The 55706-nt window shown below is 62.7% G+C and carries 59 protein-coding genes and 1 tRNA gene (1 of these 60 running past the window's edge); 26 read left to right on the top strand and 34 right to left on the bottom strand.

The window, feature by feature from the left end; translation table 11 throughout:
- The 3 genes from AC1DWA_RS17800 to AC1DWA_RS17790 form a co-directional block, all read right to left on the bottom strand.
- Positions 1–1093, bottom strand: the 5' portion of a protein-coding gene (locus AC1DWA_RS17800; RefSeq protein WP_477916867.1) for an acyl-CoA dehydrogenase family protein. Its footprint begins 74 nt before the window's first position; 1093 of the gene's 1167 nt are visible here — the first part of the coding sequence; its start codon is at positions 1091–1093; the stop codon falls past the left edge of the window.
- A 120-nt stretch (positions 1094–1213) separates the two neighbouring features.
- The gene (locus AC1DWA_RS17795; protein WP_021345618.1) at positions 1214–2734 is read right to left on the bottom strand and encodes an acyl-CoA synthetase; all 1521 of its coding nucleotides are present in this window, start codon (positions 2732–2734) and stop codon (positions 1214–1216) included.
- Between the two features lie 44 nt (positions 2735–2778).
- Entirely contained in the window at positions 2779–3576 is a 798-nt protein-coding gene (locus tag AC1DWA_RS17790; protein ID WP_019745417.1) for an enoyl-CoA hydratase, read from the bottom strand.
- Between the two features lie 109 nt (positions 3577–3685).
- Here AC1DWA_RS17790 and AC1DWA_RS17785 point away from each other — a divergent pair, with 109 nt between their 5' ends.
- A complete protein-coding gene (locus AC1DWA_RS17785; RefSeq protein WP_019745418.1) occupies positions 3686–5116 on the top strand; it encodes a coniferyl aldehyde dehydrogenase in 1431 nt (476 codons plus the stop codon).
- 36 nt (positions 5117–5152) lie between these two features.
- Here the strand turns inward: AC1DWA_RS17785 and AC1DWA_RS17780 are convergent, their stop codons facing one another.
- Genes AC1DWA_RS17780 through AC1DWA_RS17735 form a run of 10 tightly spaced genes read right to left on the bottom strand, consistent with a single transcriptional unit; the run spans position 5153 to position 15738 of the window.
- A complete protein-coding gene (locus AC1DWA_RS17780; RefSeq protein WP_416315814.1) occupies positions 5153–7075 on the bottom strand; it encodes an SEC-C domain-containing protein in 1923 nt (640 codons plus the stop codon).
- A gap of 35 nt (positions 7076–7110) precedes the next feature.
- Complete coding sequence (locus tag AC1DWA_RS17775; protein ID WP_141488349.1) at positions 7111–9033, bottom strand: SEC-C domain-containing protein; 1923 nt, start codon at positions 9031–9033, stop codon at positions 7111–7113.
- Between the two features lie 18 nt (positions 9034–9051).
- Complete coding sequence (locus AC1DWA_RS17770) at positions 9052–9729, bottom strand: GAP family protein (protein WP_019745421.1); 678 nt, start codon at positions 9727–9729, stop codon at positions 9052–9054.
- 49 nt (positions 9730–9778) lie between these two features.
- A complete protein-coding gene (locus AC1DWA_RS17765; protein WP_264613382.1) occupies positions 9779–11332 on the bottom strand; it encodes an acetolactate synthase large subunit in 1554 nt (517 codons plus the stop codon).
- A 5-nt stretch (positions 11333–11337) separates the two neighbouring features.
- The gene (locus AC1DWA_RS17760) at positions 11338–12078 is read right to left on the bottom strand and encodes an enoyl-CoA hydratase/isomerase family protein (RefSeq protein ID WP_477846481.1); all 741 of its coding nucleotides are present in this window, start codon (positions 12076–12078) and stop codon (positions 11338–11340) included.
- Between the two features lie 52 nt (positions 12079–12130).
- Positions 12131–13705: a polyamine aminopropyltransferase gene (locus tag AC1DWA_RS17755; protein ID WP_141488346.1), complete on the bottom strand. Its 1575-nt coding sequence runs from the start codon at positions 13703–13705 to the stop codon at positions 12131–12133.
- A complete protein-coding gene (locus AC1DWA_RS17750; RefSeq protein WP_019745424.1) occupies positions 13705–14208 on the bottom strand; it encodes a DUF350 domain-containing protein in 504 nt (167 codons plus the stop codon). The genes AC1DWA_RS17755 and AC1DWA_RS17750 overlap by 1 nt, the downstream gene beginning before the upstream one ends.
- Positions 14205–14582, bottom strand: a complete 378-nt coding sequence (locus AC1DWA_RS17745) for a DUF4247 domain-containing protein (RefSeq protein WP_044480673.1) — start codon at positions 14580–14582, stop codon at positions 14205–14207. Before AC1DWA_RS17745 ends, AC1DWA_RS17750 begins: the two co-directional genes overlap by 4 nt.
- Before the next feature lie 26 nt (positions 14583–14608).
- Positions 14609–15109: a DUF2617 family protein gene (locus AC1DWA_RS17740; RefSeq protein WP_019745426.1), complete on the bottom strand. Its 501-nt coding sequence runs from the start codon at positions 15107–15109 to the stop codon at positions 14609–14611.
- Positions 15106–15738 (bottom strand): DUF4178 domain-containing protein, encoded by a 633-nt coding sequence (locus AC1DWA_RS17735; protein WP_019745427.1) that lies wholly within the window; start codon positions 15736–15738, stop codon positions 15106–15108. Before AC1DWA_RS17735 ends, AC1DWA_RS17740 begins: the two co-directional genes overlap by 4 nt.
- A 171-nt stretch (positions 15739–15909) precedes the next feature.
- On the opposite strand from AC1DWA_RS17735, the gene AC1DWA_RS17730 reads away from it, so the two are divergent.
- The 3 genes from AC1DWA_RS17730 to AC1DWA_RS17720 all read left to right on the top strand — a co-directional run bounded on the left by AC1DWA_RS17730 (position 15910) and on the right by AC1DWA_RS17720 (position 19243).
- Positions 15910–17223 carry a YhgE/Pip domain-containing protein gene (locus tag AC1DWA_RS17730; RefSeq protein WP_021345628.1) on the top strand — a complete coding sequence of 438 codons (1314 nt, stop codon included), beginning with the start codon at positions 15910–15912 and terminating at the stop codon, positions 17221–17223.
- 99 nt (positions 17224–17322) lie between these two features.
- Positions 17323–18699, top strand: coding sequence for an NAD-dependent succinate-semialdehyde dehydrogenase (locus tag AC1DWA_RS17725; protein ID WP_021345629.1), 1377 nt, complete (start codon positions 17323–17325; stop codon positions 18697–18699).
- Between the two features lie 100 nt (positions 18700–18799).
- Positions 18800–19243, top strand: a complete 444-nt coding sequence (locus AC1DWA_RS17720) for a hypothetical protein (protein ID WP_141488343.1) — start codon at positions 18800–18802, stop codon at positions 19241–19243.
- A 4-nt stretch (positions 19244–19247) separates the two neighbouring features.
- Here AC1DWA_RS17720 and AC1DWA_RS17715 read toward each other — a convergent pair whose 3' ends face one another.
- Positions 19248–20081: an alpha/beta fold hydrolase gene (locus tag AC1DWA_RS17715; protein WP_021345631.1), complete on the bottom strand. Its 834-nt coding sequence runs from the start codon at positions 20079–20081 to the stop codon at positions 19248–19250.
- 75 nt (positions 20082–20156) lie between these two features.
- Here AC1DWA_RS17715 and AC1DWA_RS17710 point away from each other — a divergent pair, with 75 nt between their 5' ends.
- The 5 genes from AC1DWA_RS17710 (at position 20157) to AC1DWA_RS17690 (ending at position 26051) form a co-directional block, all read left to right on the top strand.
- Entirely contained in the window at positions 20157–20636 is a 480-nt protein-coding gene (locus AC1DWA_RS17710) for a MarR family winged helix-turn-helix transcriptional regulator (protein ID WP_019745433.1), read from the top strand.
- Positions 20633–21265, top strand: a complete 633-nt coding sequence (locus AC1DWA_RS17705) for a 5-oxoprolinase subunit B family protein (protein WP_080909908.1) — start codon at positions 20633–20635, stop codon at positions 21263–21265. Before AC1DWA_RS17710 ends, AC1DWA_RS17705 begins: the two co-directional genes overlap by 4 nt.
- Positions 21262–22125: a 5-oxoprolinase subunit C family protein gene (locus tag AC1DWA_RS17700; RefSeq protein WP_477846480.1), complete on the top strand. Its 864-nt coding sequence runs from the start codon at positions 21262–21264 to the stop codon at positions 22123–22125. The genes AC1DWA_RS17705 and AC1DWA_RS17700 overlap by 4 nt, the downstream gene beginning before the upstream one ends.
- Positions 22126–22172: 47 nt before the next feature.
- A complete protein-coding gene (locus AC1DWA_RS17695; protein WP_322742079.1) occupies positions 22173–23723 on the top strand; it encodes a bifunctional 3'-5' exonuclease/DNA polymerase in 1551 nt (516 codons plus the stop codon).
- 102 nt (positions 23724–23825) lie between these two features.
- Positions 23826–26051 carry an MMPL family transporter gene (locus AC1DWA_RS17690; protein ID WP_097386830.1) on the top strand — a complete coding sequence of 742 codons (2226 nt, stop codon included), beginning with the start codon at positions 23826–23828 and terminating at the stop codon, positions 26049–26051.
- Between the two features lie 3 nt (positions 26052–26054).
- Here AC1DWA_RS17690 and AC1DWA_RS17685 read toward each other — a convergent pair whose 3' ends face one another.
- Genes AC1DWA_RS17685 through AC1DWA_RS17670 form a run of 4 tightly spaced genes read right to left on the bottom strand, consistent with a single transcriptional unit; the run spans position 26055 to position 28534 of the window.
- On the bottom strand, positions 26055–26900 hold the full coding sequence (locus AC1DWA_RS17685) for a DNA-3-methyladenine glycosylase family protein (RefSeq protein ID WP_069145549.1): 846 nt from the start codon (positions 26898–26900) through the stop codon (positions 26055–26057).
- The gene (locus AC1DWA_RS17680) at positions 26897–27496 is read right to left on the bottom strand and encodes a methylated-DNA--[protein]-cysteine S-methyltransferase (protein ID WP_046379350.1); all 600 of its coding nucleotides are present in this window, start codon (positions 27494–27496) and stop codon (positions 26897–26899) included. The genes AC1DWA_RS17685 and AC1DWA_RS17680 overlap by 4 nt, the downstream gene beginning before the upstream one ends.
- Positions 27493–28047, bottom strand: a complete 555-nt coding sequence (locus AC1DWA_RS17675; protein ID WP_020909250.1) for an RNA polymerase sigma factor — start codon at positions 28045–28047, stop codon at positions 27493–27495. The genes AC1DWA_RS17680 and AC1DWA_RS17675 overlap by 4 nt, the downstream gene beginning before the upstream one ends.
- Positions 28034–28534 carry a methylated-DNA--[protein]-cysteine S-methyltransferase gene (locus AC1DWA_RS17670; protein WP_003940613.1) on the bottom strand — a complete coding sequence of 167 codons (501 nt, stop codon included), beginning with the start codon at positions 28532–28534 and terminating at the stop codon, positions 28034–28036. Before AC1DWA_RS17670 ends, AC1DWA_RS17675 begins: the two co-directional genes overlap by 14 nt.
- A gap of 144 nt (positions 28535–28678) precedes the next feature.
- Between AC1DWA_RS17670 and AC1DWA_RS17665 the strand changes: the two genes are divergently transcribed.
- Positions 28679–29224 (top strand): hypothetical protein, encoded by a 546-nt coding sequence (locus AC1DWA_RS17665; RefSeq protein WP_007729604.1) that lies wholly within the window; start codon positions 28679–28681, stop codon positions 29222–29224.
- Between the two features lie 4 nt (positions 29225–29228).
- Here AC1DWA_RS17665 and AC1DWA_RS17660 read toward each other — a convergent pair whose 3' ends face one another.
- The 4 genes from AC1DWA_RS17660 to AC1DWA_RS17645 all read right to left on the bottom strand — a co-directional run bounded on the left by AC1DWA_RS17660 (position 29229) and on the right by AC1DWA_RS17645 (position 34050).
- Entirely contained in the window at positions 29229–29966 is a 738-nt protein-coding gene (locus tag AC1DWA_RS17660; protein ID WP_192712190.1) for an SDR family NAD(P)-dependent oxidoreductase, read from the bottom strand.
- On the bottom strand, positions 29963–30988 hold the full coding sequence (locus AC1DWA_RS17655) for a phosphotransferase family protein (RefSeq protein ID WP_477846479.1): 1026 nt from the start codon (positions 30986–30988) through the stop codon (positions 29963–29965). Before AC1DWA_RS17655 ends, AC1DWA_RS17660 begins: the two co-directional genes overlap by 4 nt.
- Positions 30985–32196, bottom strand: a complete 1212-nt coding sequence (locus AC1DWA_RS17650) for an acyl-CoA dehydrogenase family protein (protein ID WP_211918764.1) — start codon at positions 32194–32196, stop codon at positions 30985–30987. Before AC1DWA_RS17650 ends, AC1DWA_RS17655 begins: the two co-directional genes overlap by 4 nt.
- Positions 32197–32271: 75 nt before the next feature.
- The gene (locus AC1DWA_RS17645) at positions 32272–34050 is read right to left on the bottom strand and encodes an ABC transporter ATP-binding protein (RefSeq protein WP_037136715.1); all 1779 of its coding nucleotides are present in this window, start codon (positions 34048–34050) and stop codon (positions 32272–32274) included.
- A gap of 95 nt (positions 34051–34145) precedes the next feature.
- Between AC1DWA_RS17645 and AC1DWA_RS17640 the strand changes: the two genes are divergently transcribed.
- Positions 34146–34733, top strand: coding sequence for a TetR/AcrR family transcriptional regulator (locus tag AC1DWA_RS17640; protein ID WP_019745447.1), 588 nt, complete (start codon positions 34146–34148; stop codon positions 34731–34733).
- On the opposite strand, the gene AC1DWA_RS17635 is transcribed toward AC1DWA_RS17640, so the two are convergent.
- Positions 34668–36203: a LuxR C-terminal-related transcriptional regulator gene (locus AC1DWA_RS17635; RefSeq protein ID WP_020909255.1), complete on the bottom strand. Its 1536-nt coding sequence runs from the start codon at positions 36201–36203 to the stop codon at positions 34668–34670. The two genes, AC1DWA_RS17640 and AC1DWA_RS17635, sit on opposite strands and share 66 nt — an antisense overlap.
- Before the next feature lie 169 nt (positions 36204–36372).
- On the opposite strand from AC1DWA_RS17635, the gene AC1DWA_RS17630 reads away from it, so the two are divergent.
- The 6 genes from AC1DWA_RS17630 (at position 36373) to AC1DWA_RS17605 (ending at position 39829) form a co-directional block, all read left to right on the top strand.
- Entirely contained in the window at positions 36373–36747 is a 375-nt protein-coding gene (locus AC1DWA_RS17630; RefSeq protein WP_019745450.1) for a PLDc N-terminal domain-containing protein, read from the top strand.
- A complete protein-coding gene (locus AC1DWA_RS17625; RefSeq protein WP_477846478.1) occupies positions 36744–37181 on the top strand; it encodes a DUF6325 family protein in 438 nt (145 codons plus the stop codon). The genes AC1DWA_RS17630 and AC1DWA_RS17625 overlap by 4 nt, the downstream gene beginning before the upstream one ends.
- A gap of 1 nt (position 37182) precedes the next feature.
- Complete coding sequence (locus AC1DWA_RS17620; RefSeq protein ID WP_097386824.1) at positions 37183–37485, top strand: SHOCT domain-containing protein; 303 nt, start codon at positions 37183–37185, stop codon at positions 37483–37485.
- Positions 37486–37550: 65 nt separating this feature from the next.
- Positions 37551–38528, top strand: a complete 978-nt coding sequence (locus tag AC1DWA_RS17615) for a DUF1214 domain-containing protein (RefSeq protein ID WP_477846477.1) — start codon at positions 37551–37553, stop codon at positions 38526–38528.
- A gap of 27 nt (positions 38529–38555) precedes the next feature.
- Positions 38556–38969, top strand: coding sequence for a phage holin family protein (locus AC1DWA_RS17610; RefSeq protein ID WP_003940418.1), 414 nt, complete (start codon positions 38556–38558; stop codon positions 38967–38969).
- Positions 38970–39007: 38 nt separating this feature from the next.
- On the top strand, positions 39008–39829 hold the full coding sequence (locus AC1DWA_RS17605; RefSeq protein WP_047888321.1) for a tyrosine-protein phosphatase: 822 nt from the start codon (positions 39008–39010) through the stop codon (positions 39827–39829).
- Here AC1DWA_RS17605 and AC1DWA_RS17600 read toward each other — a convergent pair.
- The gene (locus AC1DWA_RS17600; protein WP_317830737.1) at positions 39816–40745 is read right to left on the bottom strand and encodes a DMT family transporter; all 930 of its coding nucleotides are present in this window, start codon (positions 40743–40745) and stop codon (positions 39816–39818) included. The two genes, AC1DWA_RS17605 and AC1DWA_RS17600, sit on opposite strands and share 14 nt — an antisense overlap.
- Positions 40746–40827: 82 nt before the next feature.
- On the opposite strand from AC1DWA_RS17600, the gene AC1DWA_RS17595 reads away from it, so the two are divergent.
- Positions 40828–41406: a TetR/AcrR family transcriptional regulator gene (locus AC1DWA_RS17595; RefSeq protein WP_256062844.1), complete on the top strand. Its 579-nt coding sequence runs from the start codon at positions 40828–40830 to the stop codon at positions 41404–41406.
- Between the two features lie 6 nt (positions 41407–41412).
- Here the strand turns inward: AC1DWA_RS17595 and AC1DWA_RS17590 are convergent, their stop codons facing one another.
- A complete protein-coding gene (locus tag AC1DWA_RS17590) occupies positions 41413–42024 on the bottom strand; it encodes a TetR/AcrR family transcriptional regulator (protein WP_113682611.1) in 612 nt (203 codons plus the stop codon).
- A gap of 89 nt (positions 42025–42113) precedes the next feature.
- Here AC1DWA_RS17590 and AC1DWA_RS17585 point away from each other — a divergent pair, with 89 nt between their 5' ends.
- Positions 42114–42575, top strand: coding sequence for an SRPBCC family protein (locus tag AC1DWA_RS17585; RefSeq protein WP_019745480.1), 462 nt, complete (start codon positions 42114–42116; stop codon positions 42573–42575).
- Positions 42576–42577: 2 nt separating this feature from the next.
- Here the strand turns inward: AC1DWA_RS17585 and AC1DWA_RS17580 are convergent, their stop codons facing one another.
- The 3 genes from AC1DWA_RS17580 to AC1DWA_RS17570 all read right to left on the bottom strand — a co-directional run bounded on the left by AC1DWA_RS17580 (position 42578) and on the right by AC1DWA_RS17570 (position 45308).
- Entirely contained in the window at positions 42578–43225 is a 648-nt protein-coding gene (locus AC1DWA_RS17580) for a TetR/AcrR family transcriptional regulator (protein WP_019745481.1), read from the bottom strand.
- A 97-nt stretch (positions 43226–43322) separates the two neighbouring features.
- Positions 43323–44084 (bottom strand): SDR family NAD(P)-dependent oxidoreductase, encoded by a 762-nt coding sequence (locus AC1DWA_RS17575; RefSeq protein WP_477846476.1) that lies wholly within the window; start codon positions 44082–44084, stop codon positions 43323–43325.
- 78 nt (positions 44085–44162) lie between these two features.
- Positions 44163–45308 carry an acyl-CoA dehydrogenase family protein gene (locus AC1DWA_RS17570; RefSeq protein ID WP_007730036.1) on the bottom strand — a complete coding sequence of 382 codons (1146 nt, stop codon included), beginning with the start codon at positions 45306–45308 and terminating at the stop codon, positions 44163–44165.
- Between the two features lie 140 nt (positions 45309–45448).
- Here AC1DWA_RS17570 and AC1DWA_RS17565 point away from each other — a divergent pair, with 140 nt between their 5' ends.
- The 3 genes from AC1DWA_RS17565 to AC1DWA_RS17555 all read left to right on the top strand — a co-directional run bounded on the left by AC1DWA_RS17565 (position 45449) and on the right by AC1DWA_RS17555 (position 48136).
- On the top strand, positions 45449–46048 hold the full coding sequence (locus tag AC1DWA_RS17565) for a TetR/AcrR family transcriptional regulator (protein ID WP_020970923.1): 600 nt from the start codon (positions 45449–45451) through the stop codon (positions 46046–46048).
- Positions 46049–46083: 35 nt separating this feature from the next.
- The gene (locus AC1DWA_RS17560) at positions 46084–46662 is read left to right on the top strand and encodes a DUF7822 domain-containing protein (RefSeq protein WP_020970924.1); all 579 of its coding nucleotides are present in this window, start codon (positions 46084–46086) and stop codon (positions 46660–46662) included.
- 61 nt (positions 46663–46723) lie between these two features.
- Positions 46724–48136 (top strand): FAD-binding protein, encoded by a 1413-nt coding sequence (locus AC1DWA_RS17555; RefSeq protein ID WP_472795594.1) that lies wholly within the window; start codon positions 46724–46726, stop codon positions 48134–48136.
- Between the two features lie 8 nt (positions 48137–48144).
- Here the strand turns inward: AC1DWA_RS17555 and AC1DWA_RS17550 are convergent, their stop codons facing one another.
- Together AC1DWA_RS17550 and AC1DWA_RS17545 are read right to left on the bottom strand one after the other, a co-directional pair.
- Positions 48145–49386, bottom strand: coding sequence for an RNA polymerase sigma factor (locus AC1DWA_RS17550; protein ID WP_477846475.1), 1242 nt, complete (start codon positions 49384–49386; stop codon positions 48145–48147).
- 6 nt (positions 49387–49392) lie between these two features.
- Entirely contained in the window at positions 49393–49737 is a 345-nt protein-coding gene (locus tag AC1DWA_RS17545; RefSeq protein WP_007730031.1) for a YciI family protein, read from the bottom strand.
- A gap of 140 nt (positions 49738–49877) precedes the next feature.
- Here AC1DWA_RS17545 and AC1DWA_RS17540 point away from each other — a divergent pair, with 140 nt between their 5' ends.
- The gene (locus AC1DWA_RS17540) at positions 49878–50354 is read left to right on the top strand and encodes a DUF309 domain-containing protein (protein WP_042953026.1); all 477 of its coding nucleotides are present in this window, start codon (positions 49878–49880) and stop codon (positions 50352–50354) included.
- Positions 50354–50992: an LON peptidase substrate-binding domain-containing protein gene (locus AC1DWA_RS17535; RefSeq protein WP_477846474.1), complete on the top strand. Its 639-nt coding sequence runs from the start codon at positions 50354–50356 to the stop codon at positions 50990–50992. Before AC1DWA_RS17540 ends, AC1DWA_RS17535 begins: the two co-directional genes overlap by 1 nt.
- A 6-nt stretch (positions 50993–50998) precedes the next feature.
- On the opposite strand, the gene AC1DWA_RS17530 is transcribed toward AC1DWA_RS17535, so the two are convergent.
- From AC1DWA_RS17530 to AC1DWA_RS17515, 4 genes are read right to left on the bottom strand one after another with little or no spacing between them, the layout of a single operon-like run.
- The gene (locus tag AC1DWA_RS17530; RefSeq protein WP_019745487.1) at positions 50999–51814 is read right to left on the bottom strand and encodes a mycofactocin-coupled SDR family oxidoreductase; all 816 of its coding nucleotides are present in this window, start codon (positions 51812–51814) and stop codon (positions 50999–51001) included.
- A 58-nt stretch (positions 51815–51872) separates the two neighbouring features.
- A complete protein-coding gene (locus tag AC1DWA_RS17525) occupies positions 51873–52499 on the bottom strand; it encodes a LutC/YkgG family protein (RefSeq protein WP_477916864.1) in 627 nt (208 codons plus the stop codon).
- Positions 52496–54016 carry a LutB/LldF family L-lactate oxidation iron-sulfur protein gene (locus AC1DWA_RS17520; protein ID WP_477846472.1) on the bottom strand — a complete coding sequence of 507 codons (1521 nt, stop codon included), beginning with the start codon at positions 54014–54016 and terminating at the stop codon, positions 52496–52498. The genes AC1DWA_RS17525 and AC1DWA_RS17520 overlap by 4 nt, the downstream gene beginning before the upstream one ends.
- A complete protein-coding gene (locus AC1DWA_RS17515; RefSeq protein ID WP_019745490.1) occupies positions 54013–54762 on the bottom strand; it encodes a (Fe-S)-binding protein in 750 nt (249 codons plus the stop codon). The genes AC1DWA_RS17520 and AC1DWA_RS17515 overlap by 4 nt, the downstream gene beginning before the upstream one ends.
- A gap of 98 nt (positions 54763–54860) precedes the next feature.
- Here AC1DWA_RS17515 and AC1DWA_RS17510 point away from each other — a divergent pair, with 98 nt between their 5' ends.
- Both AC1DWA_RS17510 and AC1DWA_RS17505 read left to right on the top strand, forming a co-directional pair.
- Positions 54861–55571, top strand: coding sequence for a FadR/GntR family transcriptional regulator (locus AC1DWA_RS17510; protein ID WP_029256358.1), 711 nt, complete (start codon positions 54861–54863; stop codon positions 55569–55571).
- A gap of 53 nt (positions 55572–55624) precedes the next feature.
- Positions 55625–55698, top strand: a tRNA-Met gene (locus tag AC1DWA_RS17505).
- Positions 55699–55706 lie beyond the last annotated feature (8 nt).

The raw sequence follows: 55706 nt of genomic DNA, 5'->3' as shown, positions 1-55706 counted from the left end.
CCTCGTACAGGCGCAACAGGCGAACTTCACGGTAGATGCGTTCGACCGGCACACCGCGCATGTACCCGTTGCCACCGTGGATCTGCACGGCGAGATCCGCGACCTTGCCCACCATCTCGGTGCAGAAAAGCTTTGCCGCCGAGGGGCCGAGACGTCGATCCTCACCGCTGACGTACCGCGCAGCCACCTCACGCACCATCGCACGCCCGGCCATGACACCGGCCTGCTGGTCAGCCAGCATCGCTTGAACCAGCTGGAAGTCACCGATAGCGGTGCCGCCCTGTTCCGTGACCACGGAGAACGCGACAGATTCGTCGAGCGCTCGCTGTGCTGCTCCCACCGAGAGCGCCGCGATATGGACTCGTCCGCGCGCGAGAGACGTCATCGCTGCGCGGTATCCGGTGTCCTGGTCGCCACCGACGAGGGCCGACTCGGGAACCCGGACGTTGTCGAAGGTGACCTCGGAGGTCCAAGCACCTTCCTGACCCATCTTCTTGTCCTTGGGACCAACTGTGACTCCTGGCGCGTCAGCCGGAACCAGGAAGACTGCAATTCCCGGACCATCGGAATCCGCCGGGCGAGTGCGCGCGAACACCACGAACAGCTGTGCCAGTGGAGCATTGGTGATGAACCGCTTGTTGCCGTCGATCACCCATTCGGATCCGTCCAGAACGGCCTTGGTCCGGAGGCCGGCCGGGTTTGAGCCCGCGCCGGGTTCGGTGAGAGCAAAGGAAGCCACGACGTCGCCGGAGGCGATGCGCTCGAGCCACTGAGCCTTCTGCTCGTCGGTACCGAAGCCGACCAGCACCTGCCCGGCAATTCCGTTGTTGGTACCGAACATCGAACGCAGCGCCAGGGACGTGTAGCCGAATTCCATTGCCAGTTCGACGTCTTGGGTGAGGTCGAGTCCGAGCCCACCCCATTCCTGAGGAATCRCGTAGCCGAACAGCCCGATGGCTGCGGCCTTCTTGCGTATGTCCTCAGGAATGGCGTCGGTGTCGGCAATCTCCTGCTCACGCGGAACTACTTCCTTACGGATGAACTCCCGCGCAGTCGCCAAGATATCTGCGAAGTCATCTGCATCGACCTGCATTCCCACCACTCACCTTGCTGTTTCCGAAGTCCATGCCGTCCTCCGAAGTCAATACCGTGAGGCAATCGGAGTCAAAGACCTGAAAACGAACCGAAGGTAAGGCAGAACCTATAGCAGGTGTCAGACGGTGCGCAGTTCCCGCTTGAGCAGCTTTCCGCTCTGATTTCGCGGGAGTTCGGCCACGAAACGCACGTGCTTGGGGACCTTGAACGGGGCAATTCGCTCCTTGACGTGGGCAATCAACGCCTCAGGCGTCAACTCGTCGTTGCCGTCCTTGAGCACGACGATCGCGGTGACGGCCTCGATCCACTTCTCGTCGGGCGTACCGATCACGGCAACTTCTGCCACAGCCGGGTGTGTGTAGACCGCATCTTCGACCTCGCGCGACGCCACCAAGATGCCGCCGGTGTTGATGACGTCCTTGATTCGGTCGACGACCGTGATGAACCCTTCTTCGTCCCGCACGACAAGATCGCCCGAATGGAACCAGCCGTCGCGGAAGGCGTCGGCGGTGGCTTCCGGATTTTCCCAGTAGCCGTTGCACAGCTGCGGTGAGCGGTAGAGAACCTCACCGGACTCACCGTCGGCAACGTCGTTTCCGTCGGCGTCGACGACACGGGTTTCGACGAAGAACACCGCTCGCCCGCAAGAAGACGGACGATCAGCATGCTCGCCGGGCTGGAGAACTGTTGCCAGCGGACCGATTTCGGACTGGCCGAAGCAGTTGTAGAAGCCGATGTCCGGGTAACGCTCACGCAGACGATTGAGCACCGTGACCGGCATGATCGAGGCGCCGTACTGCGCCTTCTTGAGCGAAGACAGATCGCGGGTCTCGAGGTCCGGATGGTTGGCCAACGGTACCCACACGGTCGGGGCCAGGAACAGCGATCCGATCTTTTCTGCTTCGACGCGGCGCAGGATCTCCGGGATGTCCGGCGCCTGCATCAGACTGACCGTCGCACCGACGGACAGGTACGGCAGCATGAAGACGTGCATGCCCGCGGAGTGGTACATCGGCATGCAGATCAGCGGGTTGTCGTTCTTGTCGAGCCCGAGCGCGATCACCGAGGACACGTACTCGTGAACCAGTGCGCTATGAGACATCATGGCGCCCTTGGGCTTCGAGGTTGTGCCCGAGGTGTACAGCAGTTGCGCCAGATCCGTCGACGTCGCACGCGGTTCGAAAACAGGCACCTCGCCGGCCTCGCTGATCGTGACCACCGACAGTTCCGCGTCCCGCAGTGCGATCACGTGGTCGAGATCGAGGTCGGAGCGAACCGAGTCGAGCGTCGACGCCAATGCCGGATCCACCAACACCGCGCGGGCGCCTGACTGCGCCACGAGGTACCGGAGTTCCTCCCCCTTGAGTGCGTAATTGACCGGAACATGCACCAAACCTGCTCGCGCACAGGCAAGGAATCCGATTGCATAGGCGTCGGAGTTGGTTCCGTATGCCGCGACGCGGTCGCCGTGTTCGAGGCCCAGACCGAGCAAGTGGGCCGCGACCCGCGTCACCGCGTCGTCGAGTTCGCGGTAGGTGCGAGTGCGATCTTCGAAGACGACGGCTACGCGGTCGGGGTACTTGGCTGCCGAGCGCCGAAGCACTCCGTCGACGGTGTTGGTGCGTGGATCCAGGCTCATTCGCTCAGGTTATAGGACGTCCAACTAATCCGGAAGAGCGATCGTTACTTATTGCGCCATTCAGGCTTTCGCTTGTCCACAAAAGCTTGCATACCTTCTTGAGCGTCGCAGGTCACGGCATTGGTTGCCATCGTTTCCGCCATCGCCTCGTACGCCTGGGCTTGCGGCAGATCGATCTGGTGATAAAACGCTTGCTTACCGATCTTCACCGTCAGGGGGCTGGCCGTCGTGATCTTGCCGGCCAGTTCGCGCACCTCTCGGTCCAGGTCTTCGGGCGCGACGACGAAGTTCACCAGACCCCAGTCCGCAGCGGTGTCGGCGTCGATCGTCTGCCCGGTGAGCAACATCTGCATCGAGCGCTTGCGCCCTACTGCCCTGCTCAGGGCCACCATGGGCGTCGAGCAGAACAGTCCGATCTTGACGCCGGGAGTACCGAAGACAGCGTTCGACGCAGCAACAACCAGATCACACGACGCGGCCAGTTGGCAGCCCGCCGCGATAGCCGGGCCCTGTACTGCGGCAATCACCGGCTGCGGAATCCGCTGTACGGTCTCCATCATCTCGGTACAGCCGTCGAAGATCGCCCGCTCGTCTTCGAGGGTTCTCCCGATCATCTCCGTCAGATCGTGGCCGGCGGAGAACACCGGGCCTTCGGCGCGCACGATCACGACCCGCACGCGCTCGTCTGCAGACAATTCGAGAAGGGCAGCCGTCACCTCGCGCATGGTCTCCGCCGAGAGCGGATTGCGCCGCGCCGGCCGATCGAGCGTCAGGAATCCGAGTCCCACCGACTCCTCGACGGAAATCTTCACTGCAGTGTTTTCTACCTGTGTCTGCGACATGTGTTCTCTCTACCAATCGAATCCGTCCCGGTCAACGAGACGAAAGGGGCATCTGTTCGCGCCGCGTCGATACGGTCCGGTCAATACTTCGCCACTACGAGGAGTGCCCATGAGCACCGATGCCGCCGTCACCACCGATCTCGAAGAGATTCTGCGGGCCCAGCAGGAAGCAACTCGCGCCGCTGGTCTTCCGTCCGCGCAGACACGACGCGAGCGCATCCAACGCGTCGTCGATCTTCTGGTGGCAAACCACAAGGATCTGACCGAAGCGATCAACGAAGACTTCGGCGGCCGAATCCCGGCCTACTCGGTGATGAATGACGTTCTGGGATCCATGGTTTCACTCAAGCACGTTCGTGATTCGCTCGAAGAGTGGATGATTCGCTCACCGAGAGCCACCGGGGCGATGCAGGATCAGCTGGGTGCCACGGCGTACGTGTCGTACCAGCCGAAGGGTTCGATCGGCATCATCGGAACCTGGAATGCTCCCCTTTTCACTCTCCTGAGCCCGCTCGCCTGCGCCCTCGGAGCGGGAAATCGCGCCGTTCTCAAACCGTCGGAGATCGTGCCGAACACTGCGGCGGTCCTGGCCGAGGCGGCGCGTCGAACGCTCGACCCCGTGGAGGTCGCGGTGGTGACAGGTGGACCGGAGGTCGCTGATCTGCTGACGTCGCTGCCTTTCGACCACCTCGTCTTCACCGGCAGCACAACCGTCGGAAAGCTGGTCATGGCCAATGCTGCGAAGAACCTGGTGCCGGTCACCCTCGAACTCGGCGGCAAGTCACCGAGCGTCTTGAGCCGCAGTGCCGATATCAGCTCTGCTGCATCACGTTTGGCCATCGCGAAGTCGACCAATGCCGGCCAACTCTGCGTCTCTCCCGACCTGATCTACGTCCCGCGCGAGAACACAGAAGCGTTCATCGACGCGTTCACCGATCAGTTCACCGGACTGTTCCCCACGATCGCCGACAACAAAGACATGGTCTCGATAGTCAGCGATCGTCACCTCGCACGCATCGAGGGGTACATCGCGGACGCGGAAGAGCGGGGGGCACGAATCATCACCGTTCCCGACGAAGAACTCTCCGCAGACACTCGTCGCCGCCCACTGCGAATCGTGGTCGACCCTCCGACCGACGCGCAGATCATGAAGGAGGAGATCTTCGGACCGGCCGTCGTGATCCTGCCGTACGACCAACTCGACAGCGTCGTCGCCGACATCAACTCACGGCCGAAACCGTTGGCGCTGTATTACTTCGGAACCGACCTGGACGAGAAGGAATCCGTACTCGAACGCACCGTCTCGGGCGGCGTCACCATCAACGACGCGATGTCACACCCGGGCCTGAGCGACGCACCCTTCGGCGGCGTCGGAGCTTCGGGTATCGGGCACTACCACGGCCGCGAGGGTTTCCTCGAGTTCAGTCACGCCCGAACGGTATTCGAAGCAGCGCAGCATGACCCGCGCGGTGAATGGGGAATGCTCCCGCCGTACGGTGAGGGTTTCGAGCAGATGATGTTGGCTCAGGTCACGCCCTGAGGCCTCCGGCCCCGTGCGCCTTTTTGGTAGTGCACGCTACCGGAAAGGCGCACCGGCAAGGCCGCGGCTGAGGAACTCCACCAGCTGACCCGGTTCGGTATCCACCGACTCGATCAGTTGGATCAGTTCCTTCTTGTCCTCTGCTGCAAGCGGTTCGATGCCACCGAAGGTGCGCATCGTGGAGCCGGCGGGGAGAACGCGTGCACAGACGAGCGTGCCCGGCTCGAGATTGACTGAGCCCCACTCGTCCGTGACCTTCACCAGATGCCCGTTGCGGACGTCACTGAGAGTGACCGACTGCCCCGGTTCCGTCGAGGCAACCTTGTAGACCGAGCGCGGAATCGACAACCACTGATCGGCCAGTTCGCGTTCGTCGGCAGGAAGCAGTCCTCCGCGCCGCTCGACAAATGCCGCGAAAATACCGGCATCGAACAAGGCAGCGTCGACGGCCAATCCGCCTTCGACGGCCAACGTCAGTGCTTCTTCGCTGTTGAACTGCTCGGCACGGATGAGCGCAAGATCGAACACGGCGTCGAAGTACTCCGGTGTGCGCGAGAACAACTGAGCCTTGACGTAGAGCCAGTTGGCCCGATCATCGAACGTCACCTCGGACTTGCCCAGATGGCAGACCTTGAACTTGCGACCGGAACCGCACCAGCACTTGTCATTTCGGCCGAGTTCGGGGTGCTCGGCCGGGGCATAGCGCTGAAGAACCTCGTGCAGAACCTCGGACTCGCCACCCTCGATCCGACCGAGAAGTGCCAGCGCGCGGGTCACGTCGCTGCGATCGGCCGCCAGTAGTGCCAGATCGAAGATCGCGGGAGTCCAGTCGGGATCGAGATCGTGCGCCGTTTCGTACGACGCCTCAGCGACAAGGATCTTGCCGAGACGATCCGAAGCCTTGCCTGCCAGCCAATGCGCTGCCGGCTTGACACGACGCGACCCTTTCTCGGCGAGAGCAGTTGCAACAGAATGCAATACGGAATCATGATCGTCGAGTTCGGACAACAGCTCCAACGCTGCCGCAGCCGCGGGCGGCTCGGCGATGCCGGCGAAGGTCTGCGGATCCTCCTTGATCTGCTTGCGCGCCCAGTCCGAGACATCCTCGACGGCTTCGGCTTTCGCGGCCATGACCACATCGACGAAGGCAATCACCGAGGCGGCTTCTTCCGGGTGCAGGTTCTCCCGAACCTCGAGCATGCGGGCTCGGTTCGCCAGGTGGTATGCCTCGAAATCGAATCCGTCGACCGCAACGTAATCACCGTCGCGGACGTAACCTGCCGCCTCGAGCATTTCGCCCAGCGGTGCGGTGGGCTGACGGAACAGCGACGGCTCGTCGAGCATCAATTGCCAGACAATGGCATCGAGGGTGTCAGCACCGATGTCTGCGAGGACCGTCCCCAGGCTCTCGCCGAATCCGGGTGCGGGATCCAGTACCTCGGGGATGGTGCAGAGCGTCAGCTCACGGTCAGCGACGAACAGTCCGATCAAATCGCCCGCAGAACATTCGGCGAGAGTATCGGTGTCGAGGAGAAAACCCTCGTCGTGCGGGAACTCCGGATCTTCGATCCCACGATCAGCCAACAGGTCGTCGTCGATCCCGCGGTGCACGACGCTGATGCCATGAATCTCGTCGTCGTCACGATCGAGGAACACCCGCAGCATCATCAGATCAGGGTTCGCGTCGAGAACGCCGGACTTTATTTCGGCTTCGGTGAGCCGATGGGTCAGCACTCGATGCTCGAACAACGTGTCGAGTGCGGCGTACCGCTCCTCACTCAAGTAGCCGAGCAGTGGGTCCTCGACGTACTCGACGAATTCGGCCATGTCGTCGGCTGTACCGTGGCCGGCATCGGCCAACAGGGTGCCCCAGTCCGCCGCTGTCTGCGGGCCGTGCTCACGCAACAACTCCATCGCGGCTTCGGCGATCAAGTCATTGGCATCCATCGGTTCGTTCACCTATCCAACTTTAACGGGGTCGACTCGATACATCGTCACCGGTCATCGGTCGAGTGATCGGCGCCTCCACGCGACTCGCGGACCAGTTCTTCGGCGTCGAGTTCCTCGGAAGCGAGAACCTCGAGTACCCTCGCAGCCTGCGATTCCGAGGACATGACGACTACGCCCACCGCAAGCGCACCAGTGGGGGCCGTCAGGAGCCTGGCACTGATCAGGTCGCCGGGCTTTCCTTCGACCGGGTGACCAACGGTGACGGTTTCCTCGGACACACGATCGAGCAGCACGACGCCGGTGTCGGAAGTTTCGATCACCTCGTACACCGACCTCCGGACCCCGAGCCACTGTGCGGCTGTCACTACTTCCGCCTCGGGAAGTAGTTCGCTGCGTCTGGCCAGGAAGTCGGCAAAGATCCCACCCTCGAACAGAGCCACGTCCAGTGCCGAGCCGTCGAAGATCGTGGCGGCGATCAGTTCGTCCTCGGAGAGATTCGCGTTTTCGAGATCGTCGAGCCCGGTCACGACGTCGACGAATTCGGAGGCAAACGCAAACAGGCACGCCTTCTTGTACAACCAGCGACCATCTGCCTTGACCGATTCATCGGCCTTTCCGAGGTGGCAGACCTTGTACTTGCGGCCGGAACCGCACCAACACTTGTCGTTTCGCCCGAGTTCCGGGTGATCGACTGGGACGAAGTCCTGCAGTACGGCGTAGAGATTCTCTTCACTTCCGCCGTCGATCCGCCCGAGTAGTGACAGCGCCCGGGTCGCGTCGCCGCGGTCCGACGCGAACTGAGCCAGCTCGAACAAGGCCGGACCCCAACCGGATTCGGCAAGGAGCGCTTTCTCGTAGTGCGCCTCCGCTTCGAGGACGCGCCCCAGCCGATCGACGGCCTTACCGGCGAGCCAATGAGCCGCCGCCCTGACCGACCGTGGCCCTCGCTCGGCCAGTTCGGACGCAAGCGCTTCGAGGATTGCGTCGGTCACCGGGTCCTGATTCCGAAATCCGAGATCGAACACGGCCACTGCAGCACCCGGATCTGCCAGTGAGACAAAGAAGTCCGGGGCGGCGCTGACGTGACGGCGAGCCCAGTCCACGATGTCGAAGTCGGCGATGACGGCATCGGTGTATCCGCGGTCCGCCAGATCGACAAATGCAACAGCAGCGACGGCCTCGTCGTGGGTCAGGTCGTAGGTACTGGCGACCAAAGCTGTCCGAATCTGCAGGTCGTAGGCATCGAAGTCGAATCCCCGCCGAGCCAGTAGTTCACGCTCGTGCTCGTAACCTGCCGCCTCGAAGATCTCACCCAGCGGCGCAACAGGAACCGTGAAGAGAGACGGATCCTCGAGCAGGAGTTGCCAGCACACCGAATCCAGGGCCTCGACTCCGTCCTCCTCGAAGAGTTCGCCGAGCGCCGGAGCAAGATCGGGTTCGTCCTCGATCTCGACCAGACGAAACGCAAGTCTTCCGTCTTCGACTGCCAGGCCGATGAGATCACCGTCGGCGCACTCGCCGAGGGTTCCGGCTGGAAGAACCACAACTCGTCGACTCCGGAAGGGAGCAGCTCCACGTTCCACGGCCGCTTCTTCCGCCAGGGCCACCCGGATCGCCCCGTCCTCGCCGTCGCCGTCGCCGTCGCCGAATGCCAAGATCGGCTCCAGGTCGGGGCTCGCGTCGAGGATGTCGGACGCAATCTCGAGCTCACTTAGCCGGTGACTGAACACGAGCCCTTCGAGGACCGTGTCGAGGGCGACGTACTTTCCGTTGGGCAGGTACCCGAGCATCGGTTCGGACAGATACTCGAGCACGTCGGCCAACTCGGTCGCAGTTCCGTACTCCTCGAGATGGGTCGCCCACTCTTCGAGACTCAGCGGGCCTTGCTCGCGCAGAACAGCCAAAGCAGCGGAGGCAATGGAACCAGCAGCGTCGGAACCAGCGGTTTCGTCGTCGAAATCAGTCACCCGCCAATGGTAGGCGACTTATTGCAGTCCACTGAGCCCCTCGCCCAGCACGGTCGCACCGAGGATTGCCAGGATGACCGTCATCATCACTGCGTTGTTCGCGGTCATCCATGACTTCGCTGATGCGAGGATCTCGTCGGCTCGCTTGCCGGAGAACACCTTGACCAGGATCGGCGACGCGATGCCGACGCTCGCGATGACCGTGAAGATCACCGCGGCAACAATCTGTTGGGCAACAACATTCGTGGCGACCGCGATAGTGGCCGCACCGGATACCGCCAGCGCTGCATTTTTGGGATTGACCGCCGCGGACAAGAACGCCAACCCGAACGCCTTCCGCGGAGTCAACCCGTCGATGCTCTTCATCCACTTCGGAACTGTCGGATCACTTCCGTCCCTCGGACGCGCTCGCCACTGCTTGTACGCCAATCCGAACAGAACGAGCCCCAACACGATTCGTACGACGCTCGACCACACCGAAGTCTGCGACGACTCCGACTCCGCAAACGAATAGTCCGCGATCACGATCGTCACCGCAACGACTGCCGAGATTCCGAGGACCCACCCGAGTAGAAAAGATGCCGCCCCTCGATGTGCTCCAGCGGTGATCATGACGAGCACGATCACCGCCATGGGCATCGAGACGAAAAGCAAGCCGAGGGCAATCGGAAGAGACAGACCGATCGCAGCTAGCACCGAAAACCTCCAGTTGAATGCACGATCGACGATCGATTCGAGGTCGAAATCACGACGGCGGAGGCAGCATGACCTCGATGAGATGCGGGCCGGGTTCCGCCAGCGCTGCGGCAAACTGTTCGGCCAACTCCTCCGCTGTGTTCGCCCGCGACGCGGGCACTCCCAACCCCTCGGAGATCTTGACGTAGTCCATGTTCGGAGACGACAGATCCAACATCGACTGTGCGACGACGCCGCCACCTTCTGCGCCGACTCGTTGCAGTTCGCCACGCAGAATGGCGTACGCGCGATTGTTGAGCAGAATCGTCGTGACGTTCAACTGTTCTCGCGCCTGCGTCCACAACGCCGTGATGGTGTACATCGCGCTTCCGTCGGCTTCGAGATTGATCACCGGCCGCTCCGGCGCTGCCACAGCGGCTCCCGTCGCCACCGGAATGCCCTGGCCGATGGCACCTCCGGTGAGCGTGAGCACGTCGTGGCGCGGCGCTCCGGCAAGGGCAATCGGGATCGCCCAACCGGAAGTGGCCGCCTCGTCGGAGATGATGGCGTCGTCCGGCAGCAGGGCCCCGATCACGTCGGCCCAATTTCGCACGTCGAGAGGCCCACTCGGCAGCGACGGCCGATTTGCCTCCTGCAGAACGGGTTCCACTCCGGGTGCCACGAGTTCCGCCACTGCTTCCAACGCGCCGACAACGTCGTCGCTGACATTCGCCAGCGTTGTCACCGCGGCGCCGTCCGGGACCAGATCGCTCGGTTTTCCGGGATACGCAAAGAACGAGACCGGCGAAACCGCGCCGGCCAGGACGAGCTGAGTTGTTCCGCGAAGTTGTTCGGTGGCGTGCTCGGCGAAGTATCCCAAGCGCTCGAATGACGGTAGTCCCGCACCGCGTTGAAGCCTGGCCGGAAAGGTCTCGACCAGAATCTGTGCACCGGTCGCGACTGCAATTCGGGAAGCGGCGCGCAGTCCGGCTTCGGAACACGCTGCGCCGCCCAGCAGTAGCGTGGCGCGCCCCTCGGCATTGAGCGCGCCTACCACCGAGTCGATCTGTGCTGCAGTTACTTCCGCCCGCCCCGGTATGTCTCGAGGACCCGCAAGAACTCCACCTTCGCTCCACGAGACGTCGGCGGGGAGGACAAGTGTGGCAATGCGTCCGGGCGGATCCATGGAGGCGGCAACGGCGTCGGCCGCATCGCTACCGACGGTCGCGGTGGAGTCGGAACGTCGACTCCATCCCTCCAGCCACTCGGTCAGCGCGTCGATATTCGATTCGAGTGGAGCGTCGAAACCGTGGTGGTAGGTCGCGTGGTCCCCGACGATGTTCACGATGGGGGTGTGGGCGCGGCGCGCGTTGTGAAGGTTCGCCAGTCCGTTCGCCATTCCGGGGCCGAGGTGAAGCAGCGTCGCGGCAGGCTTTCCGGCGATACGCGCGTACCCGTCCGCGGCACCGGTGACGGCGCCCTCGAACAAGCCGAGTACCGCACGCATCTGGGGAACGGAATCGAGTGCGGCAACAAAATGCATCTCGGACGTTCCGGGATTGCCGAAGCACACCTCGACACCCGAGTCGACCAAGCTCTGGATAAGCGATTGTGCACCATTCATTTCGGTCACCTCTTCTTCATGAAAGCTGCGAAGGCTTCTTGCGCTTCGTCGGATCGCCGCCGTCTCGCGAAATGATCCGACTCCACGTCGATGGTTTCCAGCAGGACATCGAGATGTGGGCGGCGGAGGAGCATCTTCGTCAGCGTCACCGATTCAGCCGGGGAGTCTGCAATGCGCACCGCGCGCTCCAATGCCACGTCGAGCGCGGTCTCGGCCTCCACAACGCGATTGATCAGGCCGGCTTCGGCAGCCTCCTCCGCCCCGAACATTTCTCCGAGCATCAGTAGTTCCGTTGCCCGCTTGAGCCCCGCGATCTGCGGCAACAGGTAACTCGATCCGCCCTCGGGCGAGAGCCCGAGCGGAACGAACGGCAATCGGAATCGTGTACCTCGCCCCGCGAATGCCAAGTCGCAGTGCAACAACATCGTGGTGCCGATTCCGACTGCAAACCCTTCGACCGCTGCGACAATCGGTTTGCGTGCGGTGACGAGTGCGATCAGCAGGTCTTTGGCCTCGCCGCCGTCTTTCCCGGCAGTGTCCTGGAAACTTCCGATGTCGTTGCCGCTGGTGAAGACACCACCGGCGCCCGTCAGCACCGAAACCCGCACTGCGTCATCGTCGTCAGACTCCAGGATCGCGTTCGTGAGCTCGCGGTAAGTCTTCGCGTCGAGCGCGTTGCGCCTCTCCTGGCGGTCCATCGTGAGCAACCGGACTCCCGGTGCGTGCTCCTCGATCCGAACAGTCATCCGTACCTCCGTCGTGGCCGAGAGTCTCGATTCAAGCTACTCGGTCGGGAGTTCAGCGTTCATAGCCCTTGCGCATATCGTCGACGATGCGCGGCCGGTCGAGTGTTGACGGCTCCAACTCCCGCCTCGGGCGATCGCGAGGAAACACCGAGGCCGACGCCAGGGTGGGCTCGTCGAGGAACCGCAGGTTCGGCACATCAGCGGGCAGACGAAGCTCGGGCGGCGTGGAACCTCTTTGCGCGAGCACGTATCCCCAGTCACCGAAGCTCGGCACGAAAACGTGATAGGGCGAGACGCTCAGTCCGACAGCCGATACCGTCGACACCGTTCTCCAGTACGCATCCGGTGTCGAGTACGGACTGCCGGACTGGACGACCATCAGCCCGCCCGGATTCATCGCGGCAGCGGCAAGTCCGTAGAACTCCATCGAATACAAGCGGCCAAGTGCGGGGGTGTCAGGATCCGGGAGGTCGACGATGACCGCATCGAAGCCTGGATCCGGACGCTCGCGCAACCACCGAAACGCGTCGTCGAGTACGACGTCCACCCGTGGATCCTCGAGTGCTCCCGCGTTCAGATCACGAAGACGCGTGTTGGCCAACTCGATGACTGCCGGATCGAGTTCCACCTGAACTATCTGCTCGACGCTGTTCATTCGCAGCACTTCTCGTGCAGCGAGGCCGTCACCTCCGCCCAGAATCAGCACGCGCCGCGGGTCGTTGACCAGGGCCGGATACACCAGCGACTCGGTATACCGATGCTCGTCGACACTGGAGAACTGCAGGTCTCCGTCGAGGAACAGTCGCACGTCGTTTCCCCGCTCGGTGACGACGATTTCCTGGTACACCGATCGCTCGGCGGCCACCACGGGATCGGTGTAGAGCCGCTGCCTCGACGTGGTCTCGATGTCCGAGGCCGCGATCAGCAGCCACCCGATCAAGCTCGCCGCCAACAGCATTGCGACGACGGCGATCAATCGTGCACGCAGGCTGAGCTGCCACCGAAGAAGTATCAGCGCGACAACTGCCGCAGCCACGAGATTGATCATGCCGGTGAGTGCGGCACCGCGAATCATGCCCGCCCACGGCAACAATACGAACGGCCACAGGAGGCCGCCGATCAGCGCGCCGAGATAGTCGGCTGCATTGAGGTTGGCCAATACCTTTCCGGTGCTCTGTGCGTCGTTGTCGCTGCGACCGGACTGCAACAGCGTCATCAGCAGAGGCACTTCGGCACCCACGAGGATACCGATCAGCGCGGTCGCAGCCACCAGAACTGCTGCGCTGGAACCGAAGAACGTGAAGGTCACGTACAGCGTGACGGCACTGAATCCGCCGATCAGCCCGAGCAGGATTTCGACGGTCACAAACGAGATGGCCGCATGCCCCAACAGCGGTTTGGCGGCCAGCGCTCCGATACCCAGCGCCGCAACAAATCCCGCGACGATCAACGACGTCTGGGTGATGCCGCCGCCGGTCAGACTCACGCTGAGCGTCAACAGGGCCAGCTCGTAGATCAGGCCGCACGCCGCGCACGCGGCAACAGCCGCAAGGAGAAGCACGCGTGCGCGTGAGCCGAGCATCGTCGAACGCTCGGCAACTTTCAGATCGCGATCAGCGGCAACCATCAGGTGAGCGCTGCGGCGTTCACCAAACCGATGGACAACAAGCTCACACCCACCGCCCACGCGGCGCCGCACATCTTCGGATCCTGCACCAGTGCAACCAACTTGCCGGGAAGGAATGCGTTCATCAAACGCAGCGCGATCGCTTGCAACACGATCGCGAACAGTCCGTACACCGCGGAGTCGGCGAGTCCCTGGGCAAAGCCGTCCGAACTGGTCAGGATTGCCGTCACCACGATGATCGCCAGCGCAAGATGGTTGGAAGCCAACAGAATCGCAGCGTTCGGGTTCTTGTCGACGTAAACCTGGTGGCGGAGATTTCCGGGTGTCATAAGGTCGAGGACCAGGAATCCCGTCGCCAGAACCGCTACGCCGACGACGAAGTAGGCGAGGGTGCCGAGAACGCCCCCGACGAGCAATGCCGGATCCACCGTTCCGATCTCGACGGAAGTGGATGCAAAGATGTTCGTCACGCCGTTCTCCTTCTCATTGAGCACTACCGTCATTTGGCACTACCCGAGCCGCCGCTGCCACTACTTCCACCCGCCGGGGATCCCGGGTTGAAGCCCGGTCCCAGGTACGCGTATCCGCCGCTGCGATACGTGCCGTCGATGTCCTCTACCTTGATGGTGCTGCCACCGCCCGAAGCCGAACTGACAGTGACGATGTCATCGTCGTAGCGCAGGTATTCGTTGCCGCCGTCAGCACTTCGCGCCGCTGGTTCGTCCGCGTCGACAATCCGTGAGACGGTCGTGCCCACTGGATCTTTCGACGAGTACAACACGACGTCGCCATCCTGGGACGTCTTGGAATAGTTGTCCGCGATGAAGTCTTTGGCTCCACCACCGCACGCCGACAACATAATTGCGGCTGCCACCATCACCGGAGCAAACCACGTCCGCCCCCTCACGGGCGCCACCTACTGCGCGTCTTCACGATCACTCCTGTCCCCTCCCCCGGGTACAAATGCCAACTCTGCCAACTCCACCCCTGGCGGTCTCGCACGCCACACAACGCGGTCAACGCTGTGTCGTCGCCGGGAAAGGATCCGCAGATCCAACCGTCCTGGCCGGCGGACTCTCTCAACGATGCAGCTTCCGAATCGAATTCGACTCGGTCCAGGATCAGCGACGAAGACTCGAACCGGTAGTTTCCCGTGGACTCCACTGCCGGCAAGGGTTCACCGCCGGCGGCAAGAGCATCGCACGAAACCTGCTCGGTCAGTTCCTTTCCCGACGCCCGGGCCGTCACCACGTGAGATGCCCCGAGCACTCCGAGTGTCAACGTCGCATCGGAGGTTTCGATCACCAACTCGGCGAGGGTCGGCGGCGAGGGAGCTCCCAGCACCAACCCCAGTGCCGAGGCATTCACGTCGGTCGGTTCCACATCGAGTCGATACAGACTCATTCCGGTGGGCCCGAGTGGATGACGGTGAGTTCGCTGCGGGTGACCGCCCGTCCCGTGGAAACCTCCCACGACTGTCCGCGCGCCCACTTCTCGAATGCGATCAGCCCGGTCTTGTCGGCGGTCGCGTAGTCCGCGTATTCCATCGAGCCGGAAGGGGCCGTACCCGTCGTACCCTCGGCCGTGAACTTCGCCGTTCCACTTTCGATCTTGCGGTGAACCTTGTCGTCGAGAATGACGTCGCCGTTCGGGACCAGGTTGGTTCCTTCTCGACGCATCCAGAGAGTCATCTCCAGTTCGCCCTCGTCGTCCTCCACTGTCAGCCAACGACGACCGGTCGACCCGTCGAGAAGGTGCTCACGCCAGATGTATCCCTCTTCGTCGAGCGTGATGGTCCCTCGAACAACGTGGTCGATACCCGCGTACGTGATGATGTCGCCGACCCCGATCTTGTGGGGGTCGTACACCTCGGGATAGTCGGCGAGCGGGTCCACGCGAGCATTCGGCTTGCCCTGGCGTCCACGCAGGACCACAAACGCGACGGCAGCGATCACTACGAGTATCAGGACAACTATCAGCACGTTGGTCAACGGTTTCTCCGAAATCGTCTCGGCAGGGTTGCCGCGGGCCATACCCTACCGATCCGTTCTCAGCCTTTTCGGATGAGACTGCCGGCAAGCTGACCGACCGCCGGCCGGGCAGGTCTCCAGCGCCGTGGGCAGATCGAAAGACTGCCCCGGCGCACCTTTGCGTTTACGCTCAGCCCGAGGAACTCCGCGCGAAAGAAAGCCGGTCGACTGACGATGAGCAAGAACACGGAGCCGTCTGCCCGCACCGTCATGCACACACCACGATTCTGGTTGACGCCGTTGATAGTGGTCACCCTCTTGATGTCGGCGCTGGCAGCGCTGTACATGGGCGGAATACTCGACCCCAAGAAACACCTGGACCAGTTCCCGATCGCCCTGGTCAACCAGGACGAAGGCGACACCCTCCCCGGCGGCGACCCCGCCGACCGGAAGAATTTCGGAAACGACATCGTCGCCGGCCTCGAAAACGGAATCGACCACCAGAAGATCGACCTGCAGCAGATCGGTATCGCCGAAGCCCAATCTCGGTTGAACTCCGGCACGCTGTACGGCGCGATCGTGATTCCCAGTGATTTCACGAAGAGGACGATCATCCTGGCGGAGGCCAGCGTCGTCGCCGGTGACGTAGAGCAACCGATCATCACGATCTACACCAATCCACGTGCAGGTTCCGTATCCGCATCTCTGGTCCAGTCGATCGGAACTACAGCCCTCGCCTCGGTCAACAAGAACATGGGCGAGCAACTCACCACCCTGGTCACCCAGCAGTTGGAAGCGGGAGGCACCGGAACCCAGATCTCAGGAGCGAGCCGCCTGCTGCTCGAAAATCCGGTGAACGTACTCACGGTGGCCCACGATCCGCTTCCCGACGGCACCGGATTCGGTTTGGTTGCATTCTATTTCGCGCTGCTGTTGGTCCTTGCGGGATTCACCGGAGCGACCGTGGTCAATTCCTTGGTGGACGGCATGCTCGGATATGCGCCTACCGAATTCGGTCCGCTCTTCGTTCAGAACGACGTTGTGGGTATCAACAGGTTTCGGACGCTGCTCGTCAAATGGGCGTTCATGATCGTGTTGTCCGGCATAGTCTCCGCGTTGTTCCAGTGGATCAGTCGCGCCCTTGGAATGCCGGTCACTCACGGGCTTGCATTGTGGGAGTACGGCGCGCTGGTCATCACTGCAGTCGGCATCACGGCGATGTCGGTGATGGCCGCATTCGGCTCGTTGGGCATGTTGATCAACCTGTTCGTGTTCGTCATTCTCGCGCTGCCCTCTTCCGGTGGCACCATCCCCCTCGAAGCCAGCCCCAGGTTGTATGCCTGGCTGGCGCAATTCGAGCCGATGCACCAGATCTACATGGGTACGCGATCGATCCTGTTCTTCGGCGCACGCGGTGAGGCAGGGCTGCTGCATGCCGTCTGGATGACGTTGGTGGGTCTACTGATCGGCGTCGTACTCGGCATCGTGACCACCCGTTTCTACGACCGCAAGGGCTACGAACGCACCCATCGCCCCAAGGTGGCGTGAGATGGTACCCAGCCGGGATTTGATCGAAACCTGTTGGGCCGATTCAATGTGATTGTGCGTTTCGGGAATCTTCGACCCCCTTCCGCACGTTGTACAACTATGGCTAATTACAAAACAGTCAATCCCGCGACAGGTGAAACCGTCAGGGAATTCGATACTTTGGATGACGCCGGAGTTGAAGCCGCACTTGCGAACACGCATCGCGGCTACTTGACCTGGCGCAACAGTGCGCCACAGCAACGTGCGGCAGTCCTGAGCAAGACCGCCGAACTGTACACAGAGCGAGCAGATGAACTGGCCCGAATGATCTCGTTGGAGATGGGTAAGCCGGTCCGCGAGGCCAAGGGCGAAGTACAACTCTCGGCCGCGATCTATCAGTGGTACGCAGACCACGGTCCGGCGTTGCTCGAGGAAGAACGGCTCGACGTTCCCGGGGCCGAGGAGTCGGTTGTGTACCGGCGACCGATCGGTGCCCTGATCGGCGTCATGCCGTGGAACTTCCCGTACTACCAGGTCGCCCGCTTCGCGGCACCGAATCTCATGCTGGGCAACACGATCATTCTCAAGCACGCGTCCAACTGTCCGCAGTCGGCTCTGCTGATGGAAGAGATCTTGCGACAAGCCGGATTGCCGGACGACGCGTACGTCAACGTCTTCGCGACCAACGAGCAGATCGCGGACATGATCGCCGATCCACGAGTTCAAGGTGTGTCACTGACTGGCAGCGAACGCGCCGGCACCAGTGTCGCCGAAACTGCGGGACGCAATCTCAAGAAGGTCGTCCTCGAACTCGGCGGATCGGACGTGTTCATTGTCCTCGATTCCGACGACATGGATGCCACCGTCAAGTCCGCAACCAAGGCGCGTCTGTCCAATGCCGGTCAGGCCTGCAATGCGGCCAAGCGTTTCATCGTCACCGAAGATTTCTACGACGACTTCACCCGCAAATTGGCGACGTCCTTCGAATCCGTTTCTGCCGGTGACCCGTTGGACGAATCCACTGTCCTGGGCCCGTTGTCCTCACAGAGCGCGGCAGACACTCTGATCGAGCAGATCGACGACGCTGTGTCCAAGGGAGCGACGCTGCTCACCGGTGGGAAGAAGATCGACGGCCCGGGCGCCTACGTTCAGCCGACGTTGCTCGCAGACGTGACCCCGGACATGCGGGCTTACAGCGAAGAACTGTTCGGACCTGCCGGCGTCGTCTACAAGGTCAAGTCGGCCAGCGAGGCTGTGGAACTTGCCAATTCGTCGGTCTACGGTCTGAGCGGGTCTGTCTGGAGCAGCGATCTCGATTCCGCCCGGTCGGTCGCTGCCGATCTCGACGTGGGAATGGCGTTTGTCAACGAGCACGGAACGACGTTGCCCGGTCTGCCCTTCGGCGGAGTCAAGCGCTCCGGAGTCGGCCGCGAGCTCGGTCCGTGGGGAATGGACGAGTTCGTGAACAAGAAGCTGCTCCGCGTCTCCAAGAAGTAGCTCGGTGCAAAAGTAGCGCAATACAAAGGAAGGCCCTGATCTCTGTTGAGGTCGGGGCCTTCAACTGTAACGCTCCGCAGGATGAAACCGACCTGCTGGTATGACACTTTCACGAATCGCTCGCACTACCGTGATCGCCGCCGCCATCAGCGCGAGCGCCGCCATCTGGTCCGCGACGTCAGCTTCCGCGGACGTAGTCGACGTCACGATCCTTCCGGGTCTCAGTAGCGGGCCGACAACGCCGTACGGGGCGGGCTGCACGTATCTGGTGGTTGCCAGGACAGCAGCGTTGGACGAGTCGAACGTCTCGATTGTCGACCTGAACCGGGCGTCGACCATGTTCCCGCAGGAATTGATCTGGGACACCGTCAATCCCTATTTCACCTTGCCGGTTGTACTCGGCCACGCCGTCACGCTGTGGACTCCGACCGCACCCGGCGAACACTCTCTGATGGCCTACCAGACGTCAGCGGGCGGGCCGGTCACAACGGTCGATGTCAATCCGGCCACCCCGATCGGTCCGGGGTGCGTCGTCGCACCCTGATCCGCTACCCCTCCAAGAAGTCGACGAGCACCCGGTTGAGTTCATCGGCGGGAACCATCGGAATACTGTGATGTGAAGCATCTTTCAGCACCTCGACACGTGCTGCGGGAATCCTCTCCCGCACCGACCTCGACACCGTTTCCGCATCATGCACCCGTCCGTCCTGTGCGAGGACCACCAGCAACTCGACATCCAGTGCGCTCAAGTCCTCTTTCGAAGGGCGTTGAGGCACTACGAGATCGGGTCGCGGTAGATCCGAAGTGCCCACTTCCACAAGAGACAGCCAGTCGGAGTCGATACTCGACTCACCTGTCTCCCACTCCAGCAGTCGTCGTCGGCGTGCTCGCGACGGGGATATCAACAGCGGAAGCGCACGCAGAAGGTAGCCCGCCTTCATGCCGGCGAAACTCGAATTAGGATCGAGCAGAACAAGTTTCCCGACACGATCCGGTCGATGCAGCGCAAAGGCCAACGCAATCATTGCGCCGTAGGAATGTCCGATCACATCGACGGTGTCGGCGCCGGTGCAATCGACTATCGAGTCCATCCACTCGATCAGATCGTCGACGGACTTCATCGGATCACCATTGGGAATGCTGAGTCCGGCATCGCCCAGGGTGTCGACGGCAAAAACACGCCGGAATTTCGACAGCGCCGCAACGTTGTCGAACCACACCGTCGAAGTGGCACCTCCCCCGGGCAGAAGGATCAACGGCCGCGAGTCTTCAGGTCCACAGACGTTCACATGCGTTCGGCCGAACCGGCCTGAGAGATCCACACCCAGCGGTTTTTGCGGCCATTTGGTCAGTACCGCGTCGTATGCGCGATTGAAGTCCATTCCCCACCCCCATTTTCTCTCGACTATCGAGATAGTAGACAATCGAGAGACAACACACCAGGGCTGGAGGCATCCATGAGCGTCGGCGATGCAGAAGACGAAGCGATGGCGATCGTCCACTCGCTTCGCGCACTGACCGTCGACTTGAACGTGGCGGTTTCCGGCTTTGCGAACAAGTACAAAATGCACTCGACCGACGTCCGCGCACTGATCTGCCTTCTCGATGCCGAGCGCTCGGACACACCGGCGACGCCTGGTTGGTTGGGCTCACAGCTCGGGATCAACTCGGCGTCGGTGACTGCACTGGTCGACCGGATGGTCAAAGCGGGGCACGTAGCTCGGGAGCGAGATTCAGCGGACCGTCGACGGGTGCTCTTGCAGGTCACACCATCGGCGGTCACTCTGGGCGAGAGCTTCTTCGGCCCCCTCATTTCACGGGCTGCGAGCACCGTCGGGAATTACACCGCGGCCGAGCGAGCTACCATCGCGAGTTTCATCGTGGCGATGCGAGCGGACGTGGAGCGGACTCGAATCGATCGGGAGCCCTCCCTGTGACTCGCATACTTCCCGCGGGAGAACGCGCATTTCTCGTAGACCTCGATTCCGAAGCTGACGTTCTCGCGTTCACCGAAGCACTGACGCGTAACACCCCGGTCGGGGTCGAAGACTTCCTCCCCGCAGCTCGCACGGTCCTGGTCACGTGCACCCCGGCCGCAGATCTCACGTACGTCCGGAAGTGCTTGAACGATCTCGAGCAAACCAATTCTGCCGCGACCACAGACGAGCATTCCGAGACGGATGCACTCACCATCGCCGTCAGGTACGACGGGCCCGACCTCGACGACGTCGCACAGTCACTCGGAATGAGCCGTTCCGAGGTGGTTGCGGCCCATACCGGGGCGATGTGGCGTTGCGCCTTCATCGGATTCGCACCCGGCTTCGCCTACCTGACTTCAGTCGACACTCGGCTCGACGTTCCACGTCGAACTCAGTCGCGAACCGCAGTGCCAGCCGGTTCCGTCGCCCTGGCCGCTGGATACAGCGCGATCTACCCGCGGGCATCGCCGGGTGGCTGGCAGATCATCGGGAGCACCGACGCCGTGATGTGGGATCTGAACGCCACACCACCGGCCGCCGTTCAGCCCGGGTGCCGCGTGCGCTTCGTCAACGAGGACGACCGATGAGCGGTCTGGAGATACTCGACACCGGGCCGCTGAGCTTGATCCAGGACCTCGGACGGACCGGACACCTTCGCTCAGGCGTCGGGGTTTCCGGTGCTGCGGACAGGCGATCGCTCAAACTCGGCAACCGGCTCGTCGGCAACGACGAGAGCGCGGCAGGCGTCGAGGTCCTCCTGGGCGGATTGAGCATTCGAGCGCAGCAACAGGCAACGATCGCGTTCACCGGGGCGCCCGCACAGGCCTACCGCGACGGCATTCCGGTCGGGCATTCGAGCGTGATCGCTCTCGACGTCGGTCAGACCGTCCGCCTCGACTACGCACCGAGTGGCCTGCGGACGTATCTGACCGTCCGAGGCGGCATTGTGGTTCCCGAGATCCTGGGATCGCGCAGCACCGACACCATGTCCGGGATAGGTCCGGCGCCTCTCGAGCCCAAGGTTGTTCTCCCGATCGGGCCTTCGCCGACCGCGTTCTCGCTCGTCGACCTTGCACCAGTTCCACCGATGACAAACGAGACTCTCGAGATTCGAGTCGTATTCGGGCCGCGCGCAGATCGATTCACCAACCCCGAATCGCTCCTGCGGGGGCAGTGGGCGGTCTCCACCGACTCGGACCGAATCGGGGCGCGACTCGATCGTGTCGGCACCGACGAACTGCTGCAACGAACGAATGACGCCGAACTCCCCACCGAAGGCGTAGCGCTCGGATCGATCCAGGTCCCACCCAGCGGCCAACCTGTCGTGTTCCTCACCGATCACCCGATCACCGGCGGGTATCCGGTGGTCGGAGTGGTCGCGGACGCAGATATCGACCGACTCGGCCAAGCCCGCCCGGGTCAGCACATCCGGTTCGTCGGGGCCTGAGCAGCGCCGAGCGATGGCGTGTCGGACCCTGCCGTCACACTGATGTCGTGCGAGTTGTCCTGGTCCCCGGTAGTACGACGTCCACGGGAGCTGTGACGGCAACTGTCCTACGGACCGATCCCGGTGGAACGCCGCTCGCCGATCCCGTCGAATACCCCGACCTGATCGCAGCGGTGCGCACCATCGAGGAAGCCGAGCACCCGCGGTGGGTGTGGCCGAGTACGGCGACCGTGTACCCACCGCTACTGCGGGCAGGCGTACGGGTTCAGCGGTGCCACGACATCTCCCTGACCCGCGCGATACTCGGAATGCGCGTCGGCAAACCGTCACCGCCTGCCGAGGAGTTCGACGACGATCGACTCGGACTCTTCGACACTGCACCCGTTCTCGATCCTCTCGCCGTCGCCACCGAATTCGCCGATCAGCGCGCAACCATCGGCACGGACGCTCGACTGGACTTGTTGATCGCAGCAGAATCGGCCGGCGCTCTCAGCGCCGCCGAGATGACGCACACGGGCCTGCCGTTCTCGACGCAGAAGCACCGCGAACTCCTCGAAGAACGACTGGGGCCGCGGCCGACGGGATACGACCTCCCCGCACGCATGCAGGAACTTGCCGCCCAGATCAGCGAGGTCTTCGGGCGCACCGTCAATCCTTCGTCTTCGGTGGAGATCACCGAGGCGTTCGGGCGTCAGGGCATCGAACTACCGTCGACGCGCAAGTGGTTTCTGCAGGAAATCGATCATCCGGCTGTGCCGCTGCTCCTACGTCACCGCGAACTCGCCAAGCTGTACAGCACCAACGGTTGGCAGTGGATGGACAGTTGGGTGCGGGGCGATCGATTCCGCCCGATCTACGTTCCCGGTGGTGTCGTGTCCGGCAGGTGGGCGAGCCGGGGCGGCGGGGCCCTCCAGATTCCGAAGACCATGCGCTCGAGCGTCGTCGCAGATCCGGGCCACGTGTTCGTCGTCGCCGACGCCGGTCAGCTCGAACCCCGAATTCTGGCCGCCATGTCCGGCGACCGCCGCATGATGGCTGCCGCCGGCGACGACGATCTGTACGCACTTGTCGGTGCAGAAGCCTTCGGCGGGGATCGCGCAAAAGCCAAGGTCGCAATCCTCGGAGTCCTGTACGGGGCGACGGCGGGTGAAGCCAAAGCACTGCTCATCTTGTTGCGGAAGCGATTCCCGGTCGCCGTCGAGTACGTCGAGCAAGCTGCCAAGGCAGGTGAGCGCGGCGAGGTGGTGAAGTCACTGCTCGGCCGGGCCTGTCCCCCACCGTCTCCCGACTTCTACTCCCACGGCGACGCTCATGCCCGCGGTCGTTTTACGCGAAACTTCGTCGTTCAGGCCACTGCGTCCGAGTGGGCGTTGTGCCTGCTCGCCGACCTCAGGCGCCGCCTCGCCGAAGATCCGGACGGCGAGTTGGTCTTCTTCCAGCACGACGAAGTGGTCGTGCATACCCGAAACCCCGAGTCAGGTGCCGCCCACGTGCTGGCCGCCGCGGCTTCGGCAACTCGATTGTTGTTCGGCGACACAGTCGTTCGTTTTCCCATGGACGTCGCAGCCCGCGAGACTTACGGCAAAAGCACTTCGTAGCGTCGTCAATTCCACTCCAAGTGGTTCCACCGCGCCCGTATTGCGTGTTCTACTGGAAAATGTTGCTTTGTTGGTGCTGGTCGACTGTGTTCGAGGAGAACCATGACCAAGCTGGATACAACTGATGCAGAACGGAACGAGCGCGGAACGGTCAAACGCCTTCGCGTGCCGATCTTCACCGTGATCGCGCTTGCAATCTTTGCCTTCGTCGCAGGCGGATTCGGCGGTTCGTTCCAAGGCAAACTCGCCGAGGTTCAGAAGAACGACAACGCCTCGTACCTGCCGAGTTCCGCAGAATCGACGATCGTCAGCAATCAATCCGCGAACTTCCTCGCGGTCGAGACGATCCCTGGTTTCGTTCTGTTCCATCGAGATTCGGCCCTCACCGAGGCGGACAAATCTGCAATCAACTCGGCCTACGGCGCCATTGCCGGCATCTCCGGAGTAGACGCCGACGGAATGCAACCCACTCAGTACTCCGCCGACGGCACAACTGCGTCGATCTTCGTGCCACTCGTCGCCAAGGACGGAGACACATCCGTGGCAGGCGATGTCCTGGCGACCACCGAGCAGAACGTCATCGACGCAGCAAAACAAGCAGCTGGTGATGTCGAGGTACTCCCAGCCGGGCCAGGTGGGCTACTCGTTGCGTTCATCGACGCCTTTGCCGGTCTGGACGGAGCGCTCCTTGGCGCGGCACTCCTGGTCGTGATCCTCATCCTGCTTGTCGTGTACCGATCGCCGGTGTTGTGGTTCTTCCCGCTGTTCTCCGCGCTCCTCGCCATCGGCTTGTCGTCGATGGTGATCTATTTCCTCGCGAAAGCCGAATTACTCACTCTGACCGGACAATCTCAAGGCATCCTTTTCGTGTTGGTGATCGGTGCCGGTACCGACTACGCCCTACTCTTGATCTCTCGCTATCGCGAAGAACTACACACGTATCCCAACCGCTTCGACGCGATGATCAAGGCCTGGCGCGAGTCTGCGCCGGCCATCACCGCTTCGGCTGTCACCGTCATTCTCGGTCTGCTCTGCCTGACGTTCTCTCAACTCAACTCCAACAAGAGCCTCGGACCCGTCGCCGCCATCGGGATCGCCTGCACCTATCTGGTGATGATGACGTTCATGCCGGTCGCTCTGGCCGCCACCGGACGGTGGGTCTTCTGGCCGCGCAAGCCCAAGGTCGATCACGCCGCAGACCTTACGACGCACGGGATGTGGGGCAAGATCGCCGAGGCCGTCGGCAGCAAGGACCGCCCACTGTGGATCGGCGCCACAGTCTTGTTGATCATCCTGTTCGCGGCCGGGATCGGCAGTCTCAAAACCGATGGCCTGACATCCACCGAAAGCTTCACCAATCGTCCCGACGCCGTTGTCGGACAGGAACTCTACGACTCGAAGTTCGATCCCGGAGCCGGCGCACCGGCCGTGATCACCGCAAACGCCGACCAGGCCGACGCCGTCATCAAAGCAGCCAGCGGCGTCGAAGGTATCTCGCAGGATCCCGGCGCCGTCTGCACCCAGGTGGACGTCGCAAAGGTCAGCGAGCTGATCAAGACCAACCCCGCTGCCGTCGCACAAGCCGCCGCTGCGGGTTGCGCCCCTGCGGCTTTCACCGTTGCACCGATCGACGGCCGAACCATGATCAATGCAACCCTCGCCGACTCTTACGATTCGCCGCAGGCACTCGAAACTGTCAAGCGACTGCGGAGTGTCGTCCACGACGTGCCCGGCGCCGACGCGCTCGTCGGCGGCAGCACGGCCACCACCCTCGATGTCCAGGCGGCCTCGGTCCGCGACAGAAACCTGATCATCCCGATCGTGTTGGTGGTGATCTTCCTGGTCTTGGCCGCTTTGCTCCGCGCTCTGCTGATCCCGGTGATTCTCATTGTCACCGTGGTACTTTCCTTCGCGGCGACCCTCGGTGTGAGCGGATTCTTCTTCACACACGTATTCGGGTTCGCCGGGGCGGATCAATCGTTCCCACTGTTCGCCTTCGTGTTCCTGGTCGCTCTGGGTATCGACTACAACATCTTCCTGATGACCAGAGTCCGGGAGGAGACCGGAGAATTCGGCACCCGCGCAGGTGTCCTGCGCGGTCTTGCGGTCACCGGGGGTGTGATCACCTCAGCCGGAATCGTCTTGGCCGCAACATTTGCCGTACTGGGCATCCTGCCGCTGGTCTTCCTCGCCGAGATCGGATTTGCCGTGGCCTTCGGTGTGCTGCTCGATACGATCATCGTGCGCAGTGTCCTGGTGCCTGCGCTCTCTCACGACATCGGGAAACGTATATGGTGGCCGTCCGAACTGGCCCGCGCGAAAGATTGACCACTACAGAAACGCTTCCTTGGTCCACAGATGAAAGAGTGCGTACGCTCGCCAGGGTCGCCAGCGCTCGGACAACGCTGCGGCTTCTTTGCCCGACGAGACCCCCAACGCTCGCTTCAACACCAGATCGTCGGGTACGAAGGCGTCGCGATCACCGAGAATTCGAACAGTGAGATAGTCAGCGGTCCACGGTCCGATTCCCGGTAGCGCCAACAACTCTTGTCGAAATTGGACAGGATCCGCATCCCAGGAGAGATCGAGACCGTTCGCTGCCGCAGTTGCCAACGTGTGCACTGTTCTTGCGCGCACTGTGGTCAATCCGACGGCTTTCTGTATGTCCTCCGGCGATTGCGCTGCAACCGCCTCCGGATCAGGGAAGGCAAGAAACTCCCCTTCCACCGGCGCTCCGAATGCGCTGACAAAACGACCACCGAACGTCCTCGCTGCGGCGAGCGAAACCTGTTGCCCCAGAACGGTGAGCACTGCGGTCTCGAAACCGTCCACCGAGCCGAGCACCCGCAATCCTGGACGGGCGGCAACGAGTGGGGCCAACAACTCATCGCTACCGAACGCTGCTTCGACAGCAGTGTGATCGGCGTCGAGGTCGAGCCAACGACGCACGATCACCTCCAGCACTGCGGAATCCTCCGCCGGCACATCGGAATCCATGACGACACCGTCGTCTGTCCACGACACCGACACAACTACCGGGCCGGAAGGCAACGGTATGACTCTGGTGTGAACACCGTCGTCGTGACGCTCGAGGCCTGCGACGCAGTGAGCCCGCAAGGCACCGGTGAGCGGTTCGACTGCATAGGGCGCCTGAAAGCGCAGCGTCACTGCGCTCACCGGCCGGCTTCCAGATCCAGCAGAATCGCTTTCAGTTCGGGGCCGCCGGCGTACTGCCCGAGGCTGCCGTCGCTGCGCACCACCCGGTGACACGGGACCACCAACGGCAGCGGATTCTTTGCGCATGCGGTCCCGACGGCACGCACCGCACGCGGGCTTCCCGACGCTGCTGCGACCACCGAATAGCTTGCAGTGTGGCCGTATTCGATCTCGGGGAGATGACGCAACACTTCGCGTCGGAACCCCTTCGCGAGTTGGAAGTCCAAGCGCAGATCGAATTCTCGACGCGCACCGGCAAAGTACTCGTCCAACTCGCGAGCGACAGTGTCCAGCCTGCGCGGGTAATGAAGCACACGGGGGCTGACGGTGTCCGCCAAACGTTCCAGAACGAGGTCGTGCCCTTCGACGGCAAAGGCAACCCGCACCAGGCCGGCATCGGTCGCCGCCAGCAGTAGCTTTCCGACCGGCGAATCGACGGTTCGATATGCCACGTCGATCAATTCAGCTTCGGACGCCTGAGCAGCCAGGCGCGCCCGTAGGCGGATCATGGCGTCAGCGTCAACGGCTGGAAGCGCCTCGAACACATCGTTACTCATGAGTGACTCCCTTCCGCAGCGGTAGCGGACAAGTAGGTTCTTCGTAGTGTGGCGATACCGTCGGCACCCGCGCGTCTGGCGGCCGCCGGGGTGTTGCCGAGGATGTCCGCGATCTCTGCGTACGGCAGCCCACCCAGAAAGTGATAGGCGACTGCCGCACGTTGTTTGAGCGGTAGCTGTTCGAGTGCGTCCCAGAGTTCGTGATCCCACGTTCCGGGTACGCCGATTCGCGTCGGCAACTCCGGAACCTCGTCTGTCGGCACGGCCACGCGGGCGCGCACTCGGGTGATGTCGATTGCCTTGCGGTGCGCGATGGTCACCAGCCAGGCTTCGATGTTCGCGTCCGGATTCAGATCCGGATATGCCCGCATCGCTGCGATGAACGTCTCGGACCACGCGTCCTCGGCGTCGACGGGACCGACCACCGCGCGGCAGACACGGAGGACCACTGCACCGTATTCGGTCACGACGTCTTCGAACGGTTTGAGTCTCACGATCGGTAGACGTTCCCGATCACCGAATTGTGAGCCGAGCGCATCAGAAGAGGACATCCGATTCGCCGCCGTGCTCGCGGTCGAGCAGGAACCGCTTGCGTTCGAGGCCGCCGGCGAAACCGGTCAGACTTCCGTCGCTACCGACCACACGATGGCAGGGAACGATGATGCTGATCGGATTCTTGCCGTTTGCCGCGGCGGCGGCACGGATCGCAAGCGGGTTACCCAAAGTTTGCGCGAGCTCCATGTATGTCCAGGTTTCGCCGTACGGGATCGTTCGCAAGGTATCCCACACCCGCTTCTGGAACTCGGTACCCACGGGCGCCAGCGGCACGGAGAACTCCGTGCGATCACCCTCGAAGTACTCGGTGAGCTGCGATTCGACTTCACCGAAGACCGCCGAGGAACGATCACCGAACGTGGACTCGTCCGGCTTGTGGCGATGCTCCGCCATGTACAGACCACAGAGGTCGTCACCTGCTGCTACCAGCGTCAACGCTCCGATCGGCGAGTCGATCACAGTGTGCGTACGGATAGCCGTCATGTCTCGATCCTTCCAGGTTGCGCGGTGCAGCAGGCAGCGGGTGAATTGATTGTCCGCGCCGGCACCGACACCTCGAAAACGCCGCGGGCCTCGTGAATGTGAGATTTACCTGTGCTTTGACGTCACATCAGGCAGTATCGAGGGATGGCTCTAGTTTTGCCCGGCAGCTCCACCGTCGTCCGCTCCGTCGGCGACGTGGTGCACTGGTCCCTGTCCACGGTCGCTTTTGCGGTCACCCTGCCCACTCGACTCGAGGCGCTCCTCTTCTCGGTCGAGAGGTTGGTGGCGCGCATCAACCAGATCGCCGACAACGCCGACCGCGTCGTCATCGGAGCCGCCGCCGTGACCGTTCGCGCTGAGACACTGGTCGAGGCCGTCGAGCAGACCTCGGACATCGCGGGACAACTCCTCGAGATCTACGAGCCCATCGCCCTACAGCTCGCGCCGCTGGCCGCCAGGTTCGCCGACGACCTTTCCGAGGCAGAGGTCAGCGCCGCGATCAAGCTGATCGACCAACTACCGGAGCTCACCGACCGGGTGGCCGCGGTGTTGCCCATCCTCGGAACCTTGGACTCCGTCTCGCCCGAGATCCACGAACTCCTCGGAGTGGTCAAGGACCTGCGGCAGGCGATCGTCGGGGTGCCTGGCTTTCACTTCTTTCGCAAGCGGGGCGAAGCCAAGCTGGATTGAAATTTCAGGCGGAGTAGCCGTTGGTCCCGGCCCGCGCCATGACGACCTTCGGAACGACCGCTCGAGACGAGAGCTTGAGCAGACCGTCCACCAACTCCACGATGTCGTCGACCTTGATCATGGTGTCCGGTGTGATCCGATCGTGTGTCCACGCCGACATGTCGGTGTCGACGTAACCGGGAGCGATGGCCGTCGCACTGACGCCGTTTCCGGATTCCTCGGCGTTGAGTGCCTCGACCATCGAAATCAGCGCAGCTTTGGTGGCTCCGTAGACGGCCAGGCCGCTCTCGGCATACACACCGGCCATCGAGGCGAGAGCGATCACCTTCGCTCCGCCGGCGAGGTCCGCGTCCGCCGCTGTACGCAGGAGCGGCAGCGACGCTTGCAATAGTGCAAACGGTGTCCGGAGATTGACGGCAACGGTCTTGTCGAAACGTCGCATCGGGTAATCCGCCACTCGCCCACTGGTTCCCACTCCGGCGTTGAGGACGAGAGCCCTCATGGAGCCGAATCGCTCACTGTGTGTGGCGACGAGTGCTGCGGCGAAGTTCTCGTCCGCCATGTCGCCGGCCGAGACGACGACGTCCGGCGATCCGGCGCGCGTAAGTTCTTCGGCGACAACGGCGAGCCGCTCGGTATCACGCGCCGTGATGGTCAGCCCGTACCCTTGCGAAGCCAAGCGTGTTGCGATGCCGAGCCCGATTCCCTTGGAGGCGCCGGTGACCAGTGCTGATCGAGTCATTCGAATTTCCCTTGCAGTGCGTTGAGTCCGGCCGAGATCAGTTCCGGCACAGAAGATCCAGCCTTGTCGAATCCCCCGCCGACGGTGGCTCCTGCTCGGAATCGGTGATCGATGCCCTGCGCCACGACGGCGAGTTTGAAGAACCCGAGCGCCATGTAGAAGTTCCAATGCGCCAATTCACGACCCGAAACGGACGAATACCGTTGCGCCAGATCGACAACGGACGGTAGCGACGGGCTCGTCCACGCAGCAGGCTCACCCAGAACCAGATCCAGCGCGGGATGCCGATAGACGCACATCATCGCGATGTCCGCCAGCGGATCACCCAGCGTCGACAGTTCCCAGTCCACCACTGCGGCAACCTTGGTGACGTCGTTCGCCGCGAGAATCGTGTTGTCGATCCGATAGTCGCCGTGCACGATCGACGAAGCCGATTCAGCCGGAATCAATTCCGCGAGGCTCGACGCCAACCTGTCCACATCGGCCGAGTCCTCGGTCTTGACGCGCGACCATTGACCGGCCCACAACTTCACCTGACGGGCTACGTAACCGTCGGGTCGGCCGAGTTCGCCGAGACCCACTGCGTTGTAGTCGACGTCGTGCAGGGCAGCGAGAACACCCACCAACTCGTCGGTGCACTGCGTGACCAGCTCTGCCGGAACAGCTTCCAACTCGGTTTTGGTCCGGATCACTTGACCGGTGACGAACTCGACCACCGTGAACGACGCACCCATCACCGAGGCGTCCTCGCACAGCACGACGGTCGGGGCGACCGGCACGGCGGTGTTCTGCAACGCCGAGGTGATTCGGAACTCGCGCGCAACGTCGTGCGCCGACGGCGTGAGGCCGGCCGTGGGTGGACGACGCAGAATCCACTTCGAGTTGTCGTCGAAGATTCTGTAGGTGAGATTGGATTTGCCGCCTGAAATCAGTTCGGCTCGCAACTCACCGCTCACCTCGACGCCTGCGGCTTGCAGATACTTGTGGAGCGCCTCGAGATCGAGTCCTGGGAAGTCCGTCACTTCGACTCCTCCCGAGCAGCGCGCTTCGCAGCGCCGACAACACGTTTCGCAATTGCCCAGCGATGAACCTCGGACGGACCGTCGTAAACGCGGAAGGGACGCACTTCGCGGGACAACCGTGCCAGCGGCAGATCGCCGGACACGCCCATTCCGCCACACATCTGAATGGAGCGGTCGACGATCCGGAAGATCGCCTCGGCCGCGTAGGTCTTGGCGATGGACGTCGCGTTGCTCGCGTGCCCGCCCTGATCGAGTTCGAAGCAGGCCTGCACCAGAAGTGCGCGACTGGCTGCGATGTCGATCTCGTTGTCGGCGACCATCTTCTGGATCATTCCGAGATCACCGAGTTTCGAGCCGAAGCCTTCTCGTTCGGCAACCCTGGCCACGGCGACGTCGTGGCCGCGGCGCGCTGCACCGAGCCAGCGCATCACGTGCGTCATCCGGGCGGGACCGAGACGAACCTGCGCGTAAGCGAAACCCTGATCGACCTCACCGAGAACGGCCTCGTCGGGAACGAAGAGATCCTCGAACGTGACCTCGCAGTGCCCGCCGATCATGGCCTTGTCGAGGGTGTCGATGTGTCGACCCACGATGAGACCCGCTGCGTCCGTCGGCGTCAGGAACATGGTCGCTCCGCCGCGCTGCCCGGGCTCGCCGGAGGTGCGCGCCATGATGATGAAGAATCCGGCGCCGTCGGCGCCGGTGATGAACCATTTCTTACCGTTGATCTTCCAGCCACCGGGGACTTTCTCGGCGCGGGTGTTCAAAGCCGAGGGATCGGATCCCGCTCCCGGCGCGGGTTCGGTCATGGCGAATGCCGACCGCATGTCCCCGCTTGCGAGCGGCGCGAGGAACTGCTGCTTCTGTGCTTCGTTCGCGACGTGGGCCAGCATGTGAACATTGCCCTCGTCCGGCGCAGCGATGTTGAGCGCCGTCGGCCCGAAGAGCGAGTAGCCGGCTTCCTCGAAGACAGGCGCGCGATCACTCATGTTGAGTCCGTGGCCGCCGTACTCGATCGGTGCATGCGGTGCGAAGACACCGGCTTCTTTTGCTGCCGCCTGCATCTCGATGCGGATGGCATCGCCACCCGCGACGGCGATGTCACCGGCGTGTTCGTCTTCGATGGGGAGCACTACGTTGCGCGTGAAGTCGCGCGTCTTCTCGATCAGCGCCACCACCTCGGGCGCGTACGTCAGATCGATTGCCACCAGCCACCTCCGAAAGAACATCCCGACCGAGCGATCGCTCGGTAACAGCACTCTCGCACATGCCGATGCGCCGGGTCAACAATCTTCGAGCATCGCCTCGCCCTGATCGAGCCGGCCGGCAACCACCATGTCGCGGTACAGATCGTCCTTGTCCATGAGCTCGTCATGGTTGCCGATGTTGCGGATCCGACCGTCTTCCATGACCACGATCCAGTCGGCGTCACGCACCGTTGAGAGCCGGTGAGCGATGGTCACCACGGCCCCGGTGCGTGCACGTTCGTTGATCGCGTCGACAATCGCGGCTTCGGTGAGTGTGTCGACCTGGGCAGTGGCTTCGTCGAGCAGAAGCAAAGCACTCGGTCGCAGAACTGCGCGTGCCATCGCGATCCGCTGACGTTGGCCGCCCGACAGCGAGGTGGCCGTCAGAGCGGTGTCGAGTCCGTTCGGCAGGGCCTCGATCGCGTCRTCGAGTCGGAGCAAGCGCAGAACGGCCTGGACTTCTTCGTCCGTCGCGTCGGGATGGCTGAAGACGACGTTCTCCCGAATCGTTCCGGGCACCACCGGCGTCTCTTGCTCCACGTACGCGAGACTCTCGCGCACAGCGCGGTGATCGAGCGCGTCGTAACCGACTCCGTGCAGGAGAACCTCACCCGATCGCGGTTCGACAAATCGCAGCACAGTCGAGAGCAAGGTCGTCTTTCCGGCACCCGACGGGCCGACGATGGCCATGTGCCCACGCGTCGGAATGACCAGCGAGACATCGCGCAACGCCGGCTGGTTCGATCCGTGATAACTCACGGTGACGTCGCGCAACTCGATCAGCGGCGCGGCAGCGCTTGTTTTCGCGACCACGTCCACGACCTCGTCGTACTGCTCGGTGGGCAACGACTGCATCTCGCGAATCCGGATAGCTGCCGCGATTCCCGACTGAACAGAAGTCACGTTCTGCGCAAGCTCCGACACCGGCCCCATCAGGGTGAAGGCGTAGAGCAAAAACGCGATGAGCGTCGAGACTGCCATTTCACCGTCGGCGACTCGCCAGGCACCGAAGCCCAGGATGGCAATGATCGATCCTTGAATGGCGGTCCACGCGACAGTCCACGCGGTTGCCGACACTCGAACCGCCGTGATCGCATGCTTTTTCGCATCGGACGCATTGGTCGTCACCAGAGCGCCGACGCGATCCTCGGCGAGGGAAACCTTGACCGTCCGGATCGCACGCAAGCCACCCTCGAGTACGCCGCCGAGCTGACCGAGCGATTCCTGGGTTCGCGCTTCGGCTGCGGAAATCCGAGGCATCAGAACGGCAAAGAGTATGGAGGCGAACACGATTGCCACCATGGTGACCCCCAACAACGGCAGATCCAGAACGCCCATCAGAACAATCGTTCCGATGGTCAACGCGGCTGCGTTCAGAATATTCACCGCGGCCGACGACGCCGCCTCCCGCAGCAGCAAGGTGTCCGACGTGACCCGGGTGACCAATTCACCCACGGATCGCGATTGCAGCGAAGGTACGGTCGCCGCCAGGAATCGCTTCACCAGCGAAGACCTGGCGTCGAAGACAACCTTCTCGGCGGCGGTTCCGAGAACGATCCACTGAGCACAACCGAGCACAGCACCGACGATCAGAAGGACGACGAGCGTGAGGATCGGTCCCTTCAGCGACGCACCGGTATCGAGGGTGTCGAGAACCCACTTGGTGACCATCGGCGTTGCCAGCGTCGCCGCCGAGCCGCACAGCGCCAGTACCAATCCGAGGAGGAGCGACGGCAGATGCGGTCGAGCGAACTCCGAGAGGACGCGGAGATTGCTCCATTTCGGTGCGGGCTGAGAAGCGTCGGATTCAAGCATGAATTTATGGAACACGAATGTTCCATAAAGGGCAAGAGAAATTCCGATTCGGAAACACTGGATACCGAAACCGGACACGGCTACGCTTCGAATTCGTGACAACGATCCACAGCGCACCAGAACAAAGCGCGACCCGCGAGCGCACACGGAAGGCCATCCTCGATGCTGCCGTTTCGGTGTTCGCATCCAAGCCTGCTGCGACCCTCAGCGAGATCGCTTCGGCCGCGAAGGTCGGCCGGACCACTTTGCACCGCTACTTTCCCGAACGATCCGACCTGGTCGACGCAGTCGCGGCCGAGGCCACTCGCGCCGTCGGTGAGGCCGCAGCAGCGGCGCGACTCGGTGAGGGCACCGGAGCCGAGGCACTGGTTCGCCTCTGCCACGAATACTTCGAACTGGCCGACCTTTTGACGGTCCTGTTCTTCACTCCCGGCGTCTATCAAGAAGATTCGTTTGCCGAGTCCGCGTCGAACGACGACGGAGTCACCGACGCCATCGAACGCGGACACTCCGACGGGTCCATCGACCCCGACATGGGTTCGGACTGGGTGCAGAACCTACTGTGGTCACTGCTTTACACGTCGATGGACTACGTGAACCGCGGTTCCGGGACTCGACTACAAGCCTTGGATCTGACGGTTCGCAGCCTCCGTCGCGGAATCGCCCCCGATCCCGCGGTCTAGGTTGTCGGCTGCTTGAACAGCGGCACGCCGCTTGGCCACACCTAATTTGCGGTAAATCGAGCGAATGTGAGTCTTCACAGTGGGATAGGCGATGCCGAGGTGCGCAGCGATCTCGTCTGCAGTCATCGTGGTGCGCAGTAAAGTGAGAATCTCGTTCTCGCGTTCGGTCAGGACTCCGGCGAGCTGGGCAGAGAGCCTGCTCCGTTTTTCCAGAATCGTGCGCAGGAGGTCCTGGTGTCTCGACCCCCGTATTGCGTGCGCGTTCAAGAGATCGACAATTACCGGATCGCCGCTGAGAAAGGGGGCGAGGATCTGCTCCGGGATTGCCTCAGCCAGCGCACGATCCAGCTGCTCGTGCGCCTGCGGCCCACGCCCTGCGACGGAGCTCAGCGCTGCAGAGGTGACAAGTGTGCTCACCAGCGCATATCGCGGCAGCGCGGCCGAGCTTGCCAACCGAAGCGCCTGCGCCGACGGTTCCGGATCCCCCAAGACTCGATAGAGCTCGGCGAGCAGCGCGTGAGCGACCGCAGCACCTGTTCTGGTCAGCGTGGGCTTCGCGATGCGGCGCGCTTGCTCGTCCTGCCCCTGAGCGTGGGCGAGCCAGGCCGTGGTGACGCGCCGCAGCGTATCCCAAGGAATGCCGTGCTTGTCCGCAGTGCTCACGCCTCGCAGCAGCCGAGCGGCGTTGTGGTACCGGTCTTTCCGGTTCAGAGCGATCAGGCTCATCACCAGGTACAGACGGGCGAGCGCCTCGAAGTTGGTTCCGGGACTACCCTCCACGATTATCGAGTCGAACTGAGCGATCGCTTCCTCGAAGTCGCCACGCCAATAGGCGATGCACCCTCGATTCGACTGTGGGAGTCCACCTTCGAAGCGTTCCCAGTCGGATGCAACCTCTCGGGCAGGAAGGCCGTCGAGGATCTGTTCGGCTTCGGTGAACACTCCCGCGTGGGTGAGTGCAAAAGCCAAATTGGATTGCGCGAGACGCAACGTCTCCGCACGCGACTGCAACCGCGCTTCATCGCCGGCGGAGCGAAGTAGCGCGATGGCGCGAGGTAGATCACGACGAAGCCTGATCTCGGTCCACCCGAGGAGGAAAAGTGCGGACGGGTAATCGTCCTCGGGCTCGCACTGGGCGAGGGCGTGACGCGCGCGATCGGCGATGACGGCCTTGGTCGAGGTGTCCGGAGCGAGCAGTAGGTCGGTGAAACAGACGACAAAATCGTCGGACGCAACCCGTAGACCCTGCCCGCGTAGAAACTCCGCGCCGTACGGATCGCCGCTGAGGTCGCGGCAGCACGCCCGTATCAGCAGGATGTGTGGATCGTGTGGATCGGGATGCGCAAGGCAGAGTTGCTCGAGTTCCCTGGTATGAGATTCGAGAATCAGACGGAGCCAATTCTTCCGCAGGACGCGACGAGCCTGCTCCGCCTCACCGGAGGCGAGTGCGTCACGCACGGCTTCGATCATGTGTCGAAGATACTCGAGACGTTCGACGGCGGTGGAAATCCCGTCTCATCCGCTTCGGATGAGAAAGCGATCGAAGCATGCGGAAACCGGTGAGAATTGCCGGAATCAACTGAAAAGCGCGAGTCGGCGGAATGCCGACGCGCAGGCCTGACACGAACGGACAAGACACATGAGTTTCTGGGAAAGCCTCGGCTGGATGCTGTGGGCGACCGTCTTCGTCGGATATCTTTTCGCGCTGTTCGCGATCGTCGCCGACCTGTTCCGCGACCACAAGCTGAGCGGCTGGTTGAAAGCTGTTTGGATATTCTTCCTGCTCTTCCTACCCATCCTCACCGCGCTCGTCTATCTCGTCGCCCGCGGCGATGGGATGACGGAACGCAGCAACAAGGCCGCACGCGAGGCCGAGAGCGCGGCCGAATCGTATATCCGCGAAGTCGCAGGAAAGAGTCCCAGCGAGGAAATCGCCACAGCTGCAGCACTCCTCGAAGCCGGATCGATCAGCGAGGAAGAGTTTGCCGCACTCAAACTGAAGGTGCTCTCGTGAGTGACGCGCGTTTCGGCCCCGTCGACTTCTACCTTCTCGGTCTGCCGGGGCAGAGCCTCGACCCCGCCGCGTTCTGCGCGCTCACCGACCTCACGGATACCGGCCTGGTACGACTCCTCGATCTGATCGTCATCTCCAAGTCCGACGACGGTGAACTCACCCTCGTCGAGGTCGAGGAATTGCCGAACGGCTTCGAGATCAACGTCGAAATGCTCGGCGCGTCCGGTCTGCTCGGGCATGAAGACATCACCGAACTCGCGGAGGCAATTCCCGCCGGCGCTTCAGCGCTGCTGGTCGCGGTCGAGCTGGTCTATCAGCGCGAACTCGCCGCCCGGACCGCCGAGTCCGGCGCGGTGTTACTGGGTTACGAGCGGATACCCGCACCCGTCGTCAATGCCCTCATGGACACGATCATCCCGAAATTGGAGGTCTGACATGCCGTACATCCCGAGACGAGGACGCCCCGGACTGCTGGGCCTCGCCGCCCGCACCGCGGTCGTGACCGGTACCGCGACCGCCGTCAGCGACGGTATGGCCACCCGCCGGCAAAGGAGAGCTCAGGCCGACTACGAGCAGGCGCAGTACGAATTCGCCCAGCAGCAAGCCGTACTCCCCACACCCACACCCGCACCCCCGGTCGATCTCGTCGCCGAGTTGCAGAAACTCGGCGATCTCAAATCACAAGGCCTACTGAGCGACGCCGAGTTCCAAGCCGCGAAAGCACGACTGCTGGGCTGATTCACCCCGACGGGCCATGGATTACCGCGCCCGCTTCCGTACCCCGACACCGATTGGAATCCGCTATGTCCACGATCGCCGTCAACGTCCTGAACTTCAATCGGGCAGAATCCGATCTCATGTTCGCTCGCCTGGCCGCGGGCGTCGGCCTGGGCACGTGGAACCACACTCGCGAGCTCGGGTCACTCGACAACCAGCCGATCATCCGCCAGAACCGCGACACCCTGTACAGCAGCGCGATCATCGACGTGCGCGAAAACGTCACGATCACGGTGCCCGATACCGGCAAGCGCTACATCTCCGTCTGGGTGGTCAGTCAAGATCATTTCGGTCCTGTCATCCTGCGCGATCCGGGAGAGCACCTGCTCACACGCGAATTGGTCGGGACCGACTACGCCGCACTGATCGTGCGCATCCTCGTCGATCCGAACAGCCCCGAAGACGTCGCCGAGGTGAACCGGTTGCAAGACGCCCTCACAATCGACGGCGGCGGGACGGGCGAGTTCCCGTTGCCCGACTACGACGAACAGTTGCAGACCGAGACCCGCGACGCGCTCCTCGCACTCGCTCGTGGCATCACCACCTACGACCATTCATTCGGCACCGCGGCGGAAGTCGACCCGATCAGGCACCTGCTCGGTACCGCATCCGGCTGGGGTGGCCTTCCCGAGTACGAGGCCACCTACGTCAACTTCGACGAACGTCTCCCGGTCGGGGAATACCGTCTCCGCCTGAACGATGTTCCCGTGGATGCGTTCTGGTCGGTCTCGCTGTACAACGCAGCCGGATACTTCGAAGAGAACGCCTTGGGCGTCAACAGCATCAACAGCCTCACAGCCACCCCCGACTCCGACGGCAGCACCACCATCCGGTTCGGCGTCAATCTCGACGGCGTCGCGAACGCACTGCCCATCATGCCGGGCTGGAACTACGTACTGCGCCTGTACCGCCCCCGCCCCGACGTGCTCGACGGCACCTGGACGGCACCTCGTCCCGAGGCCCTCCAGCAAAGCGTTCCCCACGCACACACCACTCTCGGGTGACTCGACCTGATCACGGAGGTACAAGCCATGCGTCTGTTATTTCAGCTCGTTTCGCAATGCGTACTCGGCGCGATCGCGCTGATCGTCGTGCATTTCGCTCTTCCCGGGGTCAGCCTGAGCGTCAACGGTTTCTTGGCCGCTATCGGTGTATTCACCCTCGCCCACATGATTCTCGGCCCATTCGTGCTCAGCGTGGCACTGCACTACGCGGCTCCGCTCGCGGGCGGTGTCGGCTTGGTCGCCACGCTGCTCGCGCTCTGGGTTGCGACCCTGGTCCCCGACGGCATTGAGATCAGCGGCGTCGGGTCCTGGATCCTCGCCCCGATCATCGTGTGGGTGATCACCGCGTTGGGAGGATGGATCTTCATGGCTCTCGTCATCGACAAGTGGATCAAGAGACGCAATGCCGAAAAGCTCGTGCGCAGTGTGCAGAAGGCATGAATGATCAGTGCAGAAACGGAACCCACAAGGAGTCAGCCATGCCAACTCACCCGCTCGATCGTCGCGTTCTCCTGAAGACCGCTCCGAACTTCCGGGATCTCGGTGGCATTCCCGTTGCTGATGGCACCGTCCGCGCCGGCGCGCTCTACCGTTCGGCGACGCTCGCGAAACTCGACGGCGACGACGTCGCCGCGGTCGCCGACTTGGACGTCCGGACGGTCTACGACCTGAGGACCGCTGCCGAGCGCGACGGCGCACTCGACAATCTCCCTGACTCGACGCGGACGGTCTGGCTCGACGTTCTCGCCGACAATGCCCAAAACGCCGCGGCCACCGGACTACTCATGACGGACCCGGTCGCGTACGCCGAGACCATCAGCGATGGACGTGGGATCGCACAGATGGAGGAAGCGAACCGCAACTTCGTCAGCCTGCCGTCCGCCCTCGACGCCTACCGCGCGTTCTATCTCGACCTCATCGACGAAACAAGAACCGGTGCAGCACTTTTCCACTGCACCACCGGCAAAGATCGCACCGGGTGGGCCGCGACCTCTTTCTTGCTCCTCCTCGGCGCCGACGAAGCCGATGTACGCGCCGACTACCTGGAGACGAACACCGATCTGGCGCCCATGACGGAACCGATCCTCGACTTCGCCGCAAGCAAAGGCGTTGACGGAGAACTGCTCCGGCCGCTCCTCGGAGTCCGTGACAGCTACTTCGACGCCGCGCTCGACGAAATGCGCACGCGCTTCGGCACAGTCGAGGACTACGCAATCAACGGACTCAAGCTCACCGCAGAACAAATCACCACGCTCCGCGAGCGGTTCACATCGCGATCGGGCTTCGTCAGCGCGACGTGATCGGAGCTCTTGCCGGGCAGGAATCCGTGCTCTCGTCATGCTTCTTCGGTCGATTGTCCACCCGGGTGACCACGACGACGGCGACGATGCCCACCGCCAAGCCGAGAGCGGTGAACGGAGTGAAGGATTCTCCGAACATCAGTGCGCCCCAGACCGCGGTGACGGGGGCGATCAAGAACATCAAGGTGTTGACGGACGTGATGCCGATGCGGCGGAGCAACAACCAGTACAGCCCGTATCCGCCGAAGGTGGACAACACGATCAACCAGAGCAATGCGATCCAGAATGTGCTGACACTCGGCGGTACGGCAGCACCCGAGACGATCGCCAGAGTTGTGAAAACTATTGCGCTGGTTGAGCAGTGGATGGCCAAAGCCTGCAGTGGCGGCGTGGACGTGGGAGCGCGTTGCTGAACGAAGGTGGATGCAACGAGGCTGAGCATTCCCAGGAACGGAATCGCGTACGCCCACCACGGGGCCGATGTACCGGCCCCGGCGTCGGCTGCCGTGACCATCGCGACGCCGGCCAGTCCGATCGCTAAACCGATCCACTGCATCCGCGGGACTGCGACACCGAGGACCGGGCCGAGCAGCGCGGCTGCCACCAGCGGCTGAATACCGTCGATCAGCGCTGTGGTTCCGGTGTTCACGCCGAGATCGACTGCCCAGTACACAGACAACAGGTAGCCGCTCTGGGAGAGTATTCCGATCACCACCTGCCTGCCGACAGCCCGCGGTGTCGGCATCGCGTTCCGGCGCCGGGCGGACAGCCAGACAATCGGGACCAGTACCGCCGCAAGCGGGAGAAAACGCCACATCAGCAGCGTGGAGACCTCGGCACTGCCGGCGCCGAGTTTGGCTCCGATGAATCCCGAACTCCAGCATGCGACGAACAGGACCGACAAGGTAGCCGTCACGGCAGATCTCGAGGTCACGATCCGAGGTATACCGATCTGTTTACTCATGGAGTCGACTATACAGATCGGTATACTTTTGTCCATGGCAGACGAATCCGTACCCGACTTGACTCCGAAAGCACGTCGCATTCTGGAGTCGGCGTCGAAGCTGTTCTACGAAAAGGGAATTCACGCCGTAGGCGTGGATACCGTCGCACTGGACGCCGGGGTCACGAAGAAGACTCTGTACGAGCGGTTCGGCTCGAAAGACGGCCTCGTCGTGGAATATCTGAAGGATCGAGATCGGCGGTGGCGAGCCTTTCGCGACAAGAAGCTCGCATCAGCCGGACACAGCCGCGCCGAGCAGTTGAGTGCGGCATTCGACGCTTCCGCCTCCTGGTCCAAGGCGAGCGGAGGCAAAGGTTGCAGCATGGTCAACGCTCACGCCGAGTTCAGCGATCGGTCACATCCGGTGTTCGCTGTCATCGCCGAACAGAAGCGGGAGATGTTAGACCTTTTCCGGCGCATTCTGGCGACGGACGGGCAAGCCGACGAACGTCTCGTCGAGGCAATCATGCTGCTTCACGAAGGCGCCCTCGTCGCAGACGGTATCGGTATCGGCACCGACCCCTTCGACGTCGGCCGGGATGTGGCCCTCGAAATGCTGAAGCATCCCGGGTGATCGCCCCTACGCCCCCACCATCCGACGCGCTATCTCCAGATACCTCTCCACCAACTCGTCCGGAGACAACTCACCGTCCGGTCGGTACCACACCGCGACGGCGACGCACATCGTCACGACAGCTCGGCTGGCATCCTCGGGATGGTCGGCATCGAACACGCCCGAAGCAACGCCGTCGAGGACGATCCGGTCCACCTGCTTCTGCTGTTCGTCGCGCTGCGCGATGTAACTAGCCCGACTGTCGGGCTCCATGCTGCGGATCTCGGAGGAAGCGACGAACGACTGCTCGCGTCGAAACATGTGGAACCGCAACAGAGATTCGATCACCGCGTCGAAGCGATCAGAGGGATCGTCCCCTGCGTCGAGTTCGGCGGCGCGACTTCGCTCCAACAACTCCGTCATCACCACGGTCGCCAGACCGATCAACAGAGCCTGCTTGGACGGGTAGTGATGGTAGAGCCCCGGCACCGACAGCCCGGACCGCGACGCGACGTCACGGATCGAAGTCCCGTGATAGCCCTGCTCGACGAACGCCTCCAGCGCCGCAGCGAGCGGTTTCGGCAGTCCCAGGTCTTCGTAATCGCGCCAGGACCCGCGTACCGGAAGCTCGTTCGTCATACCGATACCGTAGATCGCCGTTGCGCCGCCGCCGAACGCGTCGGTGCCATTGGTTACAGTCGATGTTCACCGAAAGACAGGGACCAGTCATGATCCATGTTCGCCACTCCGCGGTTGCTGCCGTGCCGGTTGATGTCGCCTTCGACTACATCGACGACTACCGCAACGTCCCGACGTGGATGTTCGGTGTTTCCGAGTTCACACCGTTCGGAGAGTTCGATCAGGGGCTCGGCGCCACGTTCGACGCGGCCATGCAGATCGGGCCAAGCACGTTGCGCTCCAAGCTCGAGGTCACCGAGTGGGAGAAGAATCGGATCATCAAGCTGTCTTCGCTCGGCGGTGTATCCAACTCGTCCACGTGGGAGTTCGCCGCGATCGACGATTCCAAGACCGAGCTTTCCGTCGACTTCGCCTACAAACTCCCCGGCGGCATTGCCGGCAAAGCTCTCGGCCGCTTGATCGGGCCGTTCGTCGAAAACGCTGTCAGGAACAGCGAGGAGACGTTGCGCCACAGCCTCGAGCAGCAGTTCGCGGCCCGCGGCGAAGGCTGAAACTACCCGCGGTCGCCTTCGAGGCCCAGCGCGTTGGCCCACACCTGAGTAGCCGTCTTGACGACGTCCTCGAACGGGACGGGGTTGCCGTCGGCGCCAGGTTCCTCGGAGACGAACGAACTGTAGGCAAGACGGCTCACCATCGCCGACAGTGCTCGGGAAGCCAACAGCGGATCCAACGAGCCGTCTGCCTTGCCAGCTGCTTGCAAGCGTTCGATGGCTCGGGCATTACGAGAAATGAAGGTCTCGGCTCGGTCCCGACGCAGTTTCGCGAAGGCCGGATCGATGTGCGATACCTGCTCGAGCAGACCCATCAGTTTGGCGTTGCGGCGAAACGCCGTCAGGTAGGCACGGTTGCTCGATTCGAGGACCGCATACGGATTGTCGACGTCGCGGACCCGTCCCATGCCGGGGTGCAACATGTCTTCCTGCGCAACGTCGAGAACTGCGGCGAAGATCTGCTCTTTGTTGTCGAAGTAGGTGTAGAACGTGCCGGTGGAGCAGTTCGCTTCCTTGGTGATGTCCGTCAGACGGGCATCGAGATACCCTGCGCGCTCGAACACCGTTCGAGCCGCTGCGACCAGAGAAGCCCTGGTCCGGACGCCGCGGGCAGTCACCGGCAGGTCACGCAGAAGCTCCGTCGCAGCCATGGATGGTGGCGGACGGTCTTCCCAGTTCTCCTGAGGTTCGGCGCGAGAGGTCACCAGCTACTTATACGGCAAAGCCGGCGACATCTCGGCATCGGCGTCAGGTGATGGTGATTCCTCCGTCGACGGCGATGGTCTGACCGGTGACGTATCCGCCTGCCTCGGACGCGAGCCACACCATGGTGGCCGCGAGCTCTTCAGGATCGCCCATGCGGCCGAGGATCAGGCGCGGAGCCATCGCGTCCAAGTAGCCGTCGTTGTATTGGTCGGTCATTTCCGACTTGAAGAAGCCTGGCGCGATCGCGTTGACGCGAATGCCCTTGCGCGTTCCCCACTGCTGTGCGAGGTCACGGGTCAATCCGACGACGCCTGCCTTGCTCGCCGCATAGGCGGCCTGTGGGAGTCCGGCGGTCGTCAATCCGAGAATGCTCGAGATGTTGACGATGGAGCTGCCCGGGAGCATGACGCGGCCGCAGGCCTGCGCTGCCCAGTAGGACCCATTGAGGTTGATGTCGATGACGGCGCGGAACTGGTCCGGGGTCTCACGGGTTGCCGGAACAGCGGTTCCGACGCCGGCGTTGTTGACCAGTACGTCCACGCGGCCGAACTTCTCCATCGCGGCGTCGACCATGTTCTGAGCCTGAGCCGGATCGACGATGTCGGTGGCCACGCACAACGCTTCGCAGCCTGCGTCACGCACGAGCTTGGCCGTGTCTTCGAGCTTGTCGACGCGGCGAGCAGCGAGGACGACGTCCGCGCCGGCCTCTGCTGCGGCTTTCGCAAACGCCACCCCGAGGCCCGACGACGCACCGGTCACGATGACCACTCGATCGGTCAGAGAGAACTTGTCGAGAACAGACATGCGCGGTGATGCTCCTGTGTCGTCGGGTTCGGGAAGTGACGTATGGACTGCAGTGACATATGGACTGCAGTTGCGAAATTACAGGCCGAGATCGCGGCCGATGAGTTCCTTCATGATCTCGTTGGATCCGGCCCAGATCTTGGTGACGCGGGCGTCCATCCACGCGCGAGCGGCGCGGTACTCGGTCATGAAGCCGTAGCCGCCGTGCAACTGAACACAGTGATCGAGGACCTCGTTCTGAACCTGCGCGGTCCACCACTTCGCCTTGGCGGCGTCGATGGCGGTCAGCTCGCCGGCAGCGTGTGCTGCGACGCAGTTGTCGACGTAAGCCTGGGTGACCTCGATGCGGGTCACGAGATCCGCGAGAAGGAATTTGTTCCACTGCAGCGAGCCGATCGGCTGACCGAAAGCCTTGCGGTCCTTGGCATATTGCAGCGTCTCTTCGAGGATCGGAGCGGCGTGCGCGATGTTGGACACCGCAGCGCCGACGCGCTCCTGCGGCAGCATTTCCATCATGTGGATAAACCCGCGGTCGATCTCACCGATGATGTTGGTGGACGGCACGCGAACGTTCTCGAAGAACAGTTCGGCGGTATCGGACTCGTGCTGGCCGACCTTGTCGAGCTTGCGTCCGCGCTCGAAACCTTCCATGCCGGTTTCGACGGCAAAGAGCGTGATGCCCTTGGACTTCTTCTCGGGACTGGTCCGCGCCGCCACGATCACGAGATCAGCGTTGTAGCCGTTGGTGATGAAGGTCTTGGAGCCGTTGATGATCCAGTCGTCGCCGTCCTTGACCGCAGTGGTCTTGAGCGAGGCGAGGTCGGATCCGCCGGAAGGCTCGGTCATGCCGATGGCCGTCAGCATCTCACCGGTGCAGAACTTGGGCAGCCAACGCTGCTTCTGCTCTTCGGTGGTGAGCTGAACGAGGTACGGAGCAACGACGTCGGCGTGAATGCCGAAGCTCGAGGCGACAGCTGCACTGGCACGCGAGAGTTCTTCGGCCAGAACAGCGTTGAAGCGGTAGTCACCGGCTTCGCTTCCGCCGTACGCCTCTGGAACCTCGAGTCCGAGGAAGCCGTTGCGTCCCGCTTCGAGCCAGATTTCACGATCGATGAAGCGCTGGTCGATCAGCTTCTCTGCGACCGGAAGGATGTTCCGGTTGACGAATTCGCGGGCAGATTCGCGAAATGCCTCGTGATCGGGTCCGTACAGAGTGCGACGCATGACGAGTTGCTTCCTTTCGGCGTGGCAATGCCACACGTAACGATGTTCCTAAGCATTCGCTTAGAATCTAAGCATCTGCTTATAGTGAATCGAGAGCGGGATATTGTCAACATCGAAATCCGTCACACCTGGAGGAAACCGTGAGCGATTCACCTGACGTGGTGATCAGCCCCTCCAAAGCTGCGGCCCGTATCCGCGCGGCAGCCGTGGACGCTTTTGCCTCCGCGGGCTACGGCGGCACCACCACCCGTGACATCGCCGCACGACTCGACATGAGTCCCGCCGCCATGTACCCGCACTACCGCTCGAAAGAAGAGCTGCTTTTCGCGATCAGCTTCGAAGGTCACACCGAAGCGTTGAAGGTGGTCGAGGGCGCCGACAGACCGGGTGAAGAGCCGTCCGTTCGCCTCCAGGAACTGGTCAGCACCTTCGCCAGTTGGCAGGCCGGGCACCACTCACTCGCTCGCGTCGTCCAATACGAACTCACTGCACTCACACCAGAGCACTACCGAACCGTCGTCGCGCTTCGCCGCAGCACGACGCGGGTGGTCCGGGAGGTTGTCGACGCCGGCGTCCAGTCGGGCGACTTCACGATCCCCGATGCCGAAGGCGTCACCCTCGCCTTGATGTCCCTGTGCGTCGACGTGTGCCGCTGGTTCCCGGCCGGCAATTACACGAATCCGGAAGACATTGGAAAACTGTACGGAGACCTGGCATTGAGGATGGTGGGCGCCGCCTGAATCAGGTGACACCGACCGCAGAAAGGACTCGGCCAGTGGCCAACCGCACCTATCTCTACTCAACCCCTGTTGCTCCGCATGAGAATCCGGCTGCCGCTCGCGCCCGAGGTCTCACCGGTATCTCCGAGTGGTCGTACGCGATACCGCTGGTCCCGAGGATCCTTGTGTCCGTGAATCCCTTCGCCCACCAGTCGGTCATCTGGGACGACACCCCAGACCTGATCGCGGTCACCGCGCCCTGCGGTCCTGGTATCGCCCGGCTCGAAGACTTCCTCGGCAGAATCGATCACCCCGAACTCGGCACGATGGCCGGCGATGCGCTGCGTTTCCTGCGCAGCCACACCGAGCCCGACCACTACTTCGTCCTCGAGTGCGGCGAGATCTTCGACATGGACGACGAACCGTTCGCCGAACAGGGCGCGGCCCTGATGACCGGTCTGGCGGACATCGACGCCGAGATGGAGGCGGCTCTGGCCACACTCGCACCCGCCAAGCCGCGCTTCTGGGAGCGGCTGTTCACGCCGACTCAGGAGAGCGTCGAGGAACCGCTACGCGAGCTCGGCCTCGGTTACTGGTCCGAGACCCTGTACTTCGATCTCGACGTCCCGCGATAGGCGAACCGAGCATCCATCAGTTTCAGACCAGTTGGTCCGCAAACAGGTACCCTCGGATTTCGTGTCCGACTACGCCACCGATCTGCCAACCTCTGCGTCCACCGTCCTCGGCGGTTGGGGTCGCACAGCCCGAACTACCTCGCATGTCGTTTCGACTCCTGATGTAGAGGCGATCGCAAAGGCCGTCGCCCGCGTCGCAGACGACAACGCGGACAAGCCGTTGCACCTCCGACGTGGAGTCATCGCTCGTGGCCTGGGCCGGTCTTACGGAGACAACGCGCAGAACACCGGCGGCTTGGTCATCGACATGACTGCCTTCCGTCGAATTCACAAGATCGATGCCGAGTCCCGTCTCGTGAAGATGGACGCGGGAGTCTCTCTCGATCAGCTGATGCGCGCGGCGCTACCATTCGGTCTCTGGGTACCGGTACTCCCCGGAACACGCCAGGTAACCATCGGCGGAGCGATCGCCTGCGATATTCACGGCAAGAACCACCACACCGAGGGCAGCTTCGGAAATCATGTCCGCTCGATGGATCTGCTCACTGCTGACGGCAGTATCCGAACACTGGAGCCGCAAGGCCCGACATCCGAACTCTTCTGGGCTACCGTCGGCGGGATCGGACTGACCGGGATCATCCTGCGCGTCACCCTCGAGATGACGCCGACCGAAACGGCATACTTCGTCAACGACGGCGCACTGACCGCAGGCCTGGACGAAACCGTCGCTTTTCACAGCGACGGCAGCGAAGCCGACTACACGTATTCGAGCGCCTGGTTCGATGCAGTCAGTGCGCCGCCGAAGCTCGGCCGGGCCTCGATCACGCGTGGTTCGTTGGCGACCGTCGACCAGCTTCCGCTGAAATTGCAGAAGAACCCGTTGAAATTCGATGCGCCACAACTGTTCACGACACCGGATGTTTTCCCCAACGGCTTGATGAACAAGCTATCGGCGTCAGCGATCGGCGAGTTCTACTACCGCACCGGCGGCAACTACGTCGGGAAGGTGCAGAACCTGACGCAGTTCTATCACCCACTCGACCTCATCGGCGAGTGGAACCGCGCGTACGGGTCCAAGGGATTCCTGCAATATCAGTTCGTGGTGCCGGTCGAGGCAGTGGACGAATTCAAGAGCATCATCCGCGACATCCAGGGCTCGGGGCACTACTCGGCACTCAACGTCTTCAAACTGTTCGGCGGGGGAAACGCTGCCCCACTGAGCTTTCCGATGTCCGGGTGGAACGTCGCCTTCGACTTCCCGATCAAGCCCGGCCTGGGCGAGTTCGTCGTCTCCCTCGACAAACGGGTACTCGAATTCGGCGGTCGCCTCTACACCGCCAAGGACTCTCGGACTACCGCGGCGAACTTCCACTCGATGTATCCGCGAATCGACGAGTGGATCCAGATGCGCAGAAATATCGATCCGACAGGTGTTTTTGTGTCCGACATGGCCCGAAGACTCGAATTGGTCTGACGCACCGATTAGTCAGAGATCTCACCGAGCCGACGCTCCAAGTAGGCCCGCTCCGGTTCCGTACCAACCAAATTCAGCGCACATCGGTATGCAGACATTGCCGCGTCGGTGCGCCCCAACCGCGCGAGCAGTTCGGCGCGCGCGAGGTGATACGGGTGGTAGTCGGCAAGTTTGGGCTCCGCTGCCAGTTCTTCCAACGCTGCCAGCCCAACCTCCTCGCCGTCGCGCATCGCCAGCGCCACTGCCCTATTGACTGCGACGACAGGCGAAGGCGTCAACGTGAGGAGCACTCCGTAGAGCGCGCAGATCTGCGGCCAGTCGGTGCTCTCCACATCCGCCGCCTCGTCATGCAATGCGGCGATGGCAGCCTGCACCCCGTACGGCCCCGGCGCTCCCCCGGTCAACGCGACCACGACGAGGTCGCTGCCTTCCTCGATCATCGGCTGGTCCCAACACCCGCGATCCTGGTCCTCGAGGAGGACGATCCCGCCACCGGCGTCAGTACGGGCATCCCGACGCGCGTGGACGAGAAGCATCAACGCAAGCAACCCGGCGATCTCGCGCTCATCGGGAAGCAATGCGCGCAGGATCCTCGCCAGCCTGACCGCCTCTACCGCCAGGTCGACGCGTTGCAGATCCGGCCCCGAACTGGCGGCGTACCCCTCGGTGAAGACCGAGTAGATGACCTGCAGAACACCGGGCAGGCGCTCCGGGAGTTCTTCGGCGCAGGGAGTTCGGAAGGGAATCCGAGCCTGACGTATCTTCTTCTTCGCACGCACGATCCGCTGCGCCATGGTCGCCGAAGAAACGAGGAAGGCCCGAGCAACTTCGGGCGTCGTCAACCCGCCGAGGCAACGCAAGGTGAGTGCGATTCGGTCGTCCTCGGCCAGCGCTGGGTGCGAGCAGGTGAAGAACAGCTGCAACCGCTCGTCGGGAAGTTCTCCGTCGACCGTGGGCGGCGCCGGGTCGGCACGATCGGCGTCCACCTGCATCACCGACAATCGCGCCGCATAGGCCTGATCACGACGAAGCCTGTCGACGGCTTTGCGACGCGCCGTGGTCAGCAGCCAGGCACCGGGTTTGGCCGGCACTCCGTCCACGGGCCAGTGCACCAACGCGGCCTCGACGGCTTCGGAGGTGACTTCCTCGGCCAGATCCAGATCACCGAAGCGGCGGACGAGCGAGGCCAAGAGTCGTCCACGTTCCTCCCGGAACACTGACTCGATGGAGTTCTCGGCCTGCTCGTCCACGGCGAATCAGTCCCCGAACCCGGCCAGCGGACGCACCTCGACGCTTCCACCGTCGCGCGCGCCGGGGCACCGCGCGGCCCAGGCCAGCGCCGCATCCAGATCGGGAACGTCGATGACGTCGTAGCCGCCGAGGATTTCACGGGTTTCAGCGAAGGGTCCGTCGGTGACGGTCTTTTCTCCGGACTGCGAGACTCGAACCGTTGTCGTGGTCGTCAGGTCGGCGAGGGCATCGCCGGACACCCAGATACCGGCATCCTTCATTTCCTTGTCGTATTGCTGCCAGTCCTCGAACGTGCACTGGGGTTCGGTATCTCCGCCGGGCGCGGTGTAGATGAGCAACATGTACTTCATGACTGACTCCTTGGTCTGTTGTTTCTCTTCCGGCTTTCTTGCCTTACAACATGACGACGAACGGTTCTCCCCGGAATCGACAGGCGACTCGAAAAAACTTTCGGCGGGTTCGTCCGAGGTGCTGCCGTTAGGCTGAGTGTATGACCGAACGCGACCGGGACGCCGCTGGAAAGCCCCTCAATTCGCGGCCCCGCGACGGACTCGGCCGTCCACTGCCACGTGACGCAGCGGGCGGCGTCCCGCGCATTCCCGACGATGTGCGCCTCCCTCCGGACGAGTCAATCACCGAGGCTCAGCGTCTTCTCGACCACGGGATGCCTTTTCACGCGCACGAAATTTTCGAAGGAACGTGGAAGGACGCTCCCGCCGAGGAGCGTGACCTGTGGCAGGGACTGGCTCAATTGGCCGTCGGGCTCACCCATCTACTTCGGGGCAACAACACCGGTGCCGTCTCACTTCTCGGCCAGGGTCACGACCGCATCAGGCACTACGAAGTGGAAAGCCCGCACGGCCTCGACATCCCCGGCCTGCTGATGTGGTCCGAGCACTTGCTCGCTGAAATCGATCGCCCCGGCGATTTCCCCGTCCCTCCGATTCCGAGGTTGAGAATCCCCTGATGCCCATCTTCCCCATGTTTCCGCTCGGCTCTGCATTGCTTCCGGGTGAGGTGTTGCCACTGAACATCTTCGAGCCCCGGTACCGCGCACTGGTAGAGAACGTTCTCGAAGCTGCCGACGGCCCACTGTTCGGAGTAGTGCTCATCGCTCGTGGCCACGAGGTCGGTGGCGGCGAATCACGCCACGACGTCGGCACTCTGGCTCGGATCGAGTCTCATGTCGCAATGGGTGCCGGACGGTCTCAGTTGTATTGCCGGACCGAAGACCGCATCCGCGTCAATCGCTGGCTGCCGGACGATCCTTACCCACTCGCCGAGGTCGAATTGTGGCCTGACGAGAACAACGGAACACCTGTCACCGCTTACGAATACGACTCTCTCCTCGAGCGCATCGAGTTCATGTACGGAATGTTGGGAAAGCTCGCACTTCGGGCCGGCGAACAGACTCCGCGAATGCCCGTCCCACCGGATCCCTTGGATCCGCTGGGTTCTCGGCTGTATGCCCTAGCCAGAAACATTCCGATGGGTGACGCCGATCGCCTGGCGATTTTGACCGCGCCAGGCGCCGACGAACGTATTCGCACGCTCTCGGAGGCGGTCGAGAACACCATCGAGGTGGCGCAGTTCAATCTGCTTTGAGCGCGACTACGCCATCGTCTGACCCATGTCGATGACGATCTTCGTCCCGGTGACCGCGCGGGAGAGGTCCGTCGCAAGGTAGACCACGGCGTTGGAGATGTCCTCGACGGTGGTGCGTGGGACGGACGTGAGCGGCCACTTGTACGAGTTCATGTACTCCGGATGAGTAGTGAGTACCTTACCGACGTTGGGATCGTTGCCCATCTCGGTCTCCACCGCGCCAGGGTGGATGCTGTTGACTCGAATGTCGAAGCTTCCCAATTCCGTTGCAGCAGTGCGAGCCAAACCCACGAGGCCGTGCTTGGCCGCCGAGTAGTGCGCACAACCAGGCGCTTCGGCGACGCCGGCAGCACTGCTGACGATCACGATGGAACCACCGTTGCCCGCCTCGATCATCGAGGGAACCGCAGCCGCCATCGTGCGCCACACACCATTGAGATTGATGTCCACCAGCGTCGACCACTGTTCTTCCGGCATCTCCCAGAAACGATTCCACGTAGCGATGCCCGCATTGGCGATCACGACGTCGAGGCGACCGAACTTGTCGACGCCCGACGCCACCGCCGCCCGCAGCGCCTCGAGGTCGCGTACATCCGCTACCGCGGTGACGATCTCGCGCCCCTCTGCTCGCACGAGACGGGCCGTTTCTTCGAGGTCGGCTTCAGTCGCGGCAGCGTAACCCACGTCTTCAGACACCGACGCGCACACGTCGACAGCGATGACGTCGGCACCTTCCTGCGCGAGTCGGATCGCGTGATTGCGTCCCTGACCCCGCGCTGCACCGGTGATGAAGACGACCTTGCCTGCCAAGAGTTGTGTCATGGCCGGGACGTTAGACGCTGATGTGGCCCGCTGCCCCTGAGTTCCCGCTCGGCGGGAATCAGCCATCCACGATCACGACGTGCAGATTTCGCGGACCGTGTACACCTTCGACGCGTTCGAGTTCGATGTCGGAGGTTGCCGACGGGCCGCTGATCATGGTGGTGGGACGCTGCGGCGTCAGCCGCGCAATCGCCTCCGGCACTCCCACTTCCACACTGCTGCGATACACGACGCAGACGTGTGTGTCCGGTACCAGAGTCAACGCACGACGTCCCTGCTCCGGACCGGCGTCGAGGAAGATGGTGCCGGTCTCGGCGCACGCTACCTTCGAGCCGGTGACAACGGCATCGAGGTTCTCGAGTTCGGGAGCCGGTACGTCCGGGCTGTCCACCACCAGCGTTCCGTCGAACCCGGCTACCCATGATCGGTCGAGGCCGGCGGGGATCCCCAGAGTGTTCAGTCCGTGCTGTCTCAGTATTCCGGCGACGGCCTCGGCGATTTCTGTTGCAGCGCAATGGTGAACGTGCGCCTTGTAGTCCACCAGACGGTCGACGAACAAATCGATGAGTTCCCCGTCGGACATGGTTCTGCCAGTCCGGTAGTTTCGCGGTATCTCGCCTTCACCGGCGGGCGCCAAGGTGATGGCATCGCGAATGCGTCCGAGCACCACGTCACGTGAATTCATCTGTCTGCCTTCCCGTCACGACGAGCCTCGTCCAATGCCTCGCGGCCTTCGTCGGAGTCCCACCAGGATCGGAAGGTCTGCTTGGGTGGAGCGGGAATGTCTCTGGCAGCTGTCCAACCGTTCAATGGAGGTGGCAATGTGGAGATCTTCCCCTTCTTGCCGGCCACGACGCGTCCGAGCCCGGCAGCTTTCTGAGCCAGCGTCCACCGGCCCTCGGTCGACATCGCCAGAGATGCGGCTTTCATCGCCAAAGACTCTGCCGTGACACCGGATTGCTCGACCTTCTGGTGACGCAATTCGACGAGCAGCGAGGGTATGTCGATCTTGACCGGGCAGGCGTCGAAGCACGCACCGCACAGACTCGAGGCAAAAGGAAGAGTCGAATTCGGATCGTCTTTGCCATGCATGCCCGCGAGCTGCGGAGTCAGTACCGCGCCGATCGGTCCCGGATAGGTGGATCCGTAGGCGTGGCCACCGGTGCGCTCGTAGACAGGGCACACGTTCAGGCACGCCGAGCACCGTATGCAGCTCAGGGCTTCCCGCCCGATCTTGTCGGCAAGCGCGGCGGTCCGGCCGTTGTCGAGGAGGACCAGGTGAAATTCCTGTGGACCGTCGTCAGGCGTCACGCCGGTCCACAGGGAGGTGTACGGGTTCATCCGCTCCCCCGTCGACGACCGCGGCAACAGTTGAAGGAAGACCTCCAGATCCTGATAGGTCGGCAGAATCTTCTCGATGCCCATGACGGTGATCAGTGTTTTCGGCAGCGTCAGGCACATTCGCCCGTTGCCCTCCGACTCCACGACGGTCACAGTGCCCGTGTCCGCGATGCCGAAATTGGCGCCGGAGACGGCGACGGGCGTCGTCATGAACTTGTGGCGTAAGAACTTTCGTGCAGCTGCGGCAAGTTCGGCCGGGTTCTCCCCGAGGTTCGGATCGACATCTGGCATCTCACGCAGGAATATCTCGCGAATCTCTGACCTGTTGCGATGGATCGCAGGAACCAGGATGTGCGACGGTTTGTCGTGGCCGAGCTGGACGATCAATTCCGCGAGATCGGTCTCGTAGGCGATGATTCCCTGGGTTTCGAGATGCTCGTTGAGACCGATCTCCTGCGTTGCCATCGACTTGACCTTGATGACCTCGTCGGAGCCGGTGGCTTTGACAAGCTCGGTCACAATGGCGTTGGCCTCGTTGGCATCCGCTGCCCAATGCACCTGCCCACCGCGAGCGACTACTGCAGCTTCGAACTGTTCGAGCAGTTCCGGCAACCGCGCCATGACGTCGGCCTTGATCGCCGAACCCGCATCCCGCAGCTCCTCCCAATCGGGGAGCTCTCCAGTTACGTTGATGCGCTTGGCACGGATGGTATGCGTTGCCTTGCCGATATTGCGTCGCAGTTGCGCGTTGGCCAGCTCGTGATGTGCTGCGACAGGGAACTTCTCAGTACCTCGCAGGAACCCTGCACCTTCGGGTGACCTCGGCGGAAAGCTGGGCAGACCCAGCGTCACAGCGCTCATGCGTGCACCCGGCTTTCCACCGATGCCAGAATCTCCGCGAGGTGAATGGTCTTGGCGCCCATCTGCAGTCGTGACATCCCACCGCCGATGTGCATGAGACAGGACGAATCTCCGGCGCTGCAGAACTCTGCGCCGGTGTCGGCCACATGGCGAATCTTGTCAGCCAACATGGCCGTCGACGTCTCGGCGTTCTTGATGGCAAACGTGCCGCCGAAGCCGCAGCAGGAATCTGCTTCCGGGAGTTCGACCAGATCGATGTCGCGGACGTTGCGCAGCAACTGAAGTGGTTTGTCTCCCACTCTCAACATGCGCAGTGAGTGACAGGTCGGGTGATAGGTGACCCGGTGCGGGAAGTACGCGCCCACATCGGTGACACCGAGAACGTCCACGAGGAATTCCGAAAGCTCGTACGTCTTTGCCTTCACTGTCTGCACCTGCCCACACAGCGACGCGGTGCCGTAGCGCTCGGCAACGATCTCGTGTTGATGACGGATCGAACCGACGCACGATCCCGATGGTGCGACAACGGCGTCGATCGACGCATCACCGAAAGTATCGGCGTAGTTCGCGACCAGTGGCAGCGCGCCCGGCTGGTAGCCGGTGTTGACGTGCATCTGCCCACAGCAGGTCTGCCCGGACGGAAACACGACGTCGTGCCCGAGACGGGTGAGCAGGAGGGCGGTGGCCTTGACGGCGTCGGGAAACATCGTGTCCCCGATGCACGTGGCGAACAGCGCTACTCGCATGTGGTTCCCCGCAATCTGTCGGTGTGGTCTGACCACAGTAATACATCCCCGGACAGGCCACCCCGTAAACGGCGTCCACCCGGTTATGCTCTTGCCTCATGCCGACCGAGCCGAGCCCGCGAGCGTGGGAACAAGTACTGAGCCATCTCGAACGTCGGCTCGTTTCAGGCGAGGTGTCTCCTGGCCAGCGCCTGCCGGGAGAGAGAATTCTGGCAGCAGAGTTGGGCGTCGGACGGTCATCGGTCCGAGAAGCGTTGCGGGTCATGGAAGCACTCGGCCTCCTCAAGGCGCAGACAGGCTCCGGCCCGACGTCCGGCGCGATGATCGTGGCCAAACCGACCGGCGGCATGACCATGCTGATGCGGATGCAGGTTGCAGCACAAGGATTTCCGGTCTCGGATGTGGTGAAGACACGACTCGTTCTCGAATCCGAGGTGATGCAGTCCCTGGCATCGCGGACCCCGACGCCCGACCTCAGCACAGCCGTCGAACTGCTCGACTCGATGGATGACGTAGATCTCTCGGCCGAGGAATTCCTACTACTCGACGCGCAATTCCACGTAGCGCTCGCCGACGCGGCGGGCAATCAGGTGATCGCAGCCATGATGACCGGCCTACGAGAGTCCATCGAGGCCTACGTTCTCGCGGGCGTGCAGATCGACAGCTGGCCGAGCACCTGCATGCGACTGCGTCACGAACACCGAGGATTGGTCGATGCGGTCAACGCGGGTGACGGCGAACTCGCACGTCAGCGCATAGTCGGACACATCCGCGGTTACTACTCGGAAAGCGCTCACTCCAGCCGGTGACAGGGGGTGGTAATTGCACCTCCAGAAGTCGTGTACTGTTGGTTTCACACCGACGCGGGGTGGAGCAGCTCGGTAGCTCGCTGGGCTCATAACCCAGAGGTCGCAGGTTCAAATCCTGTCCCCGCTACAAAGAAG

The sequence above is a fragment of the Rhodococcus sp. P4_F3_2 genome (assembly GCF_056401335.1).
The sequence above is the reverse complement of the archived record's forward strand: the minus strand, read 5'-3'. Positions and strand labels throughout refer to the sequence as shown.

Coding starts and splice junctions, on each gene's coding strand:
- AC1DWA_RS17795 (WP_021345618.1), bottom strand. CDS start 2,734: ATGAGCCTGGATCCACGCACCAACACCGTCGACGGAGTGCTTCGGCGC.
- AC1DWA_RS17790 (WP_019745417.1), bottom strand. CDS start 3,576: ATGTCGCAGACACAGGTAGAAAACACTGCAGTGAAGATTTCCGTCGAG.
- AC1DWA_RS17785 (WP_019745418.1), top strand. CDS start 3,686: ATGAGCACCGATGCCGCCGTCACCACCGATCTCGAAGAGATTCTGCGG.
- AC1DWA_RS17765 (WP_264613382.1), bottom strand. CDS start 11,332: ATGAATGGTGCACAATCGCTTATCCAGAGCTTGGTCGACTCGGGTGTC.
- AC1DWA_RS17760 (WP_477846481.1), bottom strand. CDS start 12,078: ATGACTGTTCGGATCGAGGAGCACGCACCGGGAGTCCGGTTGCTCACG.
- AC1DWA_RS17755 (WP_141488346.1), bottom strand. CDS start 13,705: ATGGTTGCCGCTGATCGCGATCTGAAAGTTGCCGAGCGTTCGACGATG.
- AC1DWA_RS17750 (WP_019745424.1), bottom strand. CDS start 14,208: ATGACGGTAGTGCTCAATGAGAAGGAGAACGGCGTGACGAACATCTTT.
- AC1DWA_RS17745 (WP_044480673.1), bottom strand. CDS start 14,582: ATGGTGGCAGCCGCAATTATGTTGTCGGCGTGCGGTGGTGGAGCCAAA.
- AC1DWA_RS17740 (WP_019745426.1), bottom strand. CDS start 15,109: ATGAGTCTGTATCGACTCGATGTGGAACCGACCGACGTGAATGCCTCG.
- AC1DWA_RS17735 (WP_019745427.1), bottom strand. CDS start 15,738: ATGGCCCGCGGCAACCCTGCCGAGACGATTTCGGAGAAACCGTTGACC.
- AC1DWA_RS17730 (WP_021345628.1), top strand. CDS start 15,910: ATGAGCAAGAACACGGAGCCGTCTGCCCGCACCGTCATGCACACACCA.
- AC1DWA_RS17725 (WP_021345629.1), top strand. CDS start 17,323: ATGGCTAATTACAAAACAGTCAATCCCGCGACAGGTGAAACCGTCAGG.
- AC1DWA_RS17720 (WP_141488343.1), top strand. CDS start 18,800: ATGACACTTTCACGAATCGCTCGCACTACCGTGATCGCCGCCGCCATC.
- AC1DWA_RS17715 (WP_021345631.1), bottom strand. CDS start 20,081: ATGGACTTCAATCGCGCATACGACGCGGTACTGACCAAATGGCCGCAA.
- AC1DWA_RS17710 (WP_019745433.1), top strand. CDS start 20,157: ATGAGCGTCGGCGATGCAGAAGACGAAGCGATGGCGATCGTCCACTCG.
- AC1DWA_RS17700 (WP_477846480.1), top strand. CDS start 21,262: ATGAGCGGTCTGGAGATACTCGACACCGGGCCGCTGAGCTTGATCCAG.
- AC1DWA_RS17690 (WP_097386830.1), top strand. CDS start 23,826: ATGACCAAGCTGGATACAACTGATGCAGAACGGAACGAGCGCGGAACG.
- AC1DWA_RS17680 (WP_046379350.1), bottom strand. CDS start 27,496: ATGAGTAACGATGTGTTCGAGGCGCTTCCAGCCGTTGACGCTGACGCC.
- AC1DWA_RS17675 (WP_020909250.1), bottom strand. CDS start 28,047: ATGTCCTCTTCTGATGCGCTCGGCTCACAATTCGGTGATCGGGAACGT.
- AC1DWA_RS17670 (WP_003940613.1), bottom strand. CDS start 28,534: ATGACGGCTATCCGTACGCACACTGTGATCGACTCGCCGATCGGAGCG.
- AC1DWA_RS17665 (WP_007729604.1), top strand. CDS start 28,679: ATGGCTCTAGTTTTGCCCGGCAGCTCCACCGTCGTCCGCTCCGTCGGC.
- AC1DWA_RS17660 (WP_192712190.1), bottom strand. CDS start 29,966: ATGACTCGATCAGCACTGGTCACCGGCGCCTCCAAGGGAATCGGGCTC.
- AC1DWA_RS17635 (WP_020909255.1), bottom strand. CDS start 36,203: ATGATCGAAGCCGTGCGTGACGCACTCGCCTCCGGTGAGGCGGAGCAG.
- AC1DWA_RS17630 (WP_019745450.1), top strand. CDS start 36,373: ATGAGTTTCTGGGAAAGCCTCGGCTGGATGCTGTGGGCGACCGTCTTC.
- AC1DWA_RS17620 (WP_097386824.1), top strand. CDS start 37,183: ATGCCGTACATCCCGAGACGAGGACGCCCCGGACTGCTGGGCCTCGCC.
- AC1DWA_RS17615 (WP_477846477.1), top strand. CDS start 37,551: ATGTCCACGATCGCCGTCAACGTCCTGAACTTCAATCGGGCAGAATCC.
- AC1DWA_RS17610 (WP_003940418.1), top strand. CDS start 38,556: ATGCGTCTGTTATTTCAGCTCGTTTCGCAATGCGTACTCGGCGCGATC.
- AC1DWA_RS17605 (WP_047888321.1), top strand. CDS start 39,008: ATGCCAACTCACCCGCTCGATCGTCGCGTTCTCCTGAAGACCGCTCCG.
- AC1DWA_RS17595 (WP_256062844.1), top strand. CDS start 40,828: ATGGCAGACGAATCCGTACCCGACTTGACTCCGAAAGCACGTCGCATT.
- AC1DWA_RS17590 (WP_113682611.1), bottom strand. CDS start 42,024: ATGACGAACGAGCTTCCGGTACGCGGGTCCTGGCGCGATTACGAAGAC.
- AC1DWA_RS17585 (WP_019745480.1), top strand. CDS start 42,114: ATGATCCATGTTCGCCACTCCGCGGTTGCTGCCGTGCCGGTTGATGTC.
- AC1DWA_RS17580 (WP_019745481.1), bottom strand. CDS start 43,225: ATGGCTGCGACGGAGCTTCTGCGTGACCTGCCGGTGACTGCCCGCGGC.
- AC1DWA_RS17575 (WP_477846476.1), bottom strand. CDS start 44,084: ATGTCTGTTCTCGACAAGTTCTCTCTGACCGATCGAGTGGTCATCGTG.
- AC1DWA_RS17570 (WP_007730036.1), bottom strand. CDS start 45,308: ATGCGTCGCACTCTGTACGGACCCGATCACGAGGCATTTCGCGAATCT.
- AC1DWA_RS17545 (WP_007730031.1), bottom strand. CDS start 49,737: ATGAAGTACATGTTGCTCATCTACACCGCGCCCGGCGGAGATACCGAA.
- AC1DWA_RS17540 (WP_042953026.1), top strand. CDS start 49,878: ATGACCGAACGCGACCGGGACGCCGCTGGAAAGCCCCTCAATTCGCGG.
- AC1DWA_RS17535 (WP_477846474.1), top strand. CDS start 50,354: ATGCCCATCTTCCCCATGTTTCCGCTCGGCTCTGCATTGCTTCCGGGT.
- AC1DWA_RS17530 (WP_019745487.1), bottom strand. CDS start 51,814: ATGACACAACTCTTGGCAGGCAAGGTCGTCTTCATCACCGGTGCAGCG.
- AC1DWA_RS17525 (WP_477916864.1), bottom strand. CDS start 52,499: ATGAATTCACGTGACGTGGTGCTCGGACGCATTCGCGATGCCATCACC.
- AC1DWA_RS17520 (WP_477846472.1), bottom strand. CDS start 54,016: ATGAGCGCTGTGACGCTGGGTCTGCCCAGCTTTCCGCCGAGGTCACCC.
- AC1DWA_RS17515 (WP_019745490.1), bottom strand. CDS start 54,762: ATGCGAGTAGCGCTGTTCGCCACGTGCATCGGGGACACGATGTTTCCC.
- AC1DWA_RS17510 (WP_029256358.1), top strand. CDS start 54,861: ATGCCGACCGAGCCGAGCCCGCGAGCGTGGGAACAAGTACTGAGCCAT.